Below are 57,671 nucleotides of genomic sequence, written 5' to 3' on the forward strand. Positions count from 1 at the left end.
TTCTCACCACTAAATAGCCATCAACGGAAGTAGCAGGTGCAGTGTAATTTACATTAAATAGCCTGTTAGTTTCGTCAAAATCTGTAACTGAAAAATCGGTAGGTTGATCAGTAGGTTCAGTTGATAAGCCGTCAATTACTAATGTCATCTCATCTCCAGTCAGAGGATTTGAAGTTAAGAAAGATGAAATATTACCTGAACCATTAAAGGCAAAAAGACTATAATAATATCTAGTATTTTGATTTAAAAGAGAATCGATAAAAGTGGTTCCTGCACCTACATACACAACTAGGTCATCTCCAACCAAATCACCTATTTGATAATTTTTACCATTTTCAGGTATAAATTCAGGTGTTGAACTAGAATTTCTCAAGACCAAGTATGAACCGTTATGATTTGCAGCAGCGTCATAACTAATTGTTATCTTACTTGAAGTCACATCAGAAAAGGCTAAATTGGTAGGTTGGTTTTCAGGCACATTTATTTCATCAGCACTTTGAAGGTTGTTTCTTAAAATAGCTATCCCCTGATCAAAGCCTGTGGTTAGTATATCTACTTTCCCATCGTTATTAAAGTCACCAACTTGCAGATCATAACCACCAAAACTAATCCCCATATCAAAACGACTTTCTAGAGAGAAATCCCCGGCCTGTGCAGTTGAGTTTCGATACAAAGAAATTGAACTTTCAACTAAATCAGTGCCTACTATATCTATTAATCCATCACCATCTAGATCCGCACTAGCAATTGCTGGAGGAGCTCCACCAGATTCGAAGGTCACAGGCTCAAGAAAATTAACAAGGCCAGAAAGGGGGTTTACGGTTGCATTCGAATATATCCCTATTACCCGACCACCATTGTCTTCAGTGAGGGCAAAGTCAATTTTATCATTGTTATTAAAATCGCCTGTGGTCAAATCAACTTGAGCACTTCCTATTGGCGTAAAATCAAAACTCGAAGAAAAGCCAAAGGTGTTTTCCTGAAAATTACCAGTGTTTAAAAGTATTTCCGGACCTGTGGAAATGTAATCTGGTTTGCCATCGTTATTTACATCCTTTAATTTAAATCCAAAGAAACCCAAAACCGATGTTCTATCAACTACCGAAAAATCTAATATTCCTTCCTCCGATATATTGGCGAAGGTAGTGACTGTAAAAGTATTAAAGAAACTAAACTCACTTTCAGGCGGGAACATCTCTTTCACTAATATATCCTTCCTGCCATCTCCATTCATATCTGCAATTTCTATATCTCTTATTGAAGTTGAACTTAAGGTGAATTCATAATCCTTAGTAAAATTAATATCACCTGCTCCTGTACTTTTATTTATAAAAACTGAAACTGTAAGTCCCTCAGCTACTGCCATATCCATTTTCCCATCACCATCTAGATCAGCCGTACTAATAAAGCCTATGTCAGAATTTACTGTAAATGAAATTGGTGTGTCAAACACAATTTCACCATCAATAGCACTGATATTACGAAAAATTGCTAATTGACTACCTTGAGATATGACACCTACATCGAGGTTCCCATCCTGATCAAAATCACCTGTGATCATAGACCCCTGAGCTAAACCTAACAAGCCCTCTACAGGACCGTCCTCAATAAAAGACAAAGTGTCAAAATTGAGACCATTGCCTTCAAAGGTTACACTAAAATCTTTTGTAGAACTAGCAGTTAATCCATTGGTTGCTATGTTGATAGGTCCGTACGAAGCCCCCAATGGCACTTCTACTTGAAGCTCATTGGCTGAGGCTGAGATTACATCAGCTCTTATACCATTGAAATCCACAATATTGCCACTTAAAGAAGAGGAAAAATGGTTACCAAAAACGGTAACAACATCACCAATCTCAGCCCTTGCTGGCGTAAATGAATTCAGTCTTGGCGGACTAACAATTGGCCACCCACCTTCAGTATAAAGTTGGGTCACTTCTTCAAGCGTCAAGACTTGGTTAAAGAATCGTATATCATCTTGAGCACCGTCAAAGAAAAGATTTAACCCAGCATTGTCTACACCTGCTGCAACTCCAATTAAAAGATCTTCTGTCATATCTGGGTTTATACCGTCAGTGGCAATTTCATTTTCAGAATCGACCTCACCATCTACCCAAATCTCCATCTTAGAGGCACGAGTAATTTGAATGACGTAATGATGCCAAGCGCCATCATTGTAAGTTCCATTTGTGGTGATCTCAGCAGTAGTTGTTGAACTACTCGTCTCCACCATAAAGAATCTAATTTCACCCGTTTCTTCTACTACTCCAAAGAAGCCAGAGGATCCATTTGATTTATCAAATAGCACTCCACCATTGGCAGTTCTAAACCAACCCGAAATTACTATATCCTGCGAAGTGCCCCAATTGAGTTCTGTTGCATCAGGAATATTGATATATCCATTTGTGCCATTAAAAAATGCTGCACTTCCTGTATTCCCAAATCTATCATCAATAAAAGTAACCGAATTACCTGTTCCGTTATTAATATTATCAGAAGTATCATCGAAAGATGAGCTAAAGTAGTACTCAGCTACAAGCGATTGATTTACAGAAGCTTCAGTAATTGTATAGCTTTTGTTTATCACGTCAACTGCAATGTCATATGTTCCTGCAGAAACGGCTATATTTGGTCCAAAATTAACAAGTACGCCAGGATCTTCTGGATTAGCTCCCCAATTAGCAAGCAGCCAGTCATCATTAGCCCGAATCTTCCATTCACCATCAAATAATTCAATATTCTTCAATTCGAATACACCGCCTCCAATATAGTCCATATCAGTGTCTGCACCATTCCAACCTGTATCATCTCCAGTTCTAGCGCTTCCTAAAAATCCCACTGTTGTAATAGGCTCAATTTGGTACGACCTGTTCGCTTCAACTAGCACCACATAATTTAATCCGCTTGGAGTGATTATCGGCTCACCAAATAAATCAATAATCCCATCGAGATTATCATCTCCATAGGGTGTATCAATGTTGCCATTCAAAATAAAATTTAAATTGCCATCACCCATTTCAAAAGCATTGCCATACTTGTCACTATCATCAGAAAAGTACAAACTTAAGCCCTCCGAGTTATTAGATTGATTTCTTACTATTTGCACCTGACCTATAGTTGGCCAAGGACCGAAACTGTATTGTCTTCCAATTTCATCTGCCGCCAACAATTGATTATAGACTTTGATATCATCAAGCTGACCATTAAAATAAGTGTTTAAGCCAGAATTCCCTACACCTCCTGCAACGCCAATTAAAAAGTCTTCAGCTGTATCTGGATTGAAACCATTTGACAAGGCGTTTACGTTTTCAGCTTCTAGCACGCCATCAATGTAAATCTGCATTCCCCCATCTCTGTCCATTTGAGTAACAAAATGATGCCAATTCCCATCATTGAAGCCGGATATGGAAACTTGACTTTCTGCAGTCCCCTGTGTTGCATAAAAAATCAAGGAATTATTACTGTAAAAAGCTAGGTACCCTGTATTACCATCTGATTTATCATACAGAACTCCGCTTGCTGCAGAAGTATTAAACCAACCAGATACAGCCAAATCGGTTGATTGACCTATTGAAAACACTTCATCGGTTGCCACGGCTATATAAGCACTTGTCCCATTAAAGCTATAGGCTTGGTCAGCCTCTCCAAACCTATTTTGTGATAATGTTGCATCAAATACTATCCCATTCAGGTTATTCCCACTGAGATCATTAGCATTACCAGTAAAGTCGTAAGCGGCTATTGGAGTTGTACTAGGCCAGCTATTCATTCCATATAATAAAGACACATCAGTCCTACTAATTCCGTAATTGTAATAGTTTATGTCATCAATGTCTCCATTGAAGAATCTACCCTCAGAAAAAATGAAGCCAACATCTAAAAATGTAGGGTTGTCAACCACGTTTATTGATCCAGAAAAATCAGTAAAAGAATCGACTAGTTGATTATCTAAATATAAATTAAAAACATTCCCATCAAAACTCATAACTGCGTGATGCCATACCCCATCATTTACCTCAACACTGCTACTAAGCACCACAAAATTCTCACCTAAAAACAATGTCCCTTCCAATCTATTATTTGCTCCAATTGCCACAGCACCAATACCTGTAATGTCTACAATTGGAACATAACCTGCCGAATAATCGGATGAGGTTTTAAACCAAACTGATAAGGATGTATTTTCAAAAGTAGGAACCGGGTAAATTTCAATTCTATCATCTACTCCGTCAAAACTAAATGCTGCGTCAGGAACACCAAATCTATCATTCGTAAGTACGGCTCCTATACTATTCCCACTAAATCCATTTCCAGACACATCAAGTGCATCACCAGAAAAATCATAAGAGGAAATCAATGCATCGTTTACATATGGCCATCCAAACTGATAATATCTTTCTAATATTTCTTGATCTGATACTTGACCAGTCACTAATTGAAGATCATCTATCTCACCTAAGAAATTGGATCCTATTTCCATACCCTCTGAAAAACTATTAGCGTTCCATGTAATTCCGTTTGAGTTTATAGGGAATTCACCATTAAATGCTCCATCGATATAAAAATAAATAAACCCATCTGTTTGATTTATATTAATAAGCAGATGTCTCCATTGATTATTTAGTAAATCACTTCTCTCAAGCGTAACCATACTCCCGGAAGGAGCATTACTTCCATCTGGAATTGCATAACGCATTTCAATACCCACACTTGTTACAGATATTTCATACCCAAATTGGAAAAAGAAATCTTCATCAAAACCCCAATTAAGTAAATTGCCACCATCACTTGTCTTAAACCAGAGAGAAATGCCATCAGGCTGGCTCTTAAGTACCGTTTGAATGGATCCATTTGTAAAATCATAAGCTGAACCGGGATTTCCAAATCTATCAGACACAGGCACCATATCGCCAACTAAAGTGCCATCAAAACCATTTGACGTGCTATCATTTGCATTGCCATTAAAATCATAGGATGCAATGAAAGTCTCAATTGGTCGGCTTGAATTATTTTGTTCCTTGCTCCTATTCAGGTTTTGTGAGTTACTATCATAACTCAATAAGACGATTATAAAAAGAACTATATACTGGTAATATTTTTTCATATCTTAATGGTTAGGTATTCAATTAATCAATTAGGCTCAGGTGCAATAGGTAAATCACTACTACTTCCTGGATTATCCAATAGCAAAATAACAGCTACTATCCCTCCTACTACCAATCCACCGCCTGCTATAAGCAAAGGAGAAATCCCAGATTTAATTTTGAACTGAGAACTTCCTACCGTTCCTGTTTCTCCATCCAATTGTATTCTGTAATTTGAGCTCTTATTTCCTTTAGGGATCTTAAAAAAATATTTACCAGAATTATCGACCTGTGCTATCCTTGATTTCTGCTGACCATCCTCATATAAGAGAATATCAATTTTTTCATTTGGCTTGCCTCCTTGCCATTGAATCCTATAGCTTTTTCCACTTTTAATCTCCGTCAAATTAAAATTCACAAATTCAAGAGGATCAAAAGCAGGTTCAGGTAAAAAGGCTCTAAGTTCAAATATCAGATTTCCCTTAAACTCACCCAGCTCACTTTTGGACAGCCACTCTATTCTCTTTCCCTTGCCAGGTTTAACATTTAAGCCAACATCACCCGTAACCAGTGTTAAAGGCGTTTCAAAATTATCTTTTGAAGAATATAGATTAACTGTAAATTCCTCTTCTAGATTGCCGTTTAAGTCGTAGGTAACTACGATGATATCATCTAATACTTTTGCTTCAACATTCTTTACTGATTGAGCATGAGCACTTTGTGCAAGCAGAATAAACCAGCTGATTGTCAAAAAAGACAGTAGTATATATTTCTTTATAAAGTTCAATAATCTATATCTCATAAAGCCAACTTTTACCTTCATATGTCTGATTAAAAAAAATTAAAAAACCTATTATATAAATATTATTATCAATAAATCTATATTAATATATAAATATATTAAATAATATCGGTATTATATTTACTTTTTTTTATACACAGTCGGTAAAAAATTAGCAAAAGATGTGGAAGGTGATTTGATGCAACAACTACTAACATATTAGGAATTTGTCTAAAGAATGGTGAATAAACTATTATACGGGTGATGTAATTTTAAATGCAACTACATTGAAAATATGTCTTGCATTAGTTATTCGAAAAAAAATTAAAGTCGCTTTTCCGTGAAAACATCTTTAGCCCTAATTGGAGAGGTGAAATTGGGTATTTTCAACCCACAATCATAATACTTTTTATTTAATTACTATACTTAAGCAGTCATATTTATCAATCTAAAAAACTGGCATGATTTGGATAAAATAACGCCTTTATAGACTAGTGCAAATCTTGACTTAATACTATTTCATACTCATCGCTTGACAGTTATTCCTATTAATTCAATTTATCAGCAAACAATCTCTTTAATTTATCCACTTTTGGCTTAATAACGAAAGTACAATAAGGCATGCCTTCATTTCGGTTGTAAAAGTCTTGATGAACTTCCTCGGCTGGATAAAATGCTTCAAATTTCTTTATCTCTGTAACTATAGGGTCTTCAAAAATACCAGATGAATCAATTTCACTTTTCATCTTTACAGCAGTGTCTTCTTGCTTCGGACTATGTGTTAAAATCATAGATCTATAGTGCGTACCAACATCTGCTCCTTGTCTATTTAAAGTGGTGGGATCATGAACTTGAAAAAAGATCTCTAGTAATTCTTGGTAGGAAATAATATCGGGATTAAAAGTTACTTGTGCCACTTCAGCATGTCCAGTTCGGCCTTGCACTACTTCTCTGTAAGGTGGATTCTTAATATGCCCACCAGAAAATCCTGACTCTACTTTTTCTACTCCTTTTAATTTTCGTAAGACGGCATCAATACACCAAAAACATCCTGCACCGAAGGTTGCTGTTTCAAATTCCATAACTTTCCTTTTCAAATACTACAACGTTTATTTTAAAAAAAGTTTGAATAAAGCCTTTAAGTTCCACTGTTGAATGCAAACAAAAAAAAGGCTACTCTGTTGAGTAACCTTTTTAGACTGTCAATGTTATATTTTTTACTTGTTTCCTTCCTTCAGCTCATCAGCCTTATTCATCATTTCTTCAGCTTTCTTATTCTCACCTAATTGAGTATAAAGCGTTTGAAGAGTTTCAATAATAGCTAATTCTTCTGGTGCTAGTTCTAAGGACTTTTCAAAGTAAGGCTTTGCCTTTTTCAAGTAACCTGTAGCTTCTTCCTCAATTTTCTTACCCTTCTTTCTATAGGTTTGCAAGTCCATATTCCTTGCTTTTGCAAAAAGATCCGCTGCTTTGTTATAGTAGTATACCGCATAGTTGTAATTGGCATCTAAATACTCAGGATCTATTTCTATAGCTTTTAAATATGCTTCCTCCGCTTTTTCAGGCTGCTCAAGCTGTTCATATAAATAGCCTAAGTTAAAATACAAATTAGCGTTTTCAGGTTCTCTTGCAATCGCCTCGTTTATTTTATCCTTTGCTTCATCTACCCTTTCAGCATTTATAAGTAAATTAATTTCCTGTTTATTAAACTCATCATTTTCAGGAAATTGCTTTTTAGCCATACGAACTGCTTCCAAGGCTTTATCAATATCCTCATTAGCATATCTTTCTATAGATATGATACTTCCATAAATGTCTGGTTCATGATAATCCAAATCAATCAACCTGTAGTAATATTTTAAAGCTGTTTCATTATCTTGTGATTGTTGAGATGCGATCCCAGCATACAAGGTAGCTGTTGTATCTTTTGGCAATACAATCAATGCTTTCTCGAATGCTTTAACTGCTTCTTCAAATTTCTCAGCCGAATAAGCTTCGGAACCTTCGTTTATGAAACCACCCCAAAGTTCTTGAACTTTTAAATCGGTCAAAGTAAAATATTTATCATTCTCTTCGACCATGTCAAAAACTTTATTATAGCTTTTTGTGGCTTCTTCTACAACCTCCTTCGAATAGCCATTTTCGTTTAAGATTGCCTGATAAATTGTACCCCTTGTATACCAAGTTTTAGGGTCATCTTTGGTTTTCTCATGCTCTGCAGCTTCGTTAATTAGCTCTTTTGCTTCTTCTAGCTCACCATTTTCTAAAGCTCTGTCTGCTTTACGAACATTAGAATTCTGCGCAAACGCCTGCCCAATCATTAAGAAAAAGGCGAAAAATAATGCAAGTTTTTTCATTTCTATCTACGTTTATTTAAACAATTATTAATCTATTTTACTATTTTATGTTAATTACGATTCCGTTTTGTCCTCACCACTAGAATTTTCTGGACTTTCCTCTACATTCTCTTCTTCTTCAATTTCGTCAATTTTTTCAACCTTTTCAACAGACGAAATACTGTCATTTTCATTTACTTTAATCAATCTGACACCTTGAGTAGCTCTTCCCATTACACGCAGACTTTCTACTGCCATACGAATGGTAATTCCAGACTTGTTTATTATCATTAAATCGTCTGAGTCGATCACCTCTTTTATAGCTACTAATTCTCCAGTTTTTTCAGTTACATTTAAGGTCTTCACCCCTTTACCACCTCTTTTAGTAATTCTATAATCTTCGATATCAGAACGTTTCCCATAACCTTTTTCAGAAACTACCAATAAATTAGCATTTTCTCTAGTAATGGCTACCATCTCCACTACAATATCTTTGCCATCTTTTAAAGTAATACCTCTTACACCAGCAGCCGTTCTTCCCATAGGTCTAACATTGCTCTCATGGAAACGAATGGCTCTTCCTGACCGTGCCGCTATAATGATGTTATTGTCACCATTCGTTAGTTTCACATTTAATAGTCTATCGCCTTCATTAATTGAGATTGCATTTATACCATTAGCCCTTGGTCTTGAATAAGCCTCTAAGGTAGTTTTCTTAATAGTACCTTTTTCAGTACACATTACTAAAAAGTTATTGTTGATATAATCTGCATCATCTAGATTTTCAACATTGATAACCGCTCTTACAGAATCTTCTGATTCAATATTAATTAGGTTTTGGATTGCTCTACCCTTTGAAGTTTTTGACCCTTCTGGTAATCTGTAAACTTTTATCCAATAGACTTTTCCTAATTCAGTGAATATTAATAAGTAATTATGTGTTTTGGCCACAAAGAGTAATTCTGTGAAGTCATCATCCTTACTGCCTGCACCTTTAGAACCTACACCGCCTCTACCTTGGGTTTTATATTCATTTAGTAAAGTCCTTTTGATATAGCCCTGGTGCGAAAGCGTGATGACCACATCTTCGTTAGGAATCATATCCTCATCAGTGAATTCTTCTGCACTATGGATGATTTCGGTTCTTCTTTCATCACCGTATCTGTCCTGAATTTCCTGCATCTCATCTTTGATGATGTTCATTCTTAACCCTTCATCAGCAAGAACAGATTCTAAATATTCAATCAGCTTTTTGATTTCTTCATATTCTTGAATGATTTTCTCTCTTTCAAGACCAGTTAATCTTTGAAGCCTCATATCCAAAATAGCCTTCGCTTGAATCTCAGATAATTTAAATTTATCCATCAATCCATTTCTGGCGATTTCAGGATCTCTTGACTCCCGTATTAGTTTGATAACCTCATCAAGATTATCCAAAGCAATTAAATAGCCTTCTAAAATATGGGCTCTTTTCTGCGCTTCCTCTAATTCATACTTTGTTCTTCTGACGATAACATCATGTCTGTGTTCAACATAATGTTTAATCATATCCTTCAGGTTAAGTGTTTCAGGTCTGCCCTTTACAAGCGCAACATTATTAACACTAAATGAAGTTTGAAGTTGAGTATACTTATATAAATTATTTAATACTACATTCGGAATAGCATCTTTACGGATTTCGTAAACAATTCTTAAGCCATTTCTATCTGATTCATCCCTGATATCAGAAATCCCTTCTATTTTCTTCTCATTAACTAAAGCCGCAGTCTTTTCGATCATGTTGGCTTTATTCACCAAATAAGGAATTTCAGTGACTATTACTCTTTCCCTGCCAGATTTAAGCACTTCAATCTCGGCTTTAGCACGCATCACAATTCGCCCACGACCAGTTTCAAAGGCGGCTTTTACTCCTTGGTAACCATAAATTGCAGCCCCCGTGGGGAAATCTGGAGCAGAAATATGCTCCATTAATTCTGCTACTGTGATATCATTATTATCAATGTAAGCATTAATTCCATTGACAACCTCCGTTAAATTATGAGGTGCCATATTAGTAGCCATACCTACAGCAATTCCTGAAGCGCCATTCAATAATAAATTGGGGACTTTAGCAGGTAAAACGGTAGGTTCCTTTAATGAATCATCAAAGTTAAATTGAAAGTCAACTGTATTCTTATTAATATCAGTTAACATTTCTTCTGCTATCCTTTTGAGACGTGCCTCTGTATAACGCATTGCGGCTGGAGAATCGCCATCAATAGAACCGAAGTTTCCTTGACCATCCACCATTTGGTATCGAAGAGACCAAGGTTGCGCCATTCTTACCATGGTGTCATATACAGCAGAATCACCGTGAGGGTGATACTTACCCAAAACTTCACCTACGATTCTGGCTGACTTTTTATAGGGTCTATTATGAGCAAGACCCAATTCTTGCATACCGAAAAGTATTCTTCTGTGTACGGGTTTTAAGCCATCCCTAACGTCAGGCAAAGCCCTAGAAACTATAACCGACATTGAATAATCAATGTAGGCGCCTCTCATTTCATCCTCTATATTAATTGGGATGATTTTCTCATTTTCTCCTTCAGCCATAGATTTGTTTACTGTCTAAAATAAATAAAGTGCAATTTAAAGATTTTTATTAAGCGGTGACAAAAATAATCATTTCATTTTCGTTTTAAAAACGGAAAAGACTCTCTTTTTTCATTCAAATTATAAGGATGATTTTCACCTACTTTAGGGTTTTGCCATTTATAGATAGGCTGCCCTCTAAATTTTTTATCGATATGATGATGTTCTTTTTGTGCTTCGCAATTACCAATTGGACATTTCTTAAACAATGGGAAACTCACCCTTATTCCTACTTGAAATTGTAAGTTCCACATATTGGTCTTAATAGATTGACCAGTAGGCATTATAGTATTAATCGACTTTAAATCAACGGAAGGCCTCATGACCAACCTGAAATATTCAGAAAAATTCTTTTCTATTGGAAAGCTAATGTTCCAATAATTGCTGGTGCTAACATTTCCTGTTGGAAATGCACTTTCTGATAATCTAAAGTTACCATACTCTAAATCAGCAAAATAGGAAAAGTCCCAAAAATCGTAATAATGAAATCCAGCTGTTAAATAATACTTACGTGTAAAAAATCTCGAGAAATCTGATTGATAGCTCGCTATATAATCTGGAAAACCTTTTAATTGCATATTTGCTTTAGTATTGATTTCAAATGTAGCTCCTGCCCCAATTCTAAAGCGTTCATAATTGAAGTGAATTTTTAAATGAATTGGAATTGCATTTCCACCACCAACAAGCCTTTTCTCCAAACTATCAATCACATAATTTCTATTAGCATCTGATTCATTTAAATTGCTTTGATAATATGCTGCAGATGTAGTATTTATAGTATCTGTAACCAAAGGATTATTTAGCCAATTACCAATTCCTACAGTATTCCCTAAAGAATCTTCGGCAAGTAAATACAGACTAGCATTATTACTATATATCTGATATTGATCTAGATTTTGTCTATATCGTGTTGAACCGTAACCAATCGCAACCTCAGCAGAAAAATGATTTGCTAGTTTGCGCAAAAAATTGGCATCAATATTTTTATCATTTGGCGGTGGACCCCAAGGATTAAATACCTGCCCCATTGAAGGCGAAATAAAAATCCCGCCTAATAATAGAGTGATGATAGTAAAGAATTTTATATAAAAATGGTTTCTCCCCAACGATTGATGATTTTGATAGCACAAAAGTACAAAAATTATGCTAAAACATGTTGAAACGTTTATTTAACCTCAAAAGCGTCCATGAACTCATTAAATAATACTAATTCTGATAAGCCCGTTTTCTCTCCTATAAATTTGATCTTTTCCCATTCTATTTTCCTCAATCTACCTGGATTCAAAATATCTTCTTCCCTCTCTAAAAACAGAGAAGATATAAACCTCACTAAGATATAAGGAGCTCGCATCACTCTAATTTCATAAGAAAAGGAAGTGTCATTTGCCCTGTCAATCGTTTCCTTTTCAAAGAGAATATGAAATATCTTTTTAATTGAAGCATAGAATTCATGCTCCCATTCATCAAATTTCTTAATTAAGAATTTCATGCAATCTGCAACAGGATCTTTAGACAAGAAAAAACCACCTTTAGATAACTTTCGAGCCTTTTTTTGCAAAGACATTTCTTCTTTAAAGCTAATATTATTGTTTGCCATTGCCTTTCCTACTACTGGACTTAGTAGAATTAATGACAGAAAATCATGATTACTTATTTCAAAATAAGGCGCAGTTTTCTCAAGAAAATTTGTGCGGAGCTCTTCTGTGATTTTTTCAATTTCCTGATTTTCAATGATTACGGCTATTTCTGCTTCAGTGAACATATATTTGATTCGTTTTATAAAAGGAAAAATACATTAAATAATTGCAGAATACAATTTTAATAGACAGAGCATCAAATAAATTAGATCAAAATTATAAAAACGGTTGCTGAGTGATTTGATTTTGATCTTTGTAGCGACTTTCCAAAGCTAAATAATCAGATTTTGATAAATGATCAAATGACCACTTTCTACTGTAGGAATGATCAGAGTTAATACCATATCGATATTCTAGTTCAATGATTTTTCTTAGTTGACCATCCCATACTAAAACTAATTGATTAACCCGTTGATCTAAATCAAAAGTCAATTTAACTGTATTATCACAAATCACTTTTCGATCAATATTAACTGAACCTTCTTCCATTTGAACCAATAAATCGGGATTTAATAGTAAAGGACTGTGTAAACTATCCATAATCAAGTCTGCACTACCTAGATCAAAAATATTACTAGATATGCTAAATATGCAATTACTCTCCAGATAAATTGTATTTAAGTAATTAGGCAAATAATCAGTATCTAAACCAAAATAAGCAGAGGATATACCGCTGGCAGCGCTCCTATTCAATCCAACAAGACCGTATATACTAGATATAGGAGAATGTTTGGGTCCATTATTCAAGGTATATTCCACATTATAATAAAAGTGTTTTTGTTCAACCAGTGCTTCGTAAATATCATTCACCTCACTTTTATTTTCGGGTTCTGAACATGATACACCAGCGATTAGAATTAAAATAAAGACTAGAGAATTATTCATAGATGTATTTCGATATTTGGATTTTCACTTCAATTAGAACTAGAAGCAAATTAGTTAAAATTTCTAAAAACCCTATAAACTCAATGGCGTTTAGTTTTTGAAACAAAAGTTAACTATGAAATCATTTGAATTCAAGAATCCCACAAAAATCATCTTTGGTGAAGGTGAAATTAAGAAGCTTTCAGATAATATTCCTGCCGGAAGCCATGTTCTACTAGCATATGGCGGTGGTAGTATCAAGAAAAATAGCGTCTATGATCAAGTCATTGAAGCTTGTAAAAATTTTAAAATAACTGAATTTTCGGGAATAGAACCTAACCCCCATTTTGAAACGCTAATGAAAGCAGTAGAAATCATTCGAGACGAAAAGATTGACTTTATTTTAGCAGTTGGTGGTGGCTCGGTCATTGACGGATGTAAGTTTCTCTCAGCTGCGGCCTTCTACGATGGAGACGAATGGGACTTAGTAGCTAAAGGATTATCCAGAAAACAAGAAAGAGTTTTGCCTTTTGGAACAGTTTTAACGCTTCCAGCTACTGGCTCAGAAATGAATTCTGGAGCTGTAGTGACTAAAGCTGCCACTCAGGAAAAACGAACTTTTGGTGGCCCTCAATATTTCCCGGTTTTCTCAATTTGTGACCCCACCGTAATAAAATCTCTTCCTAAAAGACAAATTGCTAATGGAGTTGTAGATGCTTTTACGCACACCTTAGAACAGTACCTAACCTATAAACACGATGCATTATTGCAGGATAGAATTGCAGAAGGAATTCTACAAACACTAATTGAAATTGGCCCAAAAGTAATGGAAGACCCTTCCGATTATAAAGCGGCTTCTAATTTTATGTGGTCTGCCACTATGGCTTTAAATGGAATTTTAAGATTAGGAGTACCTACAGATTGGGCGACTCACATGATTGCGCACGAATTAACGGCCTTACATGGAATTGATCATGCCAGAACTCTTGCTATCATTGCTCCAAATTTATATAGAAAGCTGTTTGATAATAAAAAAGAAAAGCTAGTGCAATATGGTAAAAGAGTTTGGGGACTAAGTGGTGAATCTGATATTGAAATTGCGGAAAAAGCGATAGAGATGACTGTAACTTTTTTCCAATCATTAGGAATCGATACAAAACTTTCAGATTACACCGATGACTATAAAGATACTGCACAAACAGTTTCTGACCGATTTACTGAAAGAAAATGGTTAGGATTAGGTGAAACGCAAAAAGTTGGGCCCGACTTAGCTAAGGAAATAGTAGAAATGAGTATTTAAAGTTTTACAACTGAATACTTCTCTAGCTTTATGGAAATAGGCTAGATTAAAATCAATTAATTACATAAAGGAAACTGAACCATCTACATTTTTTGAATCTTATCCTGTAATTTTTCAAAATGTGAATGTTCAGTTTCTACCTCTTTAACTTTATCGTTAATTGTTTGATCGGTCTCTAGCTTCAGCCGAATCTCTTTTATTGTAATATCCAATATACCTACTTCATCTTTAAGCTTATTGATAATGATCTCTTTGTCCCTAAGTTCTTTAGTATAATCCAATAGGTTACATAATCCTAGCATAGTAGCAACAGGTGCTCTTAGTTGATGGCCATTAATAAAGGTATATTCTGCTAGTTTCTCATTTTTCAACTGCAACTCTTTGGTTCTTTCCATCACTTTATCCTCTAAATGATTATTTAAAGCTCTCAAAGACTCATTTAGCGACTGCAACTCTTCGGATTGAGTTAAAATCTCTTTTTGTTGTAAAGTGACTTTTCGATTAATCAACTGAACATTTTTTGAAAACTCATAACTTATATAAGCTATTGAAATAAAATGTACTAATGCGTATGCTAATGCCAAATGAAGCATTATCTCTGGCAAGTCATAGTTTATTTGAAAGCCATAAATAGGTAAAGTTAGAAGATAACCTAAAGGGATAACCAACACCCTATAAATCTTATGGAAGCCCCTAGAGGCCACATAATTACTTACTAGTCCAAGTATGAAGATAAAGGTTGGGATATAGATCAACTGTATGAGACCAACAAACCAACCTACAACTAAAAAATCGACCATATTTTGCCGTATACCTATTCCCTTATCATTATTATGGTCAACGTAGTAAATAAATATCAAGTACGGTAAGATTACGGCTAAAACAAACGTAAAATAATGCCACAGATCAGTTGGTTCATCGTTTAGATCAAGAAATAGGATTAGATATATAGCATTGAATCCATAGGCAGCATATCGAAAAAGCAAAGATGCTTGTCCAAAAAAATCACTTTTTTGCCAAAAATATCTAACATTTAAAAATTGCACAATCCAAAGTAAATAGCTCAGACTAATTCACCAATTAATATTTGTAATATTTTAGATTAAAATTCTTTAAAGAAAGCATTTAATCATCATTTTTATACTATTCCAATAATAGATTTGAACTTTATAGGCGTTATTTATTTGAACAAAAATTTAAGTAAAGTGGTTATTAGTTGAATTTATTTATAAAATTTTAACCTTGTCTTAACACATCAGCTATTCTTTGTTATTTGAATTGCTCTATAATAATAGTCAATGCCTAAAATAAATAAACAGCAGAAATTCTTTGACTTTTCAGATTATGGTAGAAGTCCAGCCATTTATATATCCAATTTAATAAAGAATACATCTATCACTCCCATACATGTTACCATAGCTTTTGGAATCATCGGTTTGATTTCGGCCTATGCAATACTTGAAGAGCACTACATAATAGCTGGCATGGGCTTAATTTTAAAATCAATAGTTGATGCAATGGATGGGGAATTGGCAAGGATAAAAGAAAGCCCATCCTATTCGGGAAGATATCTCGATTCCATTTTTGACAGTGTTTTAAACCTCATTATCCTACTAACAATAGCATTTAAAAGTTCTAGCCCTCTTTGGCTCGGTATTATCGCCTACTTTTGCATTCAGCTGCAGGGCACTTTATACAATTACTATTATGTGATATTAAGGCATAGATCAATTGGCGGAGATACTACAAGCAAAATTTTTGAAATGAAGCCACCTATTGCTTTTTCATTGGAAAGCCAGACTACAGTAAATATCTTGTTCAGAATCTTTCAAGTTCTGTACCTTCCATTTGATTGGCTAATCTATCAATTCGATAAAGATGCTTTCAAAATACGGCAATTGCCTAATTGGTTTATGTCTATGATTTCCATTTATGGCCTCGGATTTCAATTGATGTTAATGGCAGTGATGATGCCAATAGGTTTGATCGATTATATTATTCCTTTTTTTATTTGCTATTCTACATTGGTTCTTGTTTTCATTACTGTCAGGAAACTGTTTATCTCTTAAAAGCTCTATAATTTTTTCATTTTGGTTCGTCTGTGGAACACCTCTATTTATCCTTTTTAATGGTGGTAATTGGCTGATCAATCAATTCGGAATAATTCTCAATGAACATTGCCACAGAATAGAAAATGAAAGACACATAAAATATAAACAGCATTACAAGAACAATGCTACTGGATGCTCCAAATATACCTTTAATATCACTATTTATTAATATCTGCTCAATTACAATCTGCCCGATCTTAAACAAAACAGAAGTCATTACCCCTCCTACCAATGCTGGTTTCCAAGGCAATTTAGCTTTGGGAAGTATCTTAAATAATAGTGTAAACCAAGCCGAAAAGGTGATCAATGAAAACAATAAACTAATAATTCTAATAACATAGGATTTTATATTAGGCAATATCTGGTTGACCTGATCGCCTATAAATGCCAGTACAATATCACAAAGAATGGCCACTAAAATCATTACACCACCAATTACTACTAAAGCAATTGCAGTAAGTCGCCCCCATAGATGGGATGCGAATTCTGATTACTTTTCGAAGGGACATCTCAAACCTGGTTAATATTCAACTGGACTAAAAAGAATAGATTGGTACCAATAAAAAGCAAAAAGAAAAATACCAAAATAGAAGTTAACAGATCATCTGGCAAAGCCTGAAAATTCCTAAATATAAGTTTTGTTTGCTCAGTTCAAGAATCTCCTAAAATACTACTGATCTGACTGAATATTTCATCATTCCAAAACTTTGGTTTAATAAAAATACTGAGGCTATTAATTAGAATAACTAAGATTGGAGGGATAGCAAATAAGCTAAAAAATGCAGTTGAGGAAGCAAACTGCAGAGGATTCTTATCTTTTAAATCCTTCACGGATTTTGGTACTAATTGGAGAATTGTTAATATTTTTTGTTGCATTATATTTTACAATATTTTCTATCATCTCGAATAAACTAAAAAACCGTAGCTAATTGTGCTACGGTTTGTAAATAAACTAAATGTAAAGACTAGTTTAATTCTTTCTCAATTTTTTCAGCCAAGAAGTTAAGTTCTTTTAAATTATAAAGTACATCAGATAATGACGTCTATTTTAGCTAAGGGTTAAAATTTAGAAAGACGCTGGATTTATTTCTGAAGCCAAAACATTAAGTTGAGGAGCATAAAAAAAGCCTCAAAGCATAGTGCAATGAGGCTTGTACAATATTTAATTCCAAGTATTTTATTTAACTGAATCGACCACGCTTTTGAAAGCTTCAGGATGATTCATAGCTAAGTCAGCTAATACTTTTCTGTTCAATTCTATTCCCTTTTTATTTACAGCACCCATGAATTGAGAGTATGACATCCCATGTTCTCTGGCACCTGCATTAATTCTTTGAATCCACAATTTTCTGAATTCTCTCTTCTTTTGTTTCCTATCTCTGTAGGCATACAACCAACCTTTTTCAACAGCATTTTTTGCTACTGTCCAAACGTTTTTCTTTCTACCCCAGTAGCCTTTCGCATACTTAAGGATTTTTTTTCTTCTAGCTCTTGAAGCTACATGATTTACTGATCTTGGCATAAATTTTAATTTTTTGGAAATTGGTGATCAACCTTAAAGTTGATTCTTGACATTACCATATATCCCGGTTAAACATTGAACCTTCGTTCGTTTTAATTTTGCGAAAAATATTAAAGATTAAGCATGTCTTTTACTCTACCTACATCTGACTTATGTACAAGTCCCATGTCGGTTAAGCGTCTTTTCTGCTTCGTCTCTTTTTTAGTTAAAATGTGACTTTTATAAGCGTGCTTTCTTTTGATTTTGCCGCTTCCAGTCAATTTAAACCTTTTTTTCGCGCCTGATTTTGTTTTTACTTTAGGCATTTATCTATTTATTTAAATTGGTTACTTATTTACCTTGTTTCGGAGTAATGAAAAGTGTCATTCTTTTGCCTTCCAATTTAGGCATTTGTTCAACTTTTCCTAAATCTTCCAGTTCAGAAGCAAAACGCAACAATAAAAGTTCTCCTCTATCTTTAAAAACAATTGTTCTTCCTACGAAATGCACATAAGCTTTCACTTTTGCACCGTCTTTCAAGAACTTCTTAGCATGATTCAATTTAAACTCAAAATCATGATCATCAGTATTAGGTCCAAACCTAATTTCTTTGATAACTGTTTTTTGTGCTTTGGCTTTAATTTCCTTCTGCTTCTTTTTCTGCTCGTATTTAAATTTAGAGTAATCAATAATTTTACAAACAGGGGGATCAGCTTTTGGAGAAATCTCAACCAAATCTAGGTTTTGCTCCTCAGCCATTCTAAGGGCCTCACCAATGGTATAGACGTCAACTTTTACATTTTCACCAACTACACGAACCTCTCTAGCTCTTATTTTACTATTTACCTTATAGGGTTCTTCTTCCCTACCTCTAGGTCTGTAGCTGCCTTTTTTTCGCATTTTACTAATATTAACCTCCTTTTTTTAGTTTACAGTGTGCAAATATCGTTATAAATATTGGATTACAAAATTACAATCCAAAATCTAACAATCAATATTATTTATTTTCTATGCTATCAGTCACTTTTTGATTAAAAAATGACTTGAAATCTTCCAAACTCATATTTCCGACATCTCCTTCTCCATGTTTTCGAATTGACACTTTTTCTTCCGCTGCTTCCTGTTCTCCGACTATCAACATATAAGGAATCTTATTAATCTCGGCATCTCTTATCTTTCTGCCAATCTTTTCATCTCTGTGGTCTATAAATCCAGTGATATCATTAGCTTCAAGTTCGCTATAAACCTTATTGGCATAATCAGCATATTTTTCGGAAATCGGTAAGACCGCCACTTGCTCAGGTGATAACCATAATGGGAAATTACCAGCACAGTGTTCGATTAAAACAGCCACAAAGCGTTCCATACTTCCAAAAGGTGCTCGGTGGATCATTACTGGTCTGTGCTTGCTATTGTCAGCACCAACGTATTCCAATTTAAATCTTTCTGGAAGATTATAATCTACCTGAATGGTGCCTAATTGCCAACTTCTACCTAGTGCATCTTTCACCATAAAATCAAGCTTAGGACCATAAAATGCTGCTTCACCCAACTCAATCACAGTTTTAAGGCCTTTTTCTTCAGCTGCTTCAATAATAGATTTTTCTGCTTTATCCCAAACTTCATCTCCTCCAATATACTTCTCTCTATTATCTGGATCTCGTAAAGACACTTGTGTTACAAAGTCTTCGAATCCTAAGGAATTAAAAACAAAAAGCACTAAGTCAATTACCTTAATAAATTCTTCCTTAACCTGGTCAGGACGGCAGAAAATGTGTGCATCATCTTGCGTAAAACTTCTAACTCTAGTTAAGCCATGCAGTTCACCACTTTGCTCATAACGATATACAGTACCAAATTCAGCCAATCGTAATGGTAAGTCCTTATAACTTCTAGGTTTAGTTTTATAAATCTCACAATGGTGAGGGCAATTCATGGGTTTTAGCAAATATTCCTCATCACTTTTCGAGTCATCATCAGACGGAGCAGCTATTGGTCGAAAAGAATCTTTACCATACTTTTCATAATGACCAGAAGTGATATATAACTCTTTATTCCCAATATGAGGTGTAATAACTGGCTGATAACCTGCTTTTACCTGAGCCTTTTTCAAGAAATTTTCTAATCTATCTCTTAACATGGTCCCTTTTGGCAACCATAAAGGCAATCCCAAACCGACTTTTTCAGAAAAGGCAAACAATTCCATCTCCTTACCTAACTTCCTATGGTCCCGCTTTTTCGCTTCCTCTAATAGCTCTAAATATTCTTTTAGCTCCTTTTGTTTAGGGAATGTTATACCATATATCCTAGTTAATTGCTTTCGTTTTTCATCTCCTCGCCAATAGGCCCCTGCAATATTTAAAAGCTTAACGGCTTTAATATAGCCAGTATGCGGAATATGAGGTCCTCTACATAAATCGGTGAAGTTCCCTTGTTGGTAAAAAGTGATTTCCCCATCATTCAATCCCTCAATCAATTCCAGTTTATATTCATCTCCTTTTTTCTGATAATATTCTGTCGCTTCCTTCTTGGAGATTTCAGAACGTTTATATTCATTTTTTTGACGAGCTAATTCAAGCATTTTCTGCTCTATCTTTTCAAGCTCTTCCCCTTGTAATTCTTTATCTCCAAAATCAACATCATAATAAAAACCATTGGCTATTGGAGGGCCAATACCGAATTTTATTCCAGGATACATGTCTTCTAAAGCTTCTGCAAGCAGGTGAGCTGAAGAGTGCCAAAACGTATTTTGACCTTCAGGATCGTTCCAAGTCAGCAATTGAATATGAGCATCTTCATTTATTGGTCTGGTTGAATCCCAAACCTGTCCGTTAACCTTTGTTGATAATACATTCCTAGCTAAGCCCTCGCTTATACTCATAGCAATGTCATGACCAGTTACACCTTTATCAAATTCTTTAACACTGCCATCAGGCAAAGTAATCTTTATTTTATTACTCATATTCTATTGAAATTCTAACTTAAATTATTTTACTATCGCTTGGAAATAAATCCTGAATGCAAATATGCAATTTTTGATTTAATAAGTGTAAAAGGAATGCAGGTAAAATATGATTAATTACCGATTACCTCACCTTTGGCATTTAGGGTTTTTAATACGTCTCCTTCTTCGTCATACAAGAAAAATATGCCCGCTTCCACTTTGGCATCTCCTAGAAAGCTTTCAGATTCGTATTCCAACCTCCATAATTCTTCCATTTGATAGGATAAATATAGAAGAAGCTGCGATGGATCCTCTTCCTCAGTTGATTTCAAATTCACAAGGACATTATTATTCAAATCAAGCATATTCTTAACTATGTATGAAGTGTCCTTCACTACTAATTTATAGTTCACCTTCATATCGAAGCCTGCATTGGCAATAAAAGGTTGCTTTTTCCAAGATCCAACTAACAGCAAGGAGGTATCAGCTTCAATAATATCTATCACATACTTATCTCCATTATTGGCTGCTGCATTTAATGGAGTAATATAAACGGTATCCTCTTCAGATGTAAAATACTGAATATCAATTTCCATTTTTTTACTTTTCTCAGCTACTTCCTCATACTTCTTCTCTAATATTGTTTTTTCGGTATTAATATAAGCTTCAATTGAAGGCTGATAACCAGCAAAATAGTTAGCGAAATCCAATTTAGTTCGTTCGTCTATTTTGCTTTCAATCGACTTGATTACTTCCAGCTGATCTGCTAGCCTGCTTTTATACTTTTTGAAAACATTGGTTCTTTGGAAAATATTGGTAGAATCATTTAGTACTGGAAATAGATTAGAATTGGTCAATAAAGTGCTTCTATTTTTTAATCGCTTATAATGCAATAAATCAAGCACAACATTCTTGTTATCCAGTTGCCTTAATCCTTTTTCCAACTCTTCAGGAATCACCATATCTTTGATAGCAGTAGTATCTTCTACACCTTTATTGAAATTTAAAGCGCTATTGAAATCACTATCAGTCTTGAATAATAATGCCTTAATAGGTCTAACTTCCGATTCTATTTTGCTGTCTACTTGGTTTAGATAATTATCATAATTTTGAATCTCGACCTTGAAATCACTAAAATCAATCTCTTTTGGAGCTAATTCCTCCCATTTACTAATAGAAGTAAGTTTTAATTCGGCAGTATATAATGGATGATTTAAAGAATTCAGCTTATCAGCGAAAGTGGAATATTGAGAAGTAAAATCACTAAAAGAGCTTCTAATCTCATTAAGTGCCTTACGATCATCCGAAGTAGCCCTCAACATAAAGGAAGGTTCATCGGGATATGCTGAATAAAATTCCTCTACCTCCTTTTTAAATTTATCATACTTACCAATAACTTCCGTTTTCAATTGATGCAGTTCGTGAATTAATTCCTTTCTTGCACTAACATCTGCAATTTTGTTTTCGTAATCCAGATGTACATCTGATGTCTTAATTCCAAATTTACCAGTCCTTAAGTCCCTGCGATTATAGGCCATATAATACTCATCATTCTTTCTGACCTCTCGATCATCAACTAAGGCAATTGCTTTTTTATAAGACGACACTGCTAAATTAGACAAGGAATCGTATTTTTCTGAAGAAGGAAAAATCTCCACCGTATCTAGCTTTGAAACTATAATTTCGCCCAAATAGAAGTAAGCATTGGCTTCATCATCATTTTCTTCTAAGAATTTGAGTAAAAGGGGTTCAGCTGATTTATAGTCTTTACTTTGTAATAAAGGAAATACATTTTTGTACTTAATTCTCTGTGAGAAAGAATTAAAGACAACAGAAACGCAAAGAATTGAAATCAGTAGAATAAATCTCATCAACCTTAATTTATTTAAATTATAGAATATAATATTGGTTAATTACAAAAGTAATCTATTCTAGATAAACACCAAAACCTTCTTCTGAACGAGTGAAATTAATTCGCTCCTGAATGGTTGTAGCAAGTTCAATTCCAGTATAACTTGCTGAGATCGGGAAAGAACGATGTGCTCTGTTCACCAAAAAAGCAGTTTCAATTTTCTTTACTTTCAAATTTATGAAAGGCCTTAAGGCGTAAAAGATTGTTTTACCTGAATTTAGCACATCATCAACAATTATGATAACTGCCTTTTCCGAGTCCTCAATTGGAGCAGAAAGTTTTATTTCAGAAATTTCAGGTTGGGATTTATCAATACTTAGTTGAATGAAAATGGGTTTCAGATCAGAAATCTCTTTGAGCTCTTTTTTTATTTCTTCACCAAAAATTGCTCCCCCCCCTTCAATTCCTACAATGTAAAGATTTTCCTCTTTATAATTGTTCTCTAAAACCTGAAAAGCTATTCGTTTAATCTTACTTCGGATAGCTTCTCGGTCTAAAATTTGGCTGCTTTTGTTAAGCATAACTTTATTTATTTTCAGGTATTGGCATTTTTTTGCTGTCTTTGAAAGTAGACAAGATTACCATTGACTGCATACTATCCACTACTTCAATTTCGCTCACTTTTTCCAACATCAATTTTTGATAGGAAGGAATATCCTTGGCTATAACTTTCAAAATAAAGTCACTTGATCCAGTAACATGGTTGCACTCTATGATTTCATCTACTCCATCTATAGCTTTTATAAATTTTTCAATATTTGATCGATTATGCCCTTTCAAAGAAACCATCACATAAGTGCTTACACCTAAATTGATTTTTTCAGTATCTAGTTTGGCATGATAACTTTTGATTATCCCCGCATTTTCAAGTTTTTTTACTCGCTCTAGGGTTGGTGCAGGAGATAATCCAATATCTTTTGATAGTTGCGCGTTGGTAATTCTGCCATCTACTTGCAAAATATCCAATATTTTTTTGTCAATTTTATCCAGTTTGAAAGGTAACATTTTAATTATTTGGAGTTTTCAATTATAACGCAAAATTAGTATATAATATTGAATCCAACCCCATCATAATCGAATTATACCAAATTAATTTTTGTATTTTGAACAAAAATATAACATAAATATTGAAATTGTAATATTGAACTTGCTTTATTACAACACTTACTTAAATTGATATTAGTTTTACCTGCAAATATGATTTATAATAATTAATGTCTTCAACAAGCCTAAATAAAAATTGGATTCAATTTCAAGGTAAGCAATATACTTTTAATCAATTCATTGAAAAAAATCAAAATGTAGAATTTGAACAAATTAGGTCAGTTATCAATTTTATTGCTGATTGGCAGTCCGCATCATCCTACATTCTTCAGAAAACATCAGGCTCTACTGGGAAACCCAAGTCCATCAAAATTACAAAAAGCCAAATAAAGGCCAGTGCAGTAGCTACTTTAAACACATTAAAAATCAAAGCAAATGATCATGCTGTGTTGTGCATCAACGCTGAATACATTGGGGGTAAAATGATGATTGCCAGATCAATAATTGGAAATCTAAATTTAATTATAGCTCCTACCACTGGCAATCCTTTGAGAGGTTTTAAAGCAAAAGAGCCAATTGATTTCTTTTCATTTGTGCCTTATCAATTTGAAAGAATATTAGAAGAAAGTCCTGAACAAATACCCTTATTAGATAATTCAAAAGCAATTATTTTAGGTGGCGCTCCGGTTTCTGATAGTTTAGCCGAAAAAATCACCTCTAACATTTCAAAAGCTAAAGTTTACAGTACTTATGGCATGACTGAAACAGTTTCACATGTTGCACTGAAACTGATTAATTCTGGTAAGAACGAAGCGTTTGAAGCACTAGAAAACATTAAATTCTCGGTAGATGAACGAAATTGTCTGGTCATTCATGCTCCGAAAATCACCGGAAAAGATATTTTAGTTACCAATGATGTGGTAGATTTACTATCGCCCACAGCGTTTCTTTGGTTAGGCAGACATGATTTTGTTATCAATTCAGGAGGTATCAAAATTCATCCTGAGATATTGGAAAAAGAAATAGCAGAACTATTTCAAAATACTAAAATCAATAATCGTTTCTTTGCTTTTGGATTACCAGATAAAAAATTAGGGTATTCCTTAAATTTGGTATTGGAAGGGAATGCGGAAAGCAAATCAGTTCACCAATTATTGAAGCAGCATTTAAAAGCTTTTCACAGTCCTAAAAATGTTTTTACGATAGAGAAATTTGTCGAAACTGATAACGGAAAGATCAATAGATTAAAAACTATTGATAAACTGGCACTAGCGAAATAAGAAATATGAAAAAACTCTTTAAAATTCTAGGAATTGGAATCCTTGTCTTAATTGGCATTGTTCTGATTGTTCTGATAGGCTTCTATAAAGCAGACATACCTATTCAAGAAAATCATGAAAAGTATTTTACAGACGAGTCAAAATACCTGGAAATTGATAGTAATAGAATTCATTATAGAAAAGTAGGCCAAGGACCTCCACTTCTATTGATTCATGGTAGTTTTTCATCTTTACATACCTGGGAGATTTGGCAAGATCAATTAGCCAATCACTTCACAACTATTTCGATTGATTTACCTGGACATGGATTAACTGGACCTAATCCACAAGCACAATATGACACGGATTATTATGCCAGTGTACTTTGGAAGATGATGGATAGTCTTCAATATGACTCAATAGCTATTGCAGGTAATTCTATGGGCGGTCAAGTGGCTTATAAAATGGCGCTGCAAAACCCTAGTAGAGTTCAAAACCTAATCCTTTTGAACTCTTCGGGGGCTAGTCTGAAAAAGGATACATCAAAATTTAGAGACCAAAATAAATTCTCTGTATTCACTCTAATCAACCATCCTATTTTCTCTCAATTAATGACAAGAATTACACCCAAATCCCTGTTTGAGATGAGCTTAGAGCAAGTCTATTATGATAAATCAAAAATCTCGGAAGATAAAATTCAACTATATTATGATTTAATGCTGCAAGAAGGAAATAGAGAAGCTACTTTACAACGATTTAAACAAAGAGCACCCTCTGAATTTGATCGTTTAAGCGAAATGGAAATCCCTACATTAATAGTATGGGGCAAGTATGATAACTGGATACCAGTATCTCATGCCTACCATTTTGACAGTATTTTACCGAATAGTTCATTAAAAATATATGATGATGGTGGGCATGTTCCTATGGAGGAAATACCAGTTAAAACAGCTGATGATGTATTGAAGTTTTTAAAGAACCACCATTAATTTCGATACCCTTGTCCTTTCAAATCCTCAAAAACAGCATGAGCTGCAAATCTACCTGATGCCATTGCTGCATTAATGGAACCGTTCAACAGATAATCTCCAGCTAAATAGATACCTTCTTGAATTTTTGTTTGCGAAGGTTTCATTTTATTTTGAAAATCATCGATTACAGGAAGTGCATTATCAATATAATAAGTCTTAAGATGCTCTAATGTGGCATTTTCTAATGACGGAAAGATTTCTACCAGCTCTTTGAGGATTCTTTTCTTTAACTGCTTATCATTCTCTTCATAGTTTTGAGTTACGGATACTGACAACAAATAACTTCCTTCAGGAGCGTAGGAAGAAGAAGTATTATTCATCACCGAAACATTATTAATCAAATAATGCTCATCCGGAACCAATGCAATTAAGGGTTTGCCAATTGGGTCAATATCAGAGGTAAAATTCAAATTCGTTACAAACTGATCATTTGAAAATTGCCCCGAAAGCTGTGGTAATAATTCATCAGGTTTGGTTGCTACTATGATTACATCGGCATTCAAATCTTCGCCGTTTTCCAAGCTAACCTTTTTTAACCCTACTTTTTCTACTCTATGATTACATTTAATCTCAGTTTGCGCTAAATTACTTGCCAGCATTTCAGGGATTTGCTTCATTCCCCCTTCAGGAACTGCAGCATAGCCCTCAGCAAACATCTTGAATACGAACTCAAGCATGCGGGATGAAGTATTTAGTTCATTTTCTAAAAATATACCTCCAAAGAAGGGCTTGAAAAACTGGTTGATTATTGATTGACTAAATCCTTTTTTCTTCAAGAATTCCAATGATGTCATCTCATCCTTCTTAAAAATATTGTCCACTGATATGCCTTTCAATGCTCTATTCCACTGAAATATCTTCATTTTGTCAGAAAAATTCCCAACTGGTGAAAACAACATTGTAAAAAGGGAAATAGGTTGCCTTAGAGGATCAGTAATTGAATAATTACCATTTTTGGAATCTATTATCAAAGCACCTGGACTAAACTTCTTCAAATTTAGTTTTTCATAATCTAAATAATGTTGAGCCTCAGGATAAGCAGTTAATAAAACCTGAAAGCCGTGGTCTAATAAATGACCAGCTACCTTATCAGTTTTCACCCTTCCTCCTATACTATCTGAGCCTTCTAAAATAGTTGGTTTGAAACCTGCTTTTTCTAATTCAATTGCTGCTGTTAAACCGGCAATGCCAGCTCCAATAATGATTACTTTTTCGTTTTGCATGAACAATCCTATAAAATAATGTGGATTCTGAAATTTTATTCAAAGATGAATATAATAATGTTTTCTTGAAACGTAAATCCAACAAGTTTTGATATAATATTGTTATGATCACTGAAAATATTCAGTAATTCAAGTTGCATTTTACTGTTGGTTTTATAAATCATGACGAGCTCCTTATTTCATAAAGCCATCGGAAATTAAATAAATTCAATCAAGCAAATATCTGCTCGCAATTCACTACCTTTCTGCACACTTAAATAACGCTGATAACCAATGGCATTAAATTCTATTATCTTACTAATTGCCATTTTGGTCGGCATATGGCTATTCCTGTTCATATTTCCTATTAATATTTGGATAACCGCAATATTCTCGGGCGTCCGAATCAATCTCTTGGAGTTAGTCTTTATGCGATTCCGAAAGGTCCCTCCTGTTTTAATTGCCAATGCTATGATCAATGCAACGAAAGCGGGGATTTTGGATGTTACAACTGAAGAAATGGAAACCCATTATTTGGCAAATGGAAATTTACCTAATGTGATTAAAGCCTTAATTGTAGCTGACAAAGCAAATTTGCAATTAACATTTAAGCAAGCCACTGCCATTGATTTAGCTGGAAGAGATGTTTTACAAGCGGTTCAAGTTTCTGTAACTCCATATATGATTGTGGTGCCAGCTATCACTGGTGTTTCTCTTGATGGCATTCAGTTAGTAGCAGAAGCAAGAGTGACTGTAAGAACCAATTTGGGAAGATTAGTGGGTGGAGCAGGAGAAGAAACGATAAAGGCTAGAGTTGGCCAAGGAATTATCTCTTGCATAGGAACTGCAAAAACATATTACGAGGTTTTGGAGAATCCTGAAAGCATTTCTAAAATGGTTTTAGCTGATGGATTGGATTCAGGTACTGCATTCGAAATTTTATCAATCGACATAGCGGATATCGACATTGGGAAGAACATTGGAGCTTTCCTTCAAATTGATCAAGCTTCTGCAGATTTGAATATTGCTAAAGCCAAAGCAGAAGAAAGAAGAGCAATGGCAGTAGCATTGGAACAAGAAATGTCTGCTCGTGTTCAAAAAGCAAAAGCTTTGGTCATTCAAGCCGAATCGGAAATCCCTGTGGCACTTTCAGGGGCTTTTAGAACAGGGAGGTTTTATTAAGTTAGAAGTTGGGAGTCAGAAGATAGAATTTTGAAGTGAGGTGATGGATGTTGGGTGATTGGCGCTTTAGGCTAGTACCGAAGGTCAGACCGGAAATAGCTGGAAGTTAGAAGTGGATAGGTGATGGGTGTCGGGTGATTTGATACTCCCTTTCTAGAGGGCTTTATACATAAAAGTAAATGTCACTCCTAAGGAGCTTGAGCATCATATTTATTATCTAATTACCATAATTTTACCCCTATGGAGCAACGAAATTACCTACCTATTCTTCCAATGTTAGTTTTAAAGATTTCCGACAAAAAATTAATGGAAGCCCTTCTTAGTCCTGTAAGGACGAAATCACGGTAACTCTGAGCTAAAAGCAGATAACCTAAGCCCCGTAGGGGTGACACTAAATTGAACACTAGAAACTAATAAAACCTCACCTCGCAATCGGGATGTTCTTCTTTAAATTTCTTAAGGCTAAAATCAAAGATTCTAGTATTGTAGCAGATAAACTCCTGAAGATTATCCAATAATTCCAACTTTCCAATCCAGCGGACTTGCGTGCTAGAGATGTCTAGATAATTTAAACCAATCAAGGTCTCAATTCCTTTCAGATTTCTTACTTGTGAGCCCGCCAAACTGAGATGTTCAAGACTTTGCATTTCTTCCAGTGGCTTTAGATTTGCGACTGCAGTAAAATCCAAAATTAATTTTTCCAAATCATATAGTTGGTTTAAAGGCTCTAAATCTTCAATTGGGCATTCTTTTATACTTAAGGTTTTCAAATCCCTAACAACAGAAATACTTTCAAGATTAAGTACACCTACCCTTTCCAAATACAATTCTTCTAATGACACAAATTGAGATAATGGGCTTAAGTCATTTATCTGTTCATCAATAATCACAATACTTCTGATAGCGGTAAGATCGTGCAATTCTTTATAAGTTGGGATTTTACTTAAAGGAAATTGCAGTTTGAAAATTGATTGCCAGGTTTCATCCAAATCAGTCCACCAAGTATCGACACCTTCTTTATCATAAATTACAGAACATTCTGTGGTTTTTTGAGCCAGGAATTTTTTCACTGTTGATTTTTTAATACCTGTCTTGTCTACATCTAGAACAGATAAACTATTCAACTTGCTTAATTGTAAAAACTGTTGTTCCGACAATTGATTTTGAGCTAGATTCAATCTTTTGAGTTTCTTCAATCGAATAATCGATTTCACAGAATTTAAGCCTACATTTTCAGCCTCCAAAACAGTTAAGGAATTCAAACCTTCAATTGGTGCTAGACTTTTAATTTTATTATTGGATATAGATAAATAACGCAATCTAGAGAATTTAACTAATGGATTCAAATCAGTTAAAGTGCTATTATCTAGATTTAAACTATCTCTCAACAATAACTTAGTCAATTGCTCTTTTTCAGGTTTATCCGTAACTCGCCCATCCAAATATACAGAAAGCGCATCCTTCCAACCCTCATTTAAATTAGTCCACCATTCTGATAATTCCTCCGAATTAACTACCAATAATTTCCTGGGATTGGCATCAATAAAATCATCAATTTCCTGTTCGCTCACGAAAGTATTATCAGCATAAATCTTTTCCAGTTTCTCTAATCTTTCCAATGGGTCTAGGCTTTCTACTTGCGTATTATTGATATTTAAAATCTCCAGACTATTGTAATTCTTCAATGGAGACAAATCAGAAATAAAAGCAAATGAAATATCCAGCTTTTGTAATGTCTCAGGACTCATTTTATCCGTCAGCTTTGATAAATTACTTCTTGACATATTGAGATCTTCCAGCATTTTCATTTCTGCAAACACTTCCGGATTATTAAAGAAAGTCTCGCTTAAATCTAGTTTTACCAGATTCTTGAAGTTCCCTAATACTTCAAAATCACGAATATCTGCCCCATTCAAATGCAATTCCTTTAAAGCGCTCAGGTTCTCCAATTCACCAATTTTCTGAATGGGCGTAAATGAAATATCCAAATGCTCCATATTTTCAGCATAGCGCAGGAAACTTAAATCTTCGATGGCTGTATTTGATATATCTAAATGTTTGAGTTCGGTCAAACTACTTAAGGGAGCTATGTCTTCAATTTTTGTATGACTCAAATTGATATATACTAAATCCACCAAAAAACTTAAGGGTGCCAAACTGACTAAATAATTGTTTTCTGATAGATCTAGAGAATCAATCGAAGCAATTCTATTTAATTGATTGATTTCAACACTATCTTTAACTATTTGCATTTCTTTTCGGAAAATATCTTTCCAGCCTAATGACAGGTTATTCCACCATTCTTTAATGGCTTCATCTCTACTGACTTTAGTAGTATAAATACTTGCGATCTGAAGTTCGTCCTTTTCTTTATCCAAATTAATCTCCACAAATCGGGTTTTAGTATTGAGAATGGACTCTCCTTCTATTCCAGTGGCTTTTAAAGTTCTATTGAGTTCAATTTTAAAAGATAATTCATCATTATCTCTCAAAAAGGGTTCGGTTGATTTAATATCAAAATCAAATTTAGCATTTTGAAAAAAGAATTCAATATCCTTTAAATAGGCCGTTACATCTTTATTAATCAAGACATTACGATTCTCCGTTAAATCATCTTCGATTTGAACTTTACTATCCCTGAAAATTTTCAAATAGCTTTCCCTTATTATAACATCCTTATCTCTATGGCTGGCATCTTTGCTTCCAAGCGTATTTAGCAAATATTCCAAAAAACGGACTTGATCCTCCGCTTTGGATTTATAGGATTCGATTTCCTGCTTTTCAAATCCTTCTACTTCCTGAGCGTATACATTAATACTTAGCACAAAAAGCAAGCTTAAAAGAATTAAAAGGGCATTATTTTGCTTCATAGATAAATGCTTTCAATTGTGGGACGTCTTCTTTTTTAATGGGAGTTAAGTCGGAAATCAACCATCCGCTATTATAACCTCTTCGATTGTATTCGGCAATTTGAAAATACCATCCCTCACACTGGAAGAAATGAAATTTTGAGCCTGTAACTGTTTTAAATTGAATCTGCTTGGAAGCCATTTCAAATAGAAAAATAGATAATGGATCTGCCTTAAAATTATCTCCTGTGAAATCCACAGCATTTTCTTGTCTTAAGGATTTATGCAAATTCATAAAATCCAATTCGTGGCTCATAGGATGTAAAAATGCTTTATCTTCGCTTTCATCCTTTTCAAAGAATTGCTGATAATAGCTAGAAGAAACTTGGTCTAGCACCCATTCATAACCTTTTCCCTCTTCTTGAATTTTAAAGAATAGCAAAATATTCTCTTCCTCTCCGTTTCTTGAGAAAACCGCATTTACTTCAGCAAACCAGCCCTCTTTGTGGAAATCAAGAAATTTAGGGTTGCGTTTGTCGGTTACATCATTTATAAATGATTTTTTTTGCTCTGAAGGAATATTTTCATTTTCCCGGTCAAAAAGCAAGGTGATATAATTTTTTCTCAAGGAAACTTCCCGAAATTCTTTATCTCCTTCATAAAAACGCCTTCCTTTTTGGTCTTCTTCCCCATTAAATCGTCTGAAAAACTGGTTTACCTGTTTAGTCGAAGCATAGAGTTCAGATTCATCACGGGTACTTCCATCTCCCTGCACAATTTGCGCAGGGAGCATGAAAGGTAAGCATATCAATATATTAATTAAAAGGCTTCGTATCATGAAGAAGTTTCAGTCACACGGATATCACCCAGCATCACATCCCAGAATTCGATAGTTCTACCAGAGATCTGAGTTTTCTTTTTCTCTACATAAATAGTGATGTCCTTTTTAGTGGTGTCTTTGTAATTTAGCCCATCATCAGAAGTTCCTTCAAAACGTTGGTAAACTGTCACAACTCCAACATATTTACCGTCAGGTTGCTTTTCCAAATCACTGATATAATGAATGTCATACCAGCTAATTTTTACGTTATCGTAATTCAAGGCCATTAAACGCTCAAAGTATTTTCTCACTTTATAATACTCTATTTCTTCAGTAGTTAAGGAAGAAACACCCATTTCACTATCAGGCGCAAATAATTCTTCTGCCCTATCCATTACTCTATTCGCTTCAGAATAAGCAGTTTTTTTGTCTCCTATTATGCTGATATACTTACTTAAGTCTCTTACTTTCTCTAAAGCCAAAGAATCAATTGCTTGTTTTCTTTGTGGGGAAACATTGTCTTCTTGAGCCATTGCACCCAGTGAGAAGCTCATCAAAAGAGCTGTAATAGCTATATATTTTAAATTTAATATTTTCATATCTTTAAGTTTATGTGATTTCAATAAATTATTTGCGAATCAATTCAAGTTCAGTAATTCTACCTCTATCATTGGTTTTCACCTTGTAAATATCATTAAGGTTTTTACCTTGATCTTTCAAATAATTCATATAATCCAAAATATTGGTTGGCTCATCATAGTCTTTGGTTCCGTCAGTAGATTCATTAATGATAATCAAAACGGGGACATCTGGAGAAGCAAACATTGATTTTGCTTCATTGATATTGCTATTCGCTCTTGCAGTATTACCAGATGCATTAGCTATTGCATCAAAGTACTGATCTAATTTGTTTGATATTTCTTCTTCAGAAATCTTCGTATCGGCAGTTTCTGATGCCTTTGGAGACTCCAAGTCGACTGTAGTATCATCAGGTCTTTCCTGTTGTTCTTCTGTGGTATCAGCATCTTTGGATGCATCCGCCATTTTTTTACTACTCTTACAAGCAAATAAGCCTGCACTTAAGATCAAACACAAGGCAGTAAGCCTAAAAATGGATTTCAATTTATTCATTTCATACAATTGTTTAGTACATGACTTGTAACGTATTATTAATAAAAAGTTATATTTATCGATAAAAATAATTGTTTTATCGATAAATCTATGTTATTGGTAAACCTAAGTATCAATTATTATATTGAAGTCAAATAACATCATTCTATCCATATTAATGAATTGAAATATTAAAATATGAAAAAGAAACTAGTTGTTTTAACCGGAGCAGGAATAAGTGCAGAAAGTGGAATACCAACTTTTAGAGGAGCTGACGGACTTTGGGAAGGACATGACGTGATCGAGGTTGCCTCACCACAAGGCTGGGCTCAAAACCAGTCCTTAGTTTTAGATTTTTACAATCAAAGAAGAAAAGCCGTTTTAGAGGCAGAACCTAATGCAGCTCACAAAATATTAGCAGAATTAGAAGACTATTACGATGTTCAAGTCATCACTCAAAACATTGATGATTTACATGAAAGAGGCGGCTCGTCCAATGTCTTGCACTTACATGGAGAAATTAAAAAAGCAAGAAGCAGCGTAGATGAAACTCTTATTTATGAATTAGAAGGATGGGAAATAAAAGAAGGTGATTTATGTGAAAAAGGCTCTCAATTACGGCCTCATATTGTTTGGTTTGGGGAAATGGTACCCATGATAGAGCCAGCTGCTCGTATTACCGCTTCTGCAGATGTATTGTTGGTGGTCGGCACTTCCCTGCAAGTATATCCTGCAGCTGGTCTAATTCATGAAGTTGGCAAAGATGTTCCTATCTATGTGGTTGACCCAAGTACTCCAGAATATTATGGAAGTAATCAAGTAACGGCTATAGCCAAAAGTGCTGTGGAAGGAATGAAGCAATTGAAAGAAATATTAGTATGATCAAAATAAAAGATGCGAACAGGATGAGCTGTTCACAAAACAAGAAAAGAGCTGTTTTGCAGCTCTTTTCTTAATCCATCAATAATCAAATAATCAATTATAAATCCTTTTTTACATCCCATTTTTCTAAATAGTCTGCTACTCTTCTCACAACCATTCCACCTAAAGAACCATCCACTACTCGATGGTCATAAGAGTGGGATAAGAACATTTTATGTCTAATCGCTATAACATCTCCCTGAGGCGTTTCCAGTACAGCTGGTTTCTTTACAATAGCTCCTAAAGCCAAAATACCAACTTGTGGTTGCATAATGATAGGTGTTCCCATTACATTTCCGAATGAACCAACATTAGAAATGGTGAATGTACCACCTTCTAATTCTTCAGCTTTCAATTTTCCATCACGTGCTCTCCTCGCTAAATCATTCACTTTATTAGCCAAACCTCTGATATTTAATTGATCAGCATCTTTAATAACTGGTACAATCAAATTACCACTTGGAAGTGCTACTGCCATACCAATATTAATGTGTTTCTTTTTGATGATTCTATCACCATCAACCTGAACATTGATCATTGGGTAATCCTTTATTGCTTTTACTACGGCTTCAATAAAGATCGGAGTAAATGTCAGATTACCATTCTCTTGCTCTTTGAAGGTATTTTTATGTTTGTTTCTCCATTGTACCACGCTGGTCATATCCGCTTCAACAAATGAAGTAACATGCGGAGAGATACGTTTTGAATCCACCATTCTACCAGCAATCATCTTACGCATTCTATCCATCTCGATGATTTCATCGTCACCGGATATACTAACTGGAACTCCTTGCGGTGCTGGTTGCGCAGCTGGCTGAGGACTTGGAGCAGCTTGAGCACTACTTGGCTGACTCGGAGCTTGAACAGGAGCTGAACCTCTATTATCTAAATATGATAAAATATCCTTTTTGGTTACTCTCCCATCTTTTCCAGTTCCTGAAATACCCTCTAATTCATCCATTGCAATATTTTCTTCTTTAGCAATGTTTCGAACTAAAGGAGAATAAAATCGACCAGACTCAGAACGAGCGGCTATATCATGACCATTATTTCCTGCTGATGAAGATAAACTTGTTTCAGCAGTTGCAGTAGCTGGTGCTGGGCTTTGCTGTTTTTCTGATTTTTCTCCAGTATTATCGCTATCGGCAGAAGCACCTCCCTCTGTTTCTATAATAGCTATTGGCTTCCCAACTGCTACAACATCACCTTCCTGAACCAATATTTGCTTTAAAACACCAGCTTCCAACGCAGGGACTTCCGTATCCACTTTATCGGTGGCTACTTCCAATACTGATTCATCTTCTTCAATAGTGTCACCTTCTTTTTTTAACCAGGTAAGCACTGTTGCTTCCATAATACTTTCGCCCATCTTGGGCATTACCATTTCTACCGTTGCCATGTAATAATTAGTCGTTTATTGAAATGAAAAACTTCTTGAAATATAATCAATTTTCAAAAGGACATTTTCCTTTATATAATAATATATTAAACCTGACTGGTTCAGTTCCCATAGTAAAACCAAATCAAATTTGTACAAAATTAGCATTTATAAACTTTTTCTCAATTATTTTGAGCTTAAAGTTTGCCGAACCAAATTTAATAACGAATTAGAGGTAATCTCAATATTACTCTGTCTATCAAACTGAAAATGGTACAATTTCGTTTGGGTATTCATACCATCTGCCAAAGCAACCCAAGTTGTACCCACTGGTTTCTCTTTGGTTGCGCCCCCAGGACCCGCGATTCCGCTGGTTGAAATACCAATATCAGCACCAAAAAGTTCACGTACTCTTTCAGCCATTTCAATAACCGTTTCCTTGCTTACTGCTCCATGCTGCTCTATTGTTTCTTTCTTTACTCCCAGTATATTGATCTTTAAGTCATTATGGTAAGGATTAATACCACCTCTGTAATATTCAGAGCTTCCTGCATTTGATGTAAATAGATGAGCAATGTATCCTCCAGTACAACTTTCAGCGCATGCAATTGTCAAAGCTTTTTCTTTCAACAATTCACCTATTTTAGCTGGAAGATTAGTATCATCAGTTCCATAAATGTACTTCCCAATCAGTTCATATAATTTTTCTACTTCTTTATGAATCAAATTTTGAAGATGCTGCTCATCTACTCCTGAAGCAGTCAGTCGCAACTTTACTTGATTTAAACCAGGTAAATATGCCAGCTTTATTTCTTGAGGTAAATTATTCTCCCAGTCCTCCAATCTTTCGGCTAAGATGCTTTCTTGAATTCCTACCGTCTTCACCATTTTATGAATGAGAACTGGGGCTTTATAGATTTCTTTAAATTTTGGAATGATGGTGTCTTCCATCATATATTTCATTTCTTTGGGAACACCTGGCATGGAGATAAATACTTTTCCATCTTTCTCAAACCACATTCCAGGAGCAGTTCCGTATTTGTTTTCTATTGGCTGACATTTTTCTGGTAATTCAGCCTGCCCTTTGTTTAATTCATTTAGTTCTCTTCCTCGCTTAGCAAACCTTTGCTTTAAGTCTTCCAATATATCCTCATGTAGCCTCATCCCACAATCAAAGTATTCAGCTAAAAGTGGTTTTGTCAAATCATCCTTGGTTGGTCCTAATCCTCCGGTTATGATGATCAGATCTGCATTGGATTCTGCTTCTTTGAAGGCTCGCATCATGGCCTCCCTATTATCGGCCACCGTCACTTTTCTCTTCACTCTAATTCCTAGTTTATCAAGTTCAGCACTGATAAAATGAGAATTGGTATCTAATGTTTGTCCGTACAATATTTCATCTCCAATTGAAATGAGTTCGGCATAAATATCTTGCATCATCTTTAAACTTTTTAACGTCTTATAACAAATAAAAAGGAGGCTTCTTGTTTGCCTTTTCTTATAATTAAATAATAAGGACCTTCCTTTAATGCTGAAATGTCTATAATTTCAGTTTGAATGATAGGTTTATCATTCTGTCCCTTCATTAATTCCTTTCCCTTAGTATCAATAATCGAATAACTGTCATATTTAAACTGACCATCACCAGTTAAGTGGATTAGTTTATCTGCCGGATTAGGAAATATGGAAAAATAAGATTTCAACTCATTTTTTGTACCCAGAAGAGGATCATTGAAAACCACAATTTCCTTTTCAGATAAAGTATTACATCCCAATGAATCTGATACTGATAACTCAATTTTAAATACACCAGCTTGATTCATTTCATATTGCAAACTTTTAGTATTGCCAATTTCTTGTCCATCAAAGTACCATATCCATTGATTCGCAGATTCCGATGTGGCTTCTAATGTTATGCTTTGCTCAAAAGCAAGATTCAGAGTATCATGTGAAACAGTAAAATCAGCTGAAAGATCACTTACGAATATTGGTACTTCAACTACTGCTGATGGTTCAATTTTTTCCACATTTACTGCAAAAATAGTGCTATTGCTGGCTACTTCAGACAGTATCACTTCCGGGCCTTTCCCTATAAATTCACTTAAACTTTCATCAGCAAAATAATACACAGCATTAGTATTTAAGGCAGATAAACTAACTGATTGACTTTGACATAAATAGTAATCATCAAACTCAGGAACATCGCTTCTAATTGTTTCATAAATGGTAGAATCTATACAGCCCGATTCCGAAATAGCAATCAATTTCAATTGTCTATCATTCAAATCAATGAGATTAAAATAAATTTCGTTTTGCGTGCTTAATGTATCATTCCCCATCATCCAAATCAAATCAGTAGCGTATTCACTCTTACTTACTGCAAATCCCAACATACTCTCATGTGAAGAATCTAAATCCAAATTAACATTCATTTTTGCAGAAATAGGAACAATCTTCACATCCACTTTAGCTAAGCTAGACGGATATTCTCCTGTCTCATTTCGAACGTAAAAAACCGTATCCTGAGTTAAGTTCTCAACAGTAAATTCAGCTCCTGAAAACAGCTGATTACCCATTAAACTATCACTATAGATCGTGATTTCAGCAATAGTGGGATCATGGATAGTTAGATTTGAATTTTTACATATTTCCTGATTGGCAATTTGTGGTTTAGGTGACCTCATTACCGCCTGAAAGCTCTGCTTTAAGGTATCCTTGCATCCCTCAATATTACTTATAATTAATTCAACATCATACTCTCCTGCTTCTTCAATAGGAATATTAGGATGCTGATTTGATGATGAATATCCATTACTGAACGTCCAGTCCCAGCTTACAGCGTCTATACTTTGATCTGTAAAACGGAAAGTATTATCAATTTCTGGCGCAAGCATTAATGGCTCCACAGGAACATTAAAATTGGCTGACGGCTTAGTAATGGTTAATACCCATCTTTTTCTAATAGAAGTAATACCTGCAGTATCGATTTCCTCAATATAGAAGGTAGAATCATTACTAATAATGTCAGTTTCAAAGCTAGCACCTTCATATAAGGTGGTATCCACTGAAGGACTAGCATAGACTTTAAATGAATATCCCTCTTTTGCTTCCAAAACAGGAGTATCATCCTGACAAATGAAAATTTGTTTTTCAAAAGGTGGGTTTAAAACAGCTAAAGAATCCTTTTCACGTGCTTTTTTAACTAATCCTTGTAATTCCTTTAAGCTATTGGCTCTCAACAAAGCAAAAGAAAAGGATTGTGAACTAGTTGCTGGAAATTCAGGAATCATAAGTCCATGCAGTCCTCCAACATTGTTCCCGCCAGCTAATTCTCCAGCTTGCCTTTTTTCAAAGGGATTTTGTAAAGCATTTTGAATAATATTTTGCTTTAAACTGTCATTCTCCAAATCACTGTTATGCCCATTTTCTTCAGCTAAATCAAAGGCATAAAATAATGAGTCTTGATTTCCCATAAAACTCAATCCCACAAATTCATCTTGAGCTTCATTGTAGGCATAGGAAAGTTGATAAGCACTATCGTAACTTACTTTGTTATCCGTTTTTTCTGATAACGCGTAATCCGTAAAAAGGGCAAAATATACTGAATCATAACTTGTTTCACTCCTATTTTGCAGTTGATATTGATGAATTAAAATATTGCTTTCATCATTCCATCCCAGCAAACGTTGATCTATGTAAATATTTAATGGGCTTGAGGTGGTATCCTGTTCTTTAAAAATGCTCCTTACATCAAAATCAGCAGTAATGTCATCATATCTTTTGAGCGGTTTCCAACTTTGAAAATCTTCCAGGTATTGAAATGCAGTTGCGTTTACCAAGGTATTTCTTCTTAGGCTATCTTTTCCTGCTGATAAAATCAGCCCCATGTGATCAATCAATCCCTTGCCCTCAAAATCCACAGCATAATTAGAAAATGGTGTAGCATAGCTTCTACCTAAGTTCCCTGTTGCTGTAAACCCAAATTCCCATCCGTTATATTGAAACAATCTAATTTTAGGGCTGCTTTGAATTTGGAACGACTGATAATCATTATAAAATTCCCCTTCAAATAAGATTCTGAAATTCAAGGCTTCATCCTCAGGTAAATCTTCAGAAAGCACTACTCTAAACTGCTTGTTTTCATTTGTGATCTTCTCTGAAGTTCCTAAAGTCTGAATATTAAAATCGCCTTGAAGGATATTGACATAGGGGCTAGATGAAGTTAAACTCACATTCACATTTTCAGCAGCTTCCAAGAAATTGGTGAATTCCACTGTGATATCCAATGTATCGCCAAAATAAGCTGCTTCTTCTAAACCATTGGTGTATTCCACCTTCGAGATCCGGATGGATGGCGTTTCATAATCTGCTAAAGCTATGAAAATATTCAACCTACCCTTTCCGAATTTATATTGAAAATCACTATTACTTGCTACATCATAGATATCATCAGAACTAATCCTCAATTGCTCCATAACCTGCAATGCATTCCATTCTGGGAAAACTGAGCGAACCAAAGCAGCAGCACCAGCAACCATAGGAGCCGCATAAGATGATCCCCCATCCGCAGCATAAGCATCATCATTTTGGGTCGTATAAACCCCTGATCCTGGAGCTACCAAATCAATAAAATCGCTGTATGTCGCATTAGAATTTCGACTATCATCCGAATTTACAAAGCCTACAGAAAGTACATTATCATAAGAAGCAGGGTAAAAATCGAGTTCAGCATCCGTATTTCCAGCTGCTGCGACTATCACTACATCCTTTTCCAGTGCTGCATAATTAATAATGTCCTGAGCAAACTGTGAGTATCTTCCAGCACTACCCCAAGAAAGATTTATTACATCGCAGCCTTGATCCGCTGCATAAATAATGGCTTCATAACTGTTTCTAGAAAAATTGCTCTCGGTTTGAAATATTTTAATGGGCATAAATTTCGTATTGAAGCCAATGCCAGCTATACCTGTATTATTATCCGTAGCTGCAGCAGCAATACCCGTGACACCCGTTCCATGAGTACTTCCATCTGCTTCGGGCGAATTGTCATTATCTGCGAAGTCCCAACCATTATAATTATCTACAAAGCCGTCATTATCATTATCTATCCCATCAATTGGGTCATCAACATTTAAATATAAGTTTGAAACCAAATCTTCATGATCCAAATCAGCTCCAGTATCAATCACTCCTATGACAATATCTTCATCTCCTTTAGTGATATTCCATGCATCATAAACATTGATTTGCGCTAAGTGAAATTGCTTTTGACCAAATTGAGCCTCGGGATCATTAGGTACATAAAGTGGTTTTACGTTTGGATATTGCTCTGCATATTCAATATTTCCAAAGCTCTGTAAATAATTTATATATTCCAGCTCTGAAATATCCTCCTGGATTTCTAGTTTATAAATGTTATCCAAGCGGCTTTTTTGCTCATTCCTTTGGAAAAAGTTCCTTTTTTTTCCTAAGTGTTGGATTTTTTCAACTTTACTATCTTTTTCTAGTAGATCTAGGCTTAGCGCATTAATATTTTCTTTTCTGTTGGATTGGTCTTCATCCTTGAGTTTCACTACAATAAGCCCTGGAACGTAATCCTGAGCCAAACTTTGCTGAAAAATAAAAACACTCAGCAAAAGCGGTAAAATGTACTTCATAGGTTGATTTTTATTTGTTGTTTTTTCCAAAAACTTTCCCTTCGATAGAAAAGCATTTTCTCGCTTCAAATCTTAAATGTATATTTAAGCCTTGAGAAATTAATGCAAATTTAAAAATATTATCCATGAGTTTATACGAAAAGCACAAAGACACATTAAAAAAGGCAATAGATGCTGTTCATGATCGCTCTTTCTATGCACAATATCCTGAACATCCATCTCCTAAGATTTACGGAGAAACTGCAGATAAAGATGGTCAGGACAAATTCAAGGCAAGTTTAGATAAGAAATTTGAAGATTTATTGCAAGCTGATCCAGAAGCTTGGGTGGGTCAAGAAGAATCTCCTTATTTACAAAAACCATTGGGAATTTTATATCCTTCTTTTAGCGCTGAAACTTTGATTGACAGAAGCCAAAAAGCTTGGACACAATGGAGAAACACTCCTATTGATGACAGGGCGGCTATATTGGTGGAAAGCTTGGATAGATTCAAAGAACGCTTCTTTGAAAATGCTTATGCCACAATGCACACAACTGGTCAGGGTTATATGATGGCATTTCAAGCATCAGGACCACATGCAGCTGACCGTGCGATGGAAGCTGTTGCATTTGGTTATGATGAATTGAAAAGATTCCCTGAAAAGAAATTCTGGGATAAGCCAATGGGTAAATTCAATGTGCAGTTGAATAAAAGCTGGAAACCAATGCCAAAAGGATTGAGCATGGTGGTAGGATGTAGCACCTTCCCTACTTGGAATTCAGTTCCAGGATTATATGCTTCCTTAATAACAGGTAATCCTTGTATCGTAAAGCCACATCCAGGTGCAATCTTGCCAATGGCGATAGTGGTTTCAGAAATCCAGAAAGTGTTAAAGGAAAACGGAATTGACCCAAATGTGTGTCAATTGGCTCCCGATACTTATGATAAAATGATCACTAAAGATTTAGCAGAAAATAAAGCCATTAAATTAATTGATTACACTGGCAGCTCTGCATTCGGAAGCTATTTGGAAGGATTAGAAGGTAAAACAGTCTTCACCGAGAAAACCGGTGTAAATTCAGTGATTTTAGATTCCGCTGAAAATATTGACAAAGTCGCTCAGAATTTGGCCTTTTCAGTTTGTTTGTATTCTGGTCAGATGTGTACTTGTCCACAAAACTTCTTTATTCCTGAAGATGGCATCAACACTCCTGATGGAAAAGTAAGCTTTGATGATTTTGCAGAAAAACTAGTTGCAAACATCAACGGTTTAGTAGACAACCCTAAAGCAGGACCATTTGTATTAGGTGCAATTCAAAATCCAAATACATTAAGTCATACTGAAGAAGCTAAAAAACTAGGAGGCAAGGTTTGGTTAGAAAGCAGAGCCATTGCAAATCCGATGTTTGAAAAGGCAAGAACTGCAACACCAATCGTTGTAGAAATGCCGGCTTCTGATGAAGAAAAATTCACTAAAGAATTATTTGGCCCAGTAGTTTTACTAATCAAAACTAAAGACACAAATCAATCAGTGGATTTAGCTTCAAGTTTAGCCGAAATCCATGGTGCAATCTCTTGTGCAGCCTATACAACTGATAACACCATAAAAAATCTGATCATGGACAAAATGGGAATGGCGGCCACTTCAGTTAGCTTTAATTTAACAGGTGCTATTCATGTCAATCAGAATGCCGGTTTCTCTGATTTCCATGTAACAGGTGGAAATCCAGCTGGAAATGCTTCTTTGACTAACCCTGAATATGTGATCAAAAGATTTACTTGGGTAGGGTTTAGAGAGCCTGCTGAAGGTTAAATTGGAATTAGCAATTTATTCAAAACCCAAGCCTCTCAGCTTGGGTTTTTTTATGTTGAAACTGGTAAAACTTAACTTTGACTAGTATTCAGCTCAAAAGGAGACTTTGCAGAAGTGAATAAGAAAGCATGATAAAAGTACAATTCTATAAAATTAAGAGACTAACTTAAAATAGTCTTAAGTATATCACCTATAATCAATTAGTAATTTTACCTAGGTTCACAAACAGGTAATTAAAGCATTTTAAACGCATATTTTAAATAAACTGAAAACAACATAAGTACAGAACTCCAATCAATCTATCAATATCTCTAATTCATCGAAAACAAAAATCTAAATATAGTTATATATCGTATAGATTATTAAGTTTGTCAAACATCATCATCCATCCTTTAATTAATTAGTAGCATCATCAGTAAGCCTACAAACTTTAGTTGTAAGGATATGGATACATTAAACATTTTACTTGTAGAGGACAATGAATCCGACATCCTCATTACCCAGGAAATATTAAACCAAAGAAGCGGTTTAACCATCCTCAATTCAGTAACTTCAGCTGAAGAAGCCATTCTGTATTTGAGCAAAAGAGGCCCATTTTTATTTGCAGAAAAGCCAGAGGTAATTCTTTTAGATTTAAACTTACCCAAGAGCGATGGCTTTGCCGTATTGGTGGAAGTCAAAAGCACTACGGAATTAATGGATATCCCAGTGATTATCTTAACTTCTTCCAGCTGTGATTACGATAAAGAATTTGCGATGAAAAATGGTGCTGATCTTTATTTAGAAAAACCATTGGAACTACATGTCATGGATCAATTTTTGACCGAGCGGAAAGCTAATGAGGATATTCTACTACTAAACGCAAATCACCATAAGGATTTTTTTTGTAGACCACTAAGTTAATCAAAATTTGGCTTTATGATTTGGGAATCATAAACTTTGACTGCTTCCCATAAGCTTTGGTAGTTTTCTATAAATTCCATGTGATCTGGATGCTCGGCATATATCTCGTAATTATCCTTTGATTTGAACCAAATGAAAAGAGAATAATCAAAGTCATGATCCGTGACTTCTCGCGGTTTAGTATCAGCTGTTAGGCCTACTTCCGATTTATGAATAGCATCAATTGAAAGGAGCTTTTGAAGTCCTTTTTCGAACTCTTTCCGATCTGAATTGGAAATACTATCATTTAAATAAAAATAGACATTATGTTGAAGCATACTTCCGGTTTCTGGCATTTGCTTCTTTTTAGGTTCAGCACAAGAAATCATCAACAAGCCAATCGAAACCTGAAATAAAAAATAAGATATCTTCTTCATTGAATTAATTGTTTGTTATAAACCAAATACAAGCTACTTACTACCTAAACCATTATTAGGCCCTAGGTTCATTTCCGATAACTTCTCCCCTCCTTTTATACCAAAATCCAATGTTCTGATTGGAAATGGAATGGTAATATTCTCTTTATCAAATGCATCTTTAATTGCCATAACAGCCTTGGATCGCATCTCCAAAAAAGATGGATTATCAGGAAATTTAATCCAGAATTTAATTTCAAAATTAATGGAACTGTCTCCAAATTCTTTGTAGGTAAATATCATATCTTCCTTGCGGATTACACCTTCAAGATTTTGCAATGTTTCTAAAACTAAATCACGGACCTTATGCAAGTCATCGCCATAAGAAACGCCAACTCCCAAATCAATTCTCCTTTCACCTAATATTGAATAATTGGTGATGGCATTTGATAAGACATCTTTATTTGGCACATAAACCTCTTGGCCTTGATAGGTTCTGATAACAGTCACCCGTAAATTTGTACGGCTCACGATTCCCATCAAATCGCCAACCACCACTACATCATCTATCATAAAAGGCTTTCGAAAAGCCAAGATAATCCCTGAGACGAAATTTGCAGCAATATCCTGAAAGGCAAATCCTAAAGCCAAACCTACAACCCCTACCCCTGCCAATAATGAAGTAACTGCCTTATCCAAATTCAAAATATCCAAAATAATGAACAGCCCTATGCCCATCATGGCGTAATAGATAATAGTAGAGAACAGGCCTTCCAGCGCTTTATTATCCGATGATTTTCTAAATATTTTTATGAATAATTTTCTTACTAGGCGAGACAAAACAATAAAGAGAACCAGTAAAACAATGGAAAGCAACATATTGGGAATCATGTCTACCAAGACTTCTACCCAAGTTTCTATTTTATTCGAAACGATATCTAATGGTTTTTCAAATTCATTGCTAACTGAATCAATTTTATTATCCTGCATTTTAGGTCGGCTATCTTATGTATTATACTCTTAAGTTCTCAATTATTTACATAAAACCAAAATAATTCTTATCATTAGGATATGTGTTATGATGTCAGCTATATCACGCAGAAGAAAAAAAAATATGCTAAAAGGCATCCTGATAAGGACATGAGTGCTTTGGAGAATTTATTTGATGAAAAAGGTGAGCCTATCAAACCAATATTCCATATTACTGGCTTTGAACATCCTAAATTGCCCGTCATTACCAATGAAAACCCTGATGAATTTAATTTATTTCAATGGGGATTGATCCCTTTTTGGACGAAAGATGAGAAACAGGCAAATGAGATGCATAATAAAACCATTAATGCCCGAGGGGAAAGCATATTTGAAAAACCAGCCTTTAGAAAAGCAGCAACAGACAGAAGATGCATTGTAATGGTTGATGGATTTTTTGAACATCATCATAAACAAAAGCAATTGGTTCCTTATTATATTAGCTTGAAGGATAATAGCCCTATTAGCTTAGCGGGAATTTGGGAAGAATGGGAAAATCCGGAAACAGGTAAAAGGCTATCGACAGTGAGCGTAGTCACCACAAAAGCCAATCCTTTAATGGCTGAAATTCACAATAACCCGAAATTGAAAGAAGCCAGAATGCCATTGATTTTACCAGAAGAGTTGGAATCAGAATGGCTCATGAGCATTCAAGAAAAAAGTAGTGAGGGACAAGTAAAAGCCCTTATACAGCCCTATGATGAAGATTTGATGCAAGCATGGCCAGTTAAACCTATTAGAGGTAAGAAGAATAAGTTACAATCTGCTGATATCATTGAAAAGCATGAGGTTGGAGAGCAATTAGGGTTGTTTTAAACACAGGGCTTCACCCTTTGTTATGGTAGGACGTCCTTACAGGACTAAAAGGAAAGAAAGATAAGTAGTTTGCTTTATTCAAAAGACAAGACATTTAGAAAAGTGAATATTTCGAAAAGTTTAACTTAACGACATTACGCATGCGCCAAAAAGGGGGTGAAATAGTCCTGCTATTACATTTGAAATTCAGAATTAAAAACTGCAAAAACATATCGACTTTAACCAACAAACATTTACAAGCCATTAAGTTTATCAGCCAATTAATTAATACCTTTGCAGCTTAATTTTATACTATATGATTTCAGCAGATGCAGTAGGCGTTGAATTTAGTGGCTCTACCCTATTTAATAACATTACTTTCAATATAAATGAGAATGACCGGATTGCCCTTATGGGTAAAAACGGTGCAGGTAAATCAACTTTACTTAAAATAATTGCGGGGGAAAATAAACCTACCTATGGTAAAATTTCTGCTCCCGGAGATGCCGTTATAGCCTACTTACCGCAACATCTTTTAACAGAAGACGACTCTACAGTTTTTGAAGAAGCTTCCAAAGCATTTGCTGCCATTTTGGAAATGAAAAATCAAATGGAGTGGTGCAATCAGCAGTTAGAAACACGCACCGACTATGAATCTGATGAGTACAGTAAGATCATTGAGCAAGTTTCAGAACTTAGCGAAAAATACTATAGCATTGATGATATTAATGTGGATGCTGAGGTTGAGAAAACTTTGCTTGGTTTAGGATTTCTACGATCTGATTTTGATCGCTCTACTGCTGAATTTAGTGGTGGATGGCGAATGCGCATAGAATTGGCGAAAATTCTATTGAAAAAACCTGATTTAATCCTACTAGATGAGCCAACCAATCATTTGGATATTGAGTCAGTGCAGTGGTTGGAAGATTTTTTAATAAACCATGCCAAAGCAGTGATGGTCATTAGTCACGATAAAACTTTTGTGGATAATTTAACCAATCGAACTATTGAAATAACCCAGGGCAAAATTTACGATTATAAAACCAACTACTCACACTATTTGGAACTCCGAAAAGAGAGACGTGAACAACAGCAAAAGCAATTTGATGACCAAGCAAAACAGATAGCTGAAATTCAGCAGTTTATAGATCGGTTCAAAGGCACTTATTCCAAAACGCTTCAGGTTCAATCACGTGTGAAAATGTTTGAAAAAATGGAGATTGTAGAAGTCGATGAAGTAGATACCGCTGCACTGAACATAAAGTTCCCTCCTGCCCCGCGTTCTGGCAATTATCCGGTCATTGCCGATGGTTTAAGTAAATCCTATGGCGATCACGTTGTATTCCAAGATGTATCCCTGACTATTGCTCGAGGCGAAAAAATTGCTTTCGTGGGTAAAAATGGTGAAGGTAAATCAACCTTAGTGAAAGCCATTATGGGTGAAATTGATTATGAAGGTGAATTACAAGTTGGCCATAATAGCATGATTGGCTACTTTGCGCAAAACCAGGCGGCTTTATTAGATGGCGAGCTAAGTGTTTTCCAAACCGTTGATAATATTGCAAAGGGAGATGTAAGAACTAAAATTAAAGATATGTTAGGTGCTTTTATGTTTAGTGGTGATGCACTAGATAAAAAAGTAAAAGTACTTTCCGGTGGAGAGCGCACCCGATTGGCGATGATCAAATTACTGCTTCAGCCTGTTAACTTGCTCATTCTGGATGAACCCACCAACCATCTGGACATCAAAACAAAAGAGATCTTAAAGGATGCTTTAAAAGCTTTTGAGGGCACTATGATATTAGTTTCTCACGATAGGGATTTCCTCGATGGTTTAGCTAATAAAGTATTTGAATTTGGCAACAAGCGTGTAAAAGAACATTTCGAAGATATTGGCGGATTCCTTCGTAATAAGAAAATGGAAAACTTGAAGGAGATCGAGCGGAAGATTTGAGTGCTTTCAACTCCTAAAATTATTGAAAGGACATAGACTAAAGGTATCTATATGAAAAATCTTTAGTCTGGAGGAAAAATTCTCAACACATTTAATTTTTTATTTAAATAAATCGTTAGTTTTGGTCGATATTTCAACTATTATTTTAAAATGAAAAGAATACACTATTTTCTTGTAGCTATCTTAATAATTCTATGTACCAACCTACAAAATTCTTATAGTCAAGTATTTAACGATGGGTATATAGTTAATCATGATCAAGACACTATTGTGGGATACGTGAATCCTGAACTCCCAAAAGACAGGATTACAAAAGAAGCTGAATTCATAGCTCTTGACGGCAAAGAGAAAATTGTTTATTCTTATGAAGATATAAAAGCCTATGGAGAATTTAACGGCTTTGCCTACATTTCAATTTCTGATACAGCAAAAACACATTTCCCAGGCTTTTACAGATTGATCTATCAAGGCCGAATTTCGCTACTTAAACTTAATGATAAAATATTCCTGCAAAAAGAAAATGGCAGACTTACCCATATTGAAGAAATACGAAAGTCTAATAAGCATATTGGTATACTAACTACTCTGCTGGACGATTGTGAATCTTTAAGGCTTGATAATTATCATGTAAAGGTTCATGAGAAGAGCTTATTGAAAATTCTTAATGACTATGATAATTGTTTTGGAAGCAACTCCAAAACTTTTAAAAACAACACTGATTTTAAGGTGAATTGGGGAATAATGGGAATGTTAAATCATAATTCATTATCAATTAAACATTTAGATGATGGTGTAGAAGATATTTTACATGGTAAACATAAAATTAACCATACTATTTCGCCTTTAGTTTTTATAGAGTTAGCTGATAAAAACATTTCCAGAAATTTTCTCTGGAGAATAGAGTTAGAATTTACTAGAGATCAAATTTTTTCTGGGAACCTAATATCTAGTAAATTTAATGAAACAACGGAGGCTCCGAAATTTAACTCCATAATAGAAGAATTTCATTACAGCCTAACTACCATAAAGACTGCAATTGGCATGAATTACTATAAACCTATCAATTTGGATTATTCCCTATTTATGGGTGCTTCTTTAATAAATAATTTACATTTAACTTCAGATGCTAGTCGGTATAGGTTTTCTCACAGGGAACTTAAAATGGTAGCAGATACAACGATCAATTTGACAAAATTCGCCCCTGGTGGTAATTTAAGTTTTGGTCTTCAAAAAAAGATGGGCAATCTATATGGGCTTTTCGGTTATAGAATTGAGTATTCTGCTAGCCCATGGTTTGAAAAAGAAGGGTTTCATGAAATAATTAACTCCAAACTAATCAGAAATCAAGTATTTTTCGGAATTAAATTTTAATATAAAGTAAAATTTGAAATGATAGATCAAATTAAAAAATTCAGCACCTTTTCGATATTATTATTTTTGATGTTTGGCTGTAGCATTACGGATTATGATTATGATTTTCCGACTATTGAAGAATCTTCAATAGAAAGTATATCAGAGGAGGGCGTAGTTTTATCTGCAAAAATCTCAAAAAATAAGTCCGCCTATGAAATTACTGAATATGGATTTATTTGGTGGCAGAATTCTGTAAGAAAAGTGACGAAAACATTTGAGGAGCCTCTAGAAGCAGATGAATTTAGTTTTACAATATCATCAGGATTGGCAGCCAACGAATCCTATTTTTATACTCCTTACATAAAATTTGGTAATATAAAAGCAGAAGGGGAAATAACAGAATTTATTAGCAAGGGAAGCCAAGCTGTAGTTTTTGATGATTTTTATCCTAAAGTAATTTCTTGGACAGATACTCTTTATATTGAAGGAAAGAACTTTAGTTTTCACCCTTATGATTTAAATGTCTATGTGGATCAAAGGCTAATTCAAATTGTAGAAGTGACCGATACTAAAATAAAGGCATTTCTACCACTCAATTTGACTAAAAGAATAAATAATGTATCCATAAGAGCTACTGGAATAGAAGTAAAATCAGATGATCAACTTACATTGTTAATGCCTGAGATTATAGACTTTACACCTAAACGAGCCAAAGAAGGTGATAAAATACAAATAACTGTCAAAAACCTTCTTCCACTTCCTTATACCTTCAATAAATTTTATTGGGGTGATCAGGAGTTTTTCGTTCATGAAGAAAGGGGTAATTTAATCACAGTGGAAATGCTATCTGGGTCAAATGTAACAGGGAGCAAAAAAATTAGAGCGGAAATAGCCAACACTGAGTTTTTTGCAGAATCAGATGAGGACTTAATTTTTGTGGATAATTAAGGTACAAAAGCTCGACTTTGCTGGCATTCAGGCTGCTGCCTTGCCAACACACCAAGGGCATTGTGCTTCACACGGTATTTTTTCTTGCTGGGAAGGAAAGATAAATGGCTCACTATCGTAATGCACTACTCTCCGCCTGATCCCGCCCATGCGGGTTCAACTACTGCACTGTCCTAGCTTCTGGACGATCTGTTAGGTACTCTCCTTTGTTACCTTTTATCTTATTGCTCTGCCAACGGGATTTTAACCAACTTCATGACGAATTTTGCTAACAGAAGCAAAGTACCTTTAGAAACTTTTTGTTTTTATAGGAAGGTTTTGGTGGTTATGAAAATTCCGTGTTTCATTGCTGATTGGTCATATGCACCAAGACTGTTGATAATCGGTAACAGAAGATACCAAGAAAACAACTCTGTTCAGCTTGCTATAGATGCAAAAGAGCTATCTCACACCATTTGGAACATGGCGGGAACGGGGGTTTTAATGTAAGGCATGGCTCTCGTAAAACATTTCAAAAGATTTAGACTGGAAATTTAGTAAGACTTTACAGTATCAATTATTTCGCCATTATTATACATTACATCATAGGTTCGATTACCCAAAGAATCAGAGAAACTTACTACTCCTTCCCCAAATGTATCTGCCTCAGCAAAGATAGAACCATTAGAATAATACTGCTTAAAATTAACGGTTTTACCTCCTTTATTTATGTAAATAGTATTAATATTCCCATTAGGGTAATAGTCTTTTGACAACCCCTGTTCTTTGCCGTATACATAATTAGTTAAGGCTTTAAGGTTCCCATTTTCATAATATATTCTTAACTCACCATGCTTTATAGAATCCGTAAGCTCCTCTTCAATAGCCAGATTTCCATCTATGAAGGTTTGTCGAAAATTTAATGAATCATTACTATATGTAAGTTTTTCAATAACATTTCCATCTTTATCATAAACTGACCATTCTCCTTGTCTCTTTCCTTCTACTTTTTGACCAGTGTATCTTAACTCACCTGATTCATAATATTCTTTTACTTCCATGGTTTTTGAACAGGACCATAAAAGCACTAATAACATAATCGACAGATTAACTTTACAACTTTTCATTTAAATTCCAATTACTGATTTAAAAATAAATTCTGTTTCAACTGTATCAATATTTCCATTGCCAAAATCCCTTCTTATTTGAAAATCGTACCCCGCTCTACCATTCAGCTGGAAGAAACTATTTTTTCTTAATGTATCAAGTTCAATCTCATTACCACTTCCCGATGCACTTGACTTATTTCCATTTTGCACATTTTCATTTGAGCTTGCAGAATTACCACTACTACCTTCGGCAAATAATTCTTTTACCTTGCTTAAGGATTCTGCAATATCTACAGACGGATCACTTGAACCACTATGCTTACCAGCTCCACCCCCAGACGAAACCAAAAGTAGGTCAATATTTAATGTTGCTTCGGTCTTTTCTGCGGTGGTTTTTGTAGATTCTGAAGGCATATCAACAGCCGTCACTAGTGGGATTCCACCAGCGACCTCTTCTCCAGCTCCTTCAAAATTTGAATCTGGGCCTACAAAGCTTACGACAGCATCTAACCCTTTATTAAATTCCCGACTCATCATTTGGCCAAATGCCTTAAATCCTTCAACTGCAGTTTCAGGACAAATCGGACAATCACCGTACGGATCATTAAACCGTATAGGATTATTGAATGAGTATTGGTATGGCGTAAGACTTTCTTGTGAAAATTTGTCAGCCATAGGATCAATATTCATAAATCTACCTAAAGCTGGATCATATGCCCTAAATTTTGTCAAATCCCATCCAAGTTCTGGTACTCTCTCTGTTCTAAAAAACTTTCCTTCCGCTCCTTGAAATGTTTTATCACCAGTTCCTTGATTATACTTATGGTTATTAGCCTTTGAATAACTCCTTTGGTAGGAGTTAAAAGTTAGACCAAAGGGATAGTAATCATCCGCTTGCAGCACCGCATTATAATGGTGGTCGACCCTAAAATCGTCCCAGAAGACCTCAACGGATTGCTGGCTTTCGTTGCTCAAGAACACCATCAGATAGCCATCCTCTTCTATTTGTATTTCCTCAAAAGTAAGTTTTTGGTGCGTACCACTGCCAACTCCTGGGTCAGCTGCACTTTCTGACAATCTTTCAAAGCCTGAATTTACATAATTGAAATTTTCATCCAGCATGATATAGTTCAAATAGGCTTTAGGGCTTTCTTCTTCGCTCCCGTCTGCCATGGCAGCTGAAATAAAATCTGAATTCAGGTTATTTTCTATTATTGTCCCTTCACCGGTTAGCGTTCCACCACCCAACATGGTAACCAAAGCATTCACCAATGCTGCCCCGTTAATTTCATCGTTGGTAAACTGGGCATCTAAATATTTACCATATACTTCTGCACTGACTTTATCGCCCTTGCTTACGTAAAGGGTTTTCATCAAACCTACTATATCCGTGCCACCGCCACTTAATCGGTGTGCATAATTGCCGCTCTTTTTCAGTGGATTACTTAAAATGGTAATCTCATCATAATTATCAAAATAAGGATTGCCAGCTGTCTCAAAATCAGTGGCATAATTATCATCTCTCACGGCAAAGGTTGTACGTACATTGCCCAAATGATCTTTCAAGTGGTACTGGTATTCATTTTTATCGACTCCGTCCATGGTTTTGGGCACTACCCTGCCCTCTGCGGTTTGGATAAACTGCAAGGTGTCATTTTCTAAGATGAGTGAGCCGATATAGTCCGTAGCTTTTATCAATGTATTGTTTTCGTAGACTTCTTGGCGGAGTTTTGTACCTGAAGCGTCATAAATATAGACAATTTTGTTTTTATGGACAGGTTTTGAGGATAATTGAAAATTTCTAGTTCCAAGCCAAATGGACACACGCGAAAACGCGTGCGCCAGCGGGGGACTAAAAAAACTATCTTTCAGGTCATTGATACTTTTCTTAGGGATTCTAAAACCAGAGTGGCTTATTCATGATAAAGCCCAACCATTCCTGATTGGGCTTTATTATTTTTACATACTCTTAGCATAATACAGAAGTCGCTCAACTAAGTAGGAGTAAACAGCTGAGTCTATAGGATTGGGTTTGATAAAGATAGACAACCTTGCTTCTCCGTACCTTTTGCCGTGTTTATCCTTCATAACAAAATATGTAATATTTCCCGATGAGGCTTCATACTCTGGTTTGAAAAAATCCGAATCGAATGTGATAAAATCATCTCTATAAATTGTCTTATCAAACATCCTTTTGGCTAATTCACCAGATAAATTCAAAGTTGTATCCTTCAAAATCCTTGTCTCCCCATTGTCCATGCTTCTGATGTAATACTCTCTGTAGGAACCAGTGTTTTCCACAAGAATTATAAAGTCTTTATCAGCTACTGAAAATATGATGTGAGTACTACCTTCAATTTCTTCTTTCAGTTGACTTTTTGCAACATTATCAGCTTTCTGTCGACTTTGCTTATCAGCTTCACTTAGCTGTTGTGAGCAAGCAACGAAAGAAAATGAGTAAAAAAATATGATTAGTATTCCTTTCATAATTCTGTTTCCTTAATTCCCTATCTTCGGTAATGCATTTGGATCAACAACTTTACCACCTGCGTGATTTGAACCATCTCTAGTTTGTATACCCAAAACCCGCCTTATTAAATTATCTGTCCTAATAGCATGAGTATTATTTGTTTTAGCATCAGCACCTCTTGCGGAAGGTATACCATGCCCCATAACTTCATGCCCTGTAGTTACAGCCCTATTTCCTCCTGACTGTTGCACTCCTTCCCCTTCAACTATTATTGAATGTGACCCATTTTCAGTAGGTACATTAAATCCAGCACCTCCAAAGACATTAATAACAGAAGAGTTAATATTCCCTTCTGCGTTTCTTGATGCATCTCCAATTCCACTTTGAGCATTATTCAAATGCTCGACAACCGCATCTCCTCCATCTGATGAAATATCATCCCCCAGCTCTACAAATTCTACCTTATGTACATCCTCTGAGTTGATAGCTCCTGCTACCAAATTTACAAGGGCTAAATCATCTCCTTCTAGACCTTCGATAGCTCCTGATAAAGCATCTGAATCAATTGCATTAAACTTCTTACCATTACCCTTTCTACCTGAACGAGTAATCAGGCTTCTAAAAGCTGCAAATTGCTCTCCTGCAAAAATTGCATTTAAATCCTCATGAGTCTTTTCAGCATCTTTTTTCGTAACACCCTCTATCTGCATCCCGTCAGGATCAATGTACCTGACAGGGTTGTTTAATGCATAGTGGTAAGGACTATGCATGTCATATTTATTAGCCAAAGGATCAACATTAAACCACCTTCCTAAGTCTGGCATGTACATCCTCGCCCCATAATCCAACCACCCAGTTTCTTCCTGCTCTTCCTTGCCGTTGAACTTATAATTATTGGCTTTTGAGTAACTTCTTGTATAGCTGTTAAAAGTCAAGCCAAAGGGGTAGTAATCGTCCGCCTGCAGCACCGCATTATAATGGTGGTCGACCCTAAAATCGTCCCAGAAGACCTCAACGGATTGCTGGCTTTCGTTGCTCAAGAACACCATCAGATATCCATCCTCTTCTATGGCTATTTCCTCAAAAGTAAGTTTTTGGTGCGTACCACTGCCATCTCCTGGGTCTGCTGCACTTTCTGCAAGTCTTTCAAAACCTGAATTCACATAATTGAAATTTTTATCCAGCATGATATAGTTCAAATAGGCTTTAGGGCTTTCTTCTTCGCTCCCGTCTGCCATGGCAGCTGAAATAAAATCTGAATTCAGGTTATTTTCTATTATTGTCCCTTCACCGGTTAGCGTTCCACCACCCAACATGGTAACCAAAGCATTCACCAATGCTGCCCCGTTAATTTCATCGTTGGTAAACTGGGCATCCAAATATTTACCATATACTTCTGCACTGACTTTATCGCCCTTGCTTACGTAAAGGGTTTTCATCAAACCTACTACATCCGTGCCACCGCCACTTAATCGGTGCGCATAATTGCCGCTCTTTTTCAGCGGATTACTTAAAATGGTAATCTCATCATAATTATCGAAATACGGATTACCAGCTGTCTCAAAATCAGTGGCATAATTATCATCTCTCACGGCAAAGGTTGTACGTACATTGCCCAAATGATCTTTCAAGTGGTACTGGTATTCATTTTTATCGACTCCGTCCACGGTTTTGGGCACTACCCTGCCCTCTGCGGTTTGGATAAACTGCAAGGTGTCATTTTCTAAGATGAGTGAGCCGATATAGTCCGTAGCTTTTATCAATGTGTTGTTTTCGTAGACTTCTTGGCGGAGTTTAGTGCCAGAAGCAGAGTAAATATAGGTAATTTTGTTCCCGTTTTCAAAGATAACTTCCTCCGGTAAGTTCAAATTATTGTATTTTATACTATCTATCTCCTTGTTGGCATCTGAAATCATATTTCCGTTGTCGTCATAGGTATAGTCAAGACCAGAAGTATTACCGTCCTTAAATCCAGTTTCCACATCTCCTATATCACTCACAAAATTTAGTTGATTGCCCGATCCTGCATAATCATAGGTCAAATCATCCATTAAAACCCCGTCTGCATCTCGTCTTTTCAACTGCTTGATATTCCCATTTTGATCGTATTCATCGATCCTTAACTGATACTTTTGGCCTGAAGTTTGTGCTGACCCTTCATAAAAGTCAGCCGCTGTTATTCTATTCAAGCCATCATATCCATACCCATAGGCATTTTGCTGCAGCACATTTTCAGCATCAATATCATTTCTTTTTCCTCCCCATTTTACTGCAGCGATATTTCCGTTGTATTGTGCCTCTGCGTTTAAATCAAAATTGTCGGTATAGCCCAGTTCCATCCCGAACAGGTCAGCTTTTTCATTGGCATTGTCCGTACTTAGGTCCGCATGGTTGATGCGGGTAAGCCAGCCCCTGATGTTATAGCGATAGTCCACGCTTTGGGCAAAATTATCCCCGTCCTCGTGCAATTTTCTATTTATTAGCTCACCTAGTTCGTTGTATTGGTTGGAGACCATGAGTTGCTTACCTGATGTAGAGATTTTAGCATCTAAAATTCTGTCACCTACATTATAAGTGGTTACATCGGCATAAAGATCCGTGGTTATAGCTTTGCTAGAAGTCCAAAAAATTTCACCATTATGTACATAGTGAATTTGTCCATTTTTTTTTCTGATTTCTACCACATCACCAATTATATAACTATTTAAAAAATCGGCACCAGTTTTTCTTGCTCCATTTTCGTAAATATATAACCATCCATTGCCAGCAACATAAAGTGCGTAATCCATGTTGCTATATGAAGTACTATTAGGATCATCATTTAATCCAATTAGGAATCTTCCTTGCGTTTCTATTTCAACACTATAACTCCCATTATTTTCAAATTTAATGGGAGTTTTAGAATATGCATTGGTATTTGTATAACCAGCTGCCCCTGTGTGAGTCAAATCACCATTGGCATCCATTTCATAACCTACTAAGCCTTCCCATTTCACTGGTTCAGTTACTTCATGAGTAACTTCCATTAATCTATCTAAGTGGTCATAGGTGAAGCTTTCGGTGATAAAATAATTCTCATTATTAACATGATATTCAGTAATAGTCCCCAAAACATTCCCGGCAAAATCATAGCCGTTGTTGGTGGTGATCAGATTCCCTCCATTTTGCTCACTGATGTTTTGCATCAACCGATACCTTTCATCATAATAATTAATAGAAGCAAGCATCTCATTACTTCCCAGCACCCTAGTTAAACTACCAGTAACCTGACCCTTTACGTGATTAGATTGCTCAAAGGCATTTTCCATTCCATGGCCTCCATAATCATATTCAGCACCTTCAAGTGAAATTTCACTTCTAAAATCATAATTATCGTAATAAGTAAC

General features: G+C 35.3%; 44 protein-coding genes and 1 pseudogene (2 of these 45 only partly in view). 13 read left to right on the forward strand and 32 right to left on the reverse strand.

Translation table 11 applies throughout. From position 1 onward, the window contains the following. The 8 genes from FTRAC_RS02480 to FTRAC_RS02515 all read right to left on the reverse strand — a co-directional run. A protein-coding gene (locus FTRAC_RS02480; RefSeq protein WP_013452651.1) for a LamG-like jellyroll fold domain-containing protein crosses the window boundary here: on the reverse strand, positions 1 to 5,104 show its 5' portion. The gene continues 2,867 nt to the left of window position 1, outside the view; the window shows 5,104 of its 7,971 coding nt (coding positions 1-5,104); the start codon lies at positions 5,102 to 5,104; the stop codon falls past the left edge of the window. 26 nt (positions 5,105 to 5,130) lie between these two features. Further along, the gene (locus tag FTRAC_RS02485; RefSeq protein ID WP_148230031.1) at positions 5,131 to 5,886 is read right to left on the reverse strand and encodes a hypothetical protein; all 756 of its coding nucleotides are present in this window, start codon (positions 5,884 to 5,886) and stop codon (positions 5,131 to 5,133) included. Positions 5,887 to 6,413: 527 nt separating this feature from the next. Further along, the gene (gene msrA / locus FTRAC_RS02490) at positions 6,414 to 6,947 is read right to left on the reverse strand and encodes a peptide-methionine (S)-S-oxide reductase MsrA (RefSeq protein ID WP_013452653.1); all 534 of its coding nucleotides are present in this window, start codon (positions 6,945 to 6,947) and stop codon (positions 6,414 to 6,416) included. A gap of 135 nt (positions 6,948 to 7,082) precedes the next feature. Continuing rightward, positions 7,083 to 8,222 (reverse strand): tetratricopeptide repeat protein, encoded by a 1,140-nt coding sequence (locus tag FTRAC_RS02495; RefSeq protein WP_013452654.1) that lies wholly within the window; start codon positions 8,220 to 8,222, stop codon positions 7,083 to 7,085. A 54-nt stretch (positions 8,223 to 8,276) separates the two neighbouring features. After that, a complete protein-coding gene (gyrA, locus tag FTRAC_RS02500) occupies positions 8,277 to 10,796 on the reverse strand; it encodes a DNA gyrase subunit A (RefSeq protein WP_013452655.1) in 2,520 nt (839 codons plus the stop codon). Between the two features lie 74 nt (positions 10,797 to 10,870). Next, a complete protein-coding gene (locus FTRAC_RS02505) occupies positions 10,871 to 11,863 on the reverse strand; it encodes a hypothetical protein (RefSeq protein ID WP_041649438.1) in 993 nt (330 codons plus the stop codon). 137 nt (positions 11,864 to 12,000) lie between these two features. Beyond that, on the reverse strand, positions 12,001 to 12,597 hold the full coding sequence (locus FTRAC_RS02510; RefSeq protein WP_013452657.1) for a hypothetical protein: 597 nt from the start codon (positions 12,595 to 12,597) through the stop codon (positions 12,001 to 12,003). Between the two features lie 91 nt (positions 12,598 to 12,688). Further along, complete coding sequence (locus FTRAC_RS02515) at positions 12,689 to 13,357, reverse strand: hypothetical protein (protein ID WP_013452658.1); 669 nt, start codon at positions 13,355 to 13,357, stop codon at positions 12,689 to 12,691. 115 nt (positions 13,358 to 13,472) lie between these two features. Here FTRAC_RS02515 and FTRAC_RS02520 point away from each other — a divergent pair, with 115 nt between their 5' ends. Further along, a complete protein-coding gene (locus tag FTRAC_RS02520) occupies positions 13,473 to 14,636 on the forward strand; it encodes an iron-containing alcohol dehydrogenase (protein ID WP_013452659.1) in 1,164 nt (387 codons plus the stop codon). Positions 14,637 to 14,719: 83 nt separating this feature from the next. On the opposite strand, the gene FTRAC_RS02525 is transcribed toward FTRAC_RS02520, so the two are convergent. Beyond that, positions 14,720 to 15,682, reverse strand: coding sequence for a hypothetical protein (locus tag FTRAC_RS02525; protein WP_013452660.1), 963 nt, complete (start codon positions 15,680 to 15,682; stop codon positions 14,720 to 14,722). A gap of 252 nt (positions 15,683 to 15,934) precedes the next feature. Here FTRAC_RS02525 and FTRAC_RS02530 point away from each other — a divergent pair, with 252 nt between their 5' ends. Beyond that, positions 15,935 to 16,705, forward strand: coding sequence for a CDP-alcohol phosphatidyltransferase family protein (locus FTRAC_RS02530; RefSeq protein ID WP_013452661.1), 771 nt, complete (start codon positions 15,935 to 15,937; stop codon positions 16,703 to 16,705). 43 nt (positions 16,706 to 16,748) lie between these two features. Here the strand turns inward: FTRAC_RS02530 and FTRAC_RS02535 are convergent. The 8 genes and pseudogenes from FTRAC_RS02535 to FTRAC_RS02575 all read right to left on the reverse strand — a co-directional run. Next, positions 16,749 to 17,213 (reverse strand): annotated as a pseudogene (locus tag FTRAC_RS02535) (YhjD/YihY/BrkB family envelope integrity protein); the annotation flags it as partial. 711 nt (positions 17,214 to 17,924) lie between these two features. Beyond that, positions 17,925 to 18,269 carry a 50S ribosomal protein L20 gene (gene rplT, locus FTRAC_RS02545; RefSeq protein ID WP_013452662.1) on the reverse strand — a complete coding sequence of 115 codons (345 nt, stop codon included), beginning with the start codon at positions 18,267 to 18,269 and terminating at the stop codon, positions 17,925 to 17,927. A 110-nt stretch (positions 18,270 to 18,379) separates the two neighbouring features. Next, complete coding sequence (gene rpmI, locus FTRAC_RS02550) at positions 18,380 to 18,574, reverse strand: 50S ribosomal protein L35 (RefSeq protein WP_013452663.1); 195 nt, start codon at positions 18,572 to 18,574, stop codon at positions 18,380 to 18,382. 25 nt (positions 18,575 to 18,599) lie between these two features. After that, entirely contained in the window at positions 18,600 to 19,148 is a 549-nt protein-coding gene (infC, locus tag FTRAC_RS02555; RefSeq protein ID WP_013452664.1) for a translation initiation factor IF-3, read from the reverse strand. A 97-nt stretch (positions 19,149 to 19,245) separates the two neighbouring features. Next, positions 19,246 to 21,210 carry a threonine--tRNA ligase gene (gene thrS, locus FTRAC_RS02560; RefSeq protein ID WP_013452665.1) on the reverse strand — a complete coding sequence of 655 codons (1,965 nt, stop codon included), beginning with the start codon at positions 21,208 to 21,210 and terminating at the stop codon, positions 19,246 to 19,248. Positions 21,211 to 21,323: 113 nt separating this feature from the next. After that, positions 21,324 to 23,063, reverse strand: a complete 1,740-nt coding sequence (locus tag FTRAC_RS02565; RefSeq protein WP_013452666.1) for a hypothetical protein — start codon at positions 23,061 to 23,063, stop codon at positions 21,324 to 21,326. A 55-nt stretch (positions 23,064 to 23,118) separates the two neighbouring features. After that, complete coding sequence (locus tag FTRAC_RS02570) at positions 23,119 to 23,625, reverse strand: phosphoribosyltransferase family protein (RefSeq protein ID WP_013452667.1); 507 nt, start codon at positions 23,623 to 23,625, stop codon at positions 23,119 to 23,121. 4 nt (positions 23,626 to 23,629) lie between these two features. Then, a complete protein-coding gene (locus FTRAC_RS02575; protein ID WP_013452668.1) occupies positions 23,630 to 24,109 on the reverse strand; it encodes an Lrp/AsnC family transcriptional regulator in 480 nt (159 codons plus the stop codon). Between the two features lie 209 nt (positions 24,110 to 24,318). On the opposite strand from FTRAC_RS02575, the gene FTRAC_RS02580 reads away from it, so the two are divergent. Together FTRAC_RS02580 and FTRAC_RS02585 are read left to right on the forward strand one after the other, a co-directional pair. Then, positions 24,319 to 25,428: an AMP-binding protein gene (locus tag FTRAC_RS02580; protein WP_013452669.1), complete on the forward strand. Its 1,110-nt coding sequence runs from the start codon at positions 24,319 to 24,321 to the stop codon at positions 25,426 to 25,428. A 5-nt stretch (positions 25,429 to 25,433) separates the two neighbouring features. Beyond that, positions 25,434 to 26,396: an alpha/beta fold hydrolase gene (locus FTRAC_RS02585; RefSeq protein ID WP_013452670.1), complete on the forward strand. Its 963-nt coding sequence runs from the start codon at positions 25,434 to 25,436 to the stop codon at positions 26,394 to 26,396. On the opposite strand, the gene FTRAC_RS02590 is transcribed toward FTRAC_RS02585, so the two are convergent. Both FTRAC_RS02590 and FTRAC_RS19755 read right to left on the reverse strand, forming a co-directional pair. Continuing rightward, positions 26,393 to 27,661 carry an NAD(P)/FAD-dependent oxidoreductase gene (locus tag FTRAC_RS02590; RefSeq protein ID WP_013452671.1) on the reverse strand — a complete coding sequence of 423 codons (1,269 nt, stop codon included), beginning with the start codon at positions 27,659 to 27,661 and terminating at the stop codon, positions 26,393 to 26,395. The two genes, FTRAC_RS02585 and FTRAC_RS02590, sit on opposite strands and share 4 nt — an antisense overlap. Positions 27,662 to 27,858: 197 nt before the next feature. Then, positions 27,859 to 27,999 (reverse strand): hypothetical protein, encoded by a 141-nt coding sequence (locus FTRAC_RS19755; protein ID WP_185094459.1) that lies wholly within the window; start codon positions 27,997 to 27,999, stop codon positions 27,859 to 27,861. On the opposite strand from FTRAC_RS19755, the gene floA reads away from it, so the two are divergent. Then, positions 27,935 to 28,822 carry a flotillin-like protein FloA gene (gene floA / locus FTRAC_RS02595; protein ID WP_013452673.1) on the forward strand — a complete coding sequence of 296 codons (888 nt, stop codon included), beginning with the start codon at positions 27,935 to 27,937 and terminating at the stop codon, positions 28,820 to 28,822. The genes FTRAC_RS19755 and floA overlap by 65 nt on opposite strands. Positions 28,823 to 29,232: 410 nt before the next feature. Here floA and FTRAC_RS02600 read toward each other — a convergent pair whose 3' ends face one another. From FTRAC_RS02600 to FTRAC_RS02615, 4 genes are all read right to left on the reverse strand, one after another. Beyond that, a complete protein-coding gene (locus tag FTRAC_RS02600; RefSeq protein ID WP_013452674.1) occupies positions 29,233 to 31,692 on the reverse strand; it encodes a leucine-rich repeat domain-containing protein in 2,460 nt (819 codons plus the stop codon). Continuing rightward, positions 31,679 to 32,509, reverse strand: coding sequence for a hypothetical protein (locus FTRAC_RS02605; protein WP_013452675.1), 831 nt, complete (start codon positions 32,507 to 32,509; stop codon positions 31,679 to 31,681). Before FTRAC_RS02605 ends, FTRAC_RS02600 begins: the two co-directional genes overlap by 14 nt. Beyond that, a complete protein-coding gene (locus tag FTRAC_RS02610) occupies positions 32,506 to 33,045 on the reverse strand; it encodes a hypothetical protein (RefSeq protein WP_185094453.1) in 540 nt (179 codons plus the stop codon). Before FTRAC_RS02610 ends, FTRAC_RS02605 begins: the two co-directional genes overlap by 4 nt. 73 nt (positions 33,046 to 33,118) lie before the next feature. Then, complete coding sequence (locus tag FTRAC_RS02615; protein WP_013452677.1) at positions 33,119 to 33,622, reverse strand: hypothetical protein; 504 nt, start codon at positions 33,620 to 33,622, stop codon at positions 33,119 to 33,121. 177 nt (positions 33,623 to 33,799) lie between these two features. Between FTRAC_RS02615 and FTRAC_RS02620 the strand changes: the two genes are divergently transcribed. Continuing rightward, complete coding sequence (locus FTRAC_RS02620) at positions 33,800 to 34,483, forward strand: SIR2 family NAD-dependent protein deacylase (protein WP_013452678.1); 684 nt, start codon at positions 33,800 to 33,802, stop codon at positions 34,481 to 34,483. A gap of 97 nt (positions 34,484 to 34,580) precedes the next feature. On the opposite strand, the gene FTRAC_RS02625 is transcribed toward FTRAC_RS02620, so the two are convergent. The 3 genes from FTRAC_RS02625 to FTRAC_RS02635 all read right to left on the reverse strand — a co-directional run bounded on the left by FTRAC_RS02625 (position 34,581) and on the right by FTRAC_RS02635 (position 41,557). Continuing rightward, on the reverse strand, positions 34,581 to 35,921 hold the full coding sequence (locus FTRAC_RS02625) for a dihydrolipoamide acetyltransferase family protein (RefSeq protein ID WP_013452679.1): 1,341 nt from the start codon (positions 35,919 to 35,921) through the stop codon (positions 34,581 to 34,583). A gap of 165 nt (positions 35,922 to 36,086) precedes the next feature. Further along, entirely contained in the window at positions 36,087 to 37,340 is a 1,254-nt protein-coding gene (locus tag FTRAC_RS02630) for a competence/damage-inducible protein A (RefSeq protein ID WP_013452681.1), read from the reverse strand. An 11-nt stretch (positions 37,341 to 37,351) separates the two neighbouring features. Next, complete coding sequence (locus tag FTRAC_RS02635) at positions 37,352 to 41,557, reverse strand: S8 family serine peptidase (RefSeq protein WP_013452682.1); 4,206 nt, start codon at positions 41,555 to 41,557, stop codon at positions 37,352 to 37,354. A 125-nt stretch (positions 41,558 to 41,682) separates the two neighbouring features. Between FTRAC_RS02635 and paaN the strand changes: the two genes are divergently transcribed. Then, positions 41,683 to 43,350, forward strand: coding sequence for a phenylacetic acid degradation protein PaaN (gene paaN, locus FTRAC_RS02640; protein ID WP_013452683.1), 1,668 nt, complete (start codon positions 41,683 to 41,685; stop codon positions 43,348 to 43,350). A gap of 444 nt (positions 43,351 to 43,794) precedes the next feature. Then, positions 43,795 to 44,253, forward strand: coding sequence for a response regulator (locus FTRAC_RS02645; protein ID WP_013452684.1), 459 nt, complete (start codon positions 43,795 to 43,797; stop codon positions 44,251 to 44,253). Here the strand turns inward: FTRAC_RS02645 and FTRAC_RS02650 are convergent. Then, positions 44,250 to 44,669, reverse strand: a complete 420-nt coding sequence (locus tag FTRAC_RS02650) for a Dabb family protein (protein ID WP_013452685.1) — start codon at positions 44,667 to 44,669, stop codon at positions 44,250 to 44,252. The genes FTRAC_RS02645 and FTRAC_RS02650 overlap by 4 nt on opposite strands. A gap of 33 nt (positions 44,670 to 44,702) precedes the next feature. After that, positions 44,703 to 45,638, reverse strand: coding sequence for a mechanosensitive ion channel family protein (locus FTRAC_RS02655; protein WP_013452686.1), 936 nt, complete (start codon positions 45,636 to 45,638; stop codon positions 44,703 to 44,705). Positions 45,639 to 45,719: 81 nt separating this feature from the next. On the opposite strand from FTRAC_RS02655, the gene FTRAC_RS02660 reads away from it, so the two are divergent. The 5 genes from FTRAC_RS02660 to FTRAC_RS02680 all read left to right on the forward strand — a co-directional run bounded on the left by FTRAC_RS02660 (position 45,720) and on the right by FTRAC_RS02680 (position 51,216). Next, complete coding sequence (locus FTRAC_RS02660) at positions 45,720 to 46,493, forward strand: SOS response-associated peptidase (protein ID WP_013452687.1); 774 nt, start codon at positions 45,720 to 45,722, stop codon at positions 46,491 to 46,493. 295 nt (positions 46,494 to 46,788) lie between these two features. Next, a complete protein-coding gene (locus tag FTRAC_RS02665; protein ID WP_013452688.1) occupies positions 46,789 to 48,426 on the forward strand; it encodes an ABC-F family ATP-binding cassette domain-containing protein in 1,638 nt (545 codons plus the stop codon). Between the two features lie 150 nt (positions 48,427 to 48,576). Then, positions 48,577 to 49,797: a hypothetical protein gene (locus tag FTRAC_RS02670; RefSeq protein ID WP_013452689.1), complete on the forward strand. Its 1,221-nt coding sequence runs from the start codon at positions 48,577 to 48,579 to the stop codon at positions 49,795 to 49,797. A gap of 18 nt (positions 49,798 to 49,815) precedes the next feature. Next, positions 49,816 to 50,727, forward strand: coding sequence for an IPT/TIG domain-containing protein (locus tag FTRAC_RS02675; protein WP_013452690.1), 912 nt, complete (start codon positions 49,816 to 49,818; stop codon positions 50,725 to 50,727). A 255-nt stretch (positions 50,728 to 50,982) separates the two neighbouring features. Continuing rightward, on the forward strand, positions 50,983 to 51,216 hold the full coding sequence (locus tag FTRAC_RS02680) for a hypothetical protein (RefSeq protein WP_013452691.1): 234 nt from the start codon (positions 50,983 to 50,985) through the stop codon (positions 51,214 to 51,216). 44 nt (positions 51,217 to 51,260) lie between these two features. Here FTRAC_RS02680 and FTRAC_RS02685 read toward each other — a convergent pair whose 3' ends face one another. From FTRAC_RS02685 to FTRAC_RS19890, 4 genes are all read right to left on the reverse strand, one after another. Next, positions 51,261 to 51,767 (reverse strand): toxin-antitoxin system YwqK family antitoxin, encoded by a 507-nt coding sequence (locus FTRAC_RS02685; RefSeq protein WP_185094425.1) that lies wholly within the window; start codon positions 51,765 to 51,767, stop codon positions 51,261 to 51,263. A 66-nt stretch (positions 51,768 to 51,833) separates the two neighbouring features. Further along, complete coding sequence (locus tag FTRAC_RS02690; RefSeq protein ID WP_221405917.1) at positions 51,834 to 53,513, reverse strand: RHS repeat domain-containing protein; 1,680 nt, start codon at positions 53,511 to 53,513, stop codon at positions 51,834 to 51,836. Positions 53,514 to 53,774: 261 nt separating this feature from the next. Then, positions 53,775 to 54,302 (reverse strand): hypothetical protein, encoded by a 528-nt coding sequence (locus tag FTRAC_RS02695; protein WP_013452694.1) that lies wholly within the window; start codon positions 54,300 to 54,302, stop codon positions 53,775 to 53,777. A 12-nt stretch (positions 54,303 to 54,314) separates the two neighbouring features. Further along, positions 54,315 to 57,671 carry the 3' end of an Ig-like domain-containing protein gene (locus tag FTRAC_RS19890; RefSeq protein ID WP_013452695.1) on the reverse strand. 3,906 nt of this gene lie beyond the right edge of the window, so the window shows 3,357 of its 7,263 coding nt (coding positions 3,907-7,263); the start codon falls outside the window, past its right edge — the gene reads right to left on this strand; it ends in the stop codon at positions 54,315 to 54,317.

The sequence above is a fragment of the Marivirga tractuosa DSM 4126 genome (assembly GCF_000183425.1).
Lineage (GTDB): Bacteria > Bacteroidota > Bacteroidia > Cytophagales > Cyclobacteriaceae > Marivirga > Marivirga tractuosa.

What these genes read in the sequence shown, in the direction of transcription:
- FTRAC_RS02680 (WP_013452691.1), top strand. Translation starts at nt 50,983, where the DNA reads ATGACGAATTTTGCTAACAGAAGCAAAGTACCTTTAGAAACTTTTTGT.
- FTRAC_RS02660 (WP_013452687.1), top strand. Translation starts at nt 45,720, where the DNA reads ATGTGTTATGATGTCAGCTATATCACGCAGAAGAAAAAAAAATATGCT.
- msrA (WP_013452653.1), bottom strand. Translation starts at nt 6,947, where the DNA reads ATGGAATTTGAAACAGCAACCTTCGGTGCAGGATGTTTTTGGTGTATT.
- FTRAC_RS02625 (WP_013452679.1), bottom strand. Translation starts at nt 35,921, where the DNA reads ATGGCAACGGTAGAAATGGTAATGCCCAAGATGGGCGAAAGTATTATG.
- FTRAC_RS02600 (WP_013452674.1), bottom strand. Translation starts at nt 31,692, where the DNA reads ATGAAGCAAAATAATGCCCTTTTAATTCTTTTAAGCTTGCTTTTTGTG.
- FTRAC_RS02630 (WP_013452681.1), bottom strand. Translation starts at nt 37,340, where the DNA reads ATGATGCAAGATATTTATGCCGAACTCATTTCAATTGGAGATGAAATA.
- FTRAC_RS02585 (WP_013452670.1), top strand. Translation starts at nt 25,434, where the DNA reads ATGAAAAAACTCTTTAAAATTCTAGGAATTGGAATCCTTGTCTTAATT.
- FTRAC_RS02530 (WP_013452661.1), top strand. Translation starts at nt 15,935, where the DNA reads ATGCCTAAAATAAATAAACAGCAGAAATTCTTTGACTTTTCAGATTAT.
- FTRAC_RS02495 (WP_013452654.1), bottom strand. Translation starts at nt 8,222, where the DNA reads ATGAAAAAACTTGCATTATTTTTCGCCTTTTTCTTAATGATTGGGCAG.
- FTRAC_RS02520 (WP_013452659.1), top strand. Translation starts at nt 13,473, where the DNA reads ATGAAATCATTTGAATTCAAGAATCCCACAAAAATCATCTTTGGTGAA.
- gyrA (WP_013452655.1), bottom strand. Translation starts at nt 10,796, where the DNA reads ATGGCTGAAGGAGAAAATGAGAAAATCATCCCAATTAATATAGAGGAT.
- FTRAC_RS02590 (WP_013452671.1), bottom strand. Translation starts at nt 27,661, where the DNA reads ATGCAAAACGAAAAAGTAATCATTATTGGAGCTGGCATTGCCGGTTTA.
- FTRAC_RS02685 (WP_185094425.1), bottom strand. Translation starts at nt 51,767, where the DNA reads ATGGAAGTAAAAGAATATTATGAATCAGGTGAGTTAAGATACACTGGT.
- FTRAC_RS02610 (WP_185094453.1), bottom strand. Translation starts at nt 33,045, where the DNA reads ATGAGCTTCTCACTGGGTGCAATGGCTCAAGAAGACAATGTTTCCCCA.
- FTRAC_RS02580 (WP_013452669.1), top strand. Translation starts at nt 24,319, where the DNA reads ATGTCTTCAACAAGCCTAAATAAAAATTGGATTCAATTTCAAGGTAAG.
- FTRAC_RS02575 (WP_013452668.1), bottom strand. Translation starts at nt 24,109, where the DNA reads ATGTTACCTTTCAAACTGGATAAAATTGACAAAAAAATATTGGATATT.
- FTRAC_RS02570 (WP_013452667.1), bottom strand. Translation starts at nt 23,625, where the DNA reads ATGCTTAACAAAAGCAGCCAAATTTTAGACCGAGAAGCTATCCGAAGT.
- FTRAC_RS02675 (WP_013452690.1), top strand. Translation starts at nt 49,816, where the DNA reads ATGATAGATCAAATTAAAAAATTCAGCACCTTTTCGATATTATTATTT.
- FTRAC_RS02650 (WP_013452685.1), bottom strand. Translation starts at nt 44,669, where the DNA reads ATGAAGAAGATATCTTATTTTTTATTTCAGGTTTCGATTGGCTTGTTG.
- FTRAC_RS02515 (WP_013452658.1), bottom strand. Translation starts at nt 13,357, where the DNA reads ATGAATAATTCTCTAGTCTTTATTTTAATTCTAATCGCTGGTGTATCA.
- FTRAC_RS02510 (WP_013452657.1), bottom strand. Translation starts at nt 12,597, where the DNA reads ATGTTCACTGAAGCAGAAATAGCCGTAATCATTGAAAATCAGGAAATT.
- FTRAC_RS02670 (WP_013452689.1), top strand. Translation starts at nt 48,577, where the DNA reads ATGAAAAGAATACACTATTTTCTTGTAGCTATCTTAATAATTCTATGT.
- floA (WP_013452673.1), top strand. Translation starts at nt 27,935, where the DNA reads ATGGCATTAAATTCTATTATCTTACTAATTGCCATTTTGGTCGGCATA.
- paaN (WP_013452683.1), top strand. Translation starts at nt 41,683, where the DNA reads ATGAGTTTATACGAAAAGCACAAAGACACATTAAAAAAGGCAATAGAT.
- FTRAC_RS02505 (WP_041649438.1), bottom strand. Translation starts at nt 11,863, where the DNA reads ATGGGGCAGGTATTTAATCCTTGGGGTCCACCGCCAAATGATAAAAAT.
- FTRAC_RS02655 (WP_013452686.1), bottom strand. Translation starts at nt 45,638, where the DNA reads ATGCAGGATAATAAAATTGATTCAGTTAGCAATGAATTTGAAAAACCA.
- FTRAC_RS02645 (WP_013452684.1), top strand. Translation starts at nt 43,795, where the DNA reads ATGGATACATTAAACATTTTACTTGTAGAGGACAATGAATCCGACATC.
- thrS (WP_013452665.1), bottom strand. Translation starts at nt 21,210, where the DNA reads ATGAGTAATAAAATAAAGATTACTTTGCCTGATGGCAGTGTTAAAGAA.
- infC (WP_013452664.1), bottom strand. Translation starts at nt 19,148, where the DNA reads ATGCGAAAAAAAGGCAGCTACAGACCTAGAGGTAGGGAAGAAGAACCC.
- FTRAC_RS02615 (WP_013452677.1), bottom strand. Translation starts at nt 33,622, where the DNA reads ATGAATAAATTGAAATCCATTTTTAGGCTTACTGCCTTGTGTTTGATC.
- FTRAC_RS19755 (WP_185094459.1), bottom strand. Translation starts at nt 27,999, where the DNA reads ATGAACAGGAATAGCCATATGCCGACCAAAATGGCAATTAGTAAGATA.
- FTRAC_RS02620 (WP_013452678.1), top strand. Translation starts at nt 33,800, where the DNA reads ATGAAAAAGAAACTAGTTGTTTTAACCGGAGCAGGAATAAGTGCAGAA.
- FTRAC_RS02695 (WP_013452694.1), bottom strand. Translation starts at nt 54,302, where the DNA reads ATGAAAGGAATACTAATCATATTTTTTTACTCATTTTCTTTCGTTGCT.
- rplT (WP_013452662.1), bottom strand. Translation starts at nt 18,269, where the DNA reads ATGCCAAGATCAGTAAATCATGTAGCTTCAAGAGCTAGAAGAAAAAAA.
- FTRAC_RS02565 (WP_013452666.1), bottom strand. Translation starts at nt 23,063, where the DNA reads ATGAGATTTATTCTACTGATTTCAATTCTTTGCGTTTCTGTTGTCTTT.
- FTRAC_RS02485 (WP_148230031.1), bottom strand. Translation starts at nt 5,886, where the DNA reads ATGAGATATAGATTATTGAACTTTATAAAGAAATATATACTACTGTCT.
- FTRAC_RS02635 (WP_013452682.1), bottom strand. Translation starts at nt 41,557, where the DNA reads ATGAAGTACATTTTACCGCTTTTGCTGAGTGTTTTTATTTTTCAGCAA.
- FTRAC_RS02605 (WP_013452675.1), bottom strand. Translation starts at nt 32,509, where the DNA reads ATGATACGAAGCCTTTTAATTAATATATTGATATGCTTACCTTTCATG.
- FTRAC_RS02665 (WP_013452688.1), top strand. Translation starts at nt 46,789, where the DNA reads ATGATTTCAGCAGATGCAGTAGGCGTTGAATTTAGTGGCTCTACCCTA.
- rpmI (WP_013452663.1), bottom strand. Translation starts at nt 18,574, where the DNA reads ATGCCTAAAGTAAAAACAAAATCAGGCGCGAAAAAAAGGTTTAAATTG.